The sequence below is a fragment of the Pseudomaricurvus alkylphenolicus genome, from assembly GCF_011683955.1.
GTDB classification, from domain to species: Bacteria; Pseudomonadota; Gammaproteobacteria; order Pseudomonadales; family Cellvibrionaceae; genus Pseudomaricurvus; species Pseudomaricurvus alkylphenolicus.
This window is the reverse complement of sequence record NZ_JAAQPI010000030.1, coordinates 1-42,188: the sequence shown is the minus strand read 5'-3', so window position 1 is coordinate 42,188 and position 42,188 is coordinate 1. Positions and strand designations below refer to the sequence as shown.

At 51.7% G+C, this 42,188-nt stretch carries 35 protein-coding genes; 29 read left to right on the top strand and 6 right to left on the bottom strand.

Features of this window, described 5'->3' with window-relative positions; translation table 11 throughout:
• Window positions 1-828, top strand: an 828-nt coding sequence (locus HBA55_RS35410; protein WP_167000568.1) for a DUF819 family protein, incomplete at its 5' end; no start/stop codon positions are given.
• 109 nt (window positions 829-937) lie between these two features.
• On the opposite strand, the gene HBA55_RS35405 is transcribed toward HBA55_RS35410, so the two are convergent.
• Complete coding sequence (locus HBA55_RS35405; protein ID WP_167000566.1) at window positions 938-2,140, bottom strand: IS256 family transposase; 1,203 nt, start codon at window positions 2,138-2,140, stop codon at window positions 938-940.
• Window positions 2,141-2,960: 820 nt separating this feature from the next.
• Window positions 2,961-4,513, bottom strand: a protein-coding gene (locus HBA55_RS35400; RefSeq protein WP_420821521.1) for an IS3 family transposase whose coding sequence is annotated in 2 segments (ribosomal slippage) — window positions 2,961-4,051 and window positions 4,051-4,513 — 1,554 coding nt in all. Because the reading frame shifts where the segments join, the coding sequence is not laid out codon by codon here.
• Window positions 4,514-4,885: 372 nt separating this feature from the next.
• On the opposite strand from HBA55_RS35400, the gene HBA55_RS35395 reads away from it, so the two are divergent.
• From HBA55_RS35395 to HBA55_RS38270, 16 genes are all read left to right on the top strand, one after another.
• Window positions 4,886-5,530 (top strand): LysE family translocator, encoded by a 645-nt coding sequence (locus HBA55_RS35395; protein ID WP_167000564.1) that lies wholly within the window; start codon window positions 4,886-4,888, stop codon window positions 5,528-5,530.
• Window positions 5,531-5,599: 69 nt separating this feature from the next.
• Window positions 5,600-6,739, top strand: a complete 1,140-nt coding sequence (locus HBA55_RS35390; protein WP_167000562.1) for a helix-turn-helix transcriptional regulator — start codon at window positions 5,600-5,602, stop codon at window positions 6,737-6,739.
• Between the two features lie 355 nt (window positions 6,740-7,094).
• Window positions 7,095-9,293: a TonB-dependent receptor gene (locus HBA55_RS35385; protein ID WP_167000560.1), complete on the top strand. Its 2,199-nt coding sequence runs from the start codon at window positions 7,095-7,097 to the stop codon at window positions 9,291-9,293.
• Between the two features lie 108 nt (window positions 9,294-9,401).
• Window positions 9,402-10,655 (top strand): thiolase family protein, encoded by a 1,254-nt coding sequence (locus tag HBA55_RS35380; RefSeq protein WP_167000558.1) that lies wholly within the window; start codon window positions 9,402-9,404, stop codon window positions 10,653-10,655.
• A 4-nt stretch (window positions 10,656-10,659) separates the two neighbouring features.
• Window positions 10,660-12,234 carry a class I adenylate-forming enzyme family protein gene (locus HBA55_RS35375; protein ID WP_167000556.1) on the top strand — a complete coding sequence of 525 codons (1,575 nt, stop codon included), beginning with the start codon at window positions 10,660-10,662 and terminating at the stop codon, window positions 12,232-12,234.
• A gap of 18 nt (window positions 12,235-12,252) precedes the next feature.
• On the top strand, window positions 12,253-13,947 hold the full coding sequence (locus tag HBA55_RS35370; RefSeq protein ID WP_167000554.1) for a M14 family metallopeptidase: 1,695 nt from the start codon (window positions 12,253-12,255) through the stop codon (window positions 13,945-13,947).
• The gene (locus HBA55_RS35365; protein WP_167000552.1) at window positions 13,947-14,867 is read left to right on the top strand and encodes an alpha/beta fold hydrolase; all 921 of its coding nucleotides are present in this window, start codon (window positions 13,947-13,949) and stop codon (window positions 14,865-14,867) included. The genes HBA55_RS35370 and HBA55_RS35365 overlap by 1 nt, the downstream gene beginning before the upstream one ends.
• Complete coding sequence (locus HBA55_RS35360) at window positions 14,854-15,111, top strand: hypothetical protein (RefSeq protein ID WP_167000550.1); 258 nt, start codon at window positions 14,854-14,856, stop codon at window positions 15,109-15,111. Before HBA55_RS35365 ends, HBA55_RS35360 begins: the two co-directional genes overlap by 14 nt.
• An 11-nt stretch (window positions 15,112-15,122) precedes the next feature.
• Window positions 15,123-17,555 (top strand): S9 family peptidase, encoded by a 2,433-nt coding sequence (locus HBA55_RS35355; RefSeq protein ID WP_167000548.1) that lies wholly within the window; start codon window positions 15,123-15,125, stop codon window positions 17,553-17,555.
• Between the two features lie 58 nt (window positions 17,556-17,613).
• Window positions 17,614-18,477 (top strand): VOC family protein, encoded by an 864-nt coding sequence (locus HBA55_RS35350; RefSeq protein ID WP_167000546.1) that lies wholly within the window; start codon window positions 17,614-17,616, stop codon window positions 18,475-18,477.
• Complete coding sequence (locus HBA55_RS35345) at window positions 18,474-19,838, top strand: acyl-CoA thioester hydrolase/BAAT C-terminal domain-containing protein (protein ID WP_167000544.1); 1,365 nt, start codon at window positions 18,474-18,476, stop codon at window positions 19,836-19,838. Before HBA55_RS35350 ends, HBA55_RS35345 begins: the two co-directional genes overlap by 4 nt.
• 57 nt (window positions 19,839-19,895) lie before the next feature.
• Window positions 19,896-21,071: an acyl-CoA dehydrogenase family protein gene (locus tag HBA55_RS35340; RefSeq protein ID WP_167000542.1), complete on the top strand. Its 1,176-nt coding sequence runs from the start codon at window positions 19,896-19,898 to the stop codon at window positions 21,069-21,071.
• A gap of 201 nt (window positions 21,072-21,272) precedes the next feature.
• Entirely contained in the window at window positions 21,273-22,031 is a 759-nt protein-coding gene (locus HBA55_RS35335) for an enoyl-CoA hydratase-related protein (protein WP_167000540.1), read from the top strand.
• Window positions 22,032-22,139: 108 nt separating this feature from the next.
• Entirely contained in the window at window positions 22,140-22,550 is a 411-nt protein-coding gene (locus HBA55_RS35330; RefSeq protein WP_206020117.1) for a disulfide bond formation protein B, read from the top strand.
• A gap of 28 nt (window positions 22,551-22,578) precedes the next feature.
• A complete protein-coding gene (locus HBA55_RS35325) occupies window positions 22,579-23,088 on the top strand; it encodes a carboxyl transferase domain-containing protein (RefSeq protein WP_167000538.1) in 510 nt (169 codons plus the stop codon).
• A complete protein-coding gene (locus tag HBA55_RS38270; protein ID WP_167000536.1) occupies window positions 22,986-23,381 on the top strand; it encodes a carboxyl transferase domain-containing protein in 396 nt (131 codons plus the stop codon). Before HBA55_RS35325 ends, HBA55_RS38270 begins: the two co-directional genes overlap by 103 nt.
• Here the strand turns inward: HBA55_RS38270 and HBA55_RS35315 are convergent.
• From HBA55_RS35315 to HBA55_RS35300, 4 genes are read right to left on the bottom strand one after another with little or no spacing between them, the layout of a single operon-like run.
• Window positions 23,323-23,643 (bottom strand): 2Fe-2S iron-sulfur cluster-binding protein, encoded by a 321-nt coding sequence (locus HBA55_RS35315; RefSeq protein WP_167000534.1) that lies wholly within the window; start codon window positions 23,641-23,643, stop codon window positions 23,323-23,325. The two genes, HBA55_RS38270 and HBA55_RS35315, sit on opposite strands and share 59 nt — an antisense overlap.
• Window positions 23,644-23,669: 26 nt before the next feature.
• Entirely contained in the window at window positions 23,670-24,341 is a 672-nt protein-coding gene (locus HBA55_RS35310) for a dienelactone hydrolase family protein (protein ID WP_206020116.1), read from the bottom strand.
• 36 nt (window positions 24,342-24,377) lie between these two features.
• Window positions 24,378-25,136 (bottom strand): gamma-glutamyl-gamma-aminobutyrate hydrolase family protein, encoded by a 759-nt coding sequence (locus HBA55_RS35305; RefSeq protein ID WP_167000532.1) that lies wholly within the window; start codon window positions 25,134-25,136, stop codon window positions 24,378-24,380.
• Window positions 25,133-26,533 (bottom strand): glutamine synthetase family protein, encoded by a 1,401-nt coding sequence (locus HBA55_RS35300; protein ID WP_167000530.1) that lies wholly within the window; start codon window positions 26,531-26,533, stop codon window positions 25,133-25,135. Before HBA55_RS35300 ends, HBA55_RS35305 begins: the two co-directional genes overlap by 4 nt.
• A gap of 169 nt (window positions 26,534-26,702) precedes the next feature.
• On the opposite strand from HBA55_RS35300, the gene HBA55_RS35295 reads away from it, so the two are divergent.
• The 12 genes from HBA55_RS35295 to HBA55_RS35240 form a co-directional block, all read left to right on the top strand.
• On the top strand, window positions 26,703-27,803 hold the full coding sequence (locus HBA55_RS35295) for an aminopeptidase (RefSeq protein WP_167000528.1): 1,101 nt from the start codon (window positions 26,703-26,705) through the stop codon (window positions 27,801-27,803).
• A 57-nt stretch (window positions 27,804-27,860) separates the two neighbouring features.
• Window positions 27,861-29,054 carry a cytochrome P450 gene (locus tag HBA55_RS35290; RefSeq protein WP_167000519.1) on the top strand — a complete coding sequence of 398 codons (1,194 nt, stop codon included), beginning with the start codon at window positions 27,861-27,863 and terminating at the stop codon, window positions 29,052-29,054.
• A 12-nt stretch (window positions 29,055-29,066) separates the two neighbouring features.
• On the top strand, window positions 29,067-29,261 hold the full coding sequence (locus tag HBA55_RS35285; protein WP_167000517.1) for a ferredoxin: 195 nt from the start codon (window positions 29,067-29,069) through the stop codon (window positions 29,259-29,261).
• Window positions 29,262-29,380: 119 nt separating this feature from the next.
• Entirely contained in the window at window positions 29,381-31,585 is a 2,205-nt protein-coding gene (locus HBA55_RS35280; protein WP_167000515.1) for a TonB-dependent receptor, read from the top strand.
• Window positions 31,586-31,700: 115 nt separating this feature from the next.
• Window positions 31,701-33,128 (top strand): amidohydrolase family protein, encoded by a 1,428-nt coding sequence (locus tag HBA55_RS35275; RefSeq protein WP_167000513.1) that lies wholly within the window; start codon window positions 31,701-31,703, stop codon window positions 33,126-33,128.
• A 182-nt stretch (window positions 33,129-33,310) separates the two neighbouring features.
• Window positions 33,311-34,750, top strand: coding sequence for an amidohydrolase family protein (locus HBA55_RS35270; protein ID WP_167000511.1), 1,440 nt, complete (start codon window positions 33,311-33,313; stop codon window positions 34,748-34,750).
• A 122-nt stretch (window positions 34,751-34,872) separates the two neighbouring features.
• Window positions 34,873-36,903, top strand: a complete 2,031-nt coding sequence (locus HBA55_RS35265) for a twin-arginine translocation signal domain-containing protein (RefSeq protein ID WP_167000509.1) — start codon at window positions 34,873-34,875, stop codon at window positions 36,901-36,903.
• A 126-nt stretch (window positions 36,904-37,029) separates the two neighbouring features.
• Complete coding sequence (locus HBA55_RS35260) at window positions 37,030-37,398, top strand: nuclear transport factor 2 family protein (protein ID WP_167000507.1); 369 nt, start codon at window positions 37,030-37,032, stop codon at window positions 37,396-37,398.
• 49 nt (window positions 37,399-37,447) lie between these two features.
• Complete coding sequence (locus HBA55_RS35255; protein WP_167000505.1) at window positions 37,448-38,215, top strand: alpha/beta fold hydrolase; 768 nt, start codon at window positions 37,448-37,450, stop codon at window positions 38,213-38,215.
• 189 nt (window positions 38,216-38,404) lie between these two features.
• Entirely contained in the window at window positions 38,405-39,958 is a 1,554-nt protein-coding gene (locus HBA55_RS35250; RefSeq protein WP_167000503.1) for a M17 family metallopeptidase, read from the top strand.
• A gap of 531 nt (window positions 39,959-40,489) precedes the next feature.
• Window positions 40,490-41,347, top strand: a complete 858-nt coding sequence (locus tag HBA55_RS35245; protein WP_167000497.1) for an MBL fold metallo-hydrolase — start codon at window positions 40,490-40,492, stop codon at window positions 41,345-41,347.
• A 32-nt stretch (window positions 41,348-41,379) separates the two neighbouring features.
• Window positions 41,380-42,188 (top strand): NAD(P)/FAD-dependent oxidoreductase (locus tag HBA55_RS35240; protein WP_167000494.1); only part of this gene is annotated, 809 nt, incomplete at its 3' end.

Below are 42,188 nucleotides of genomic sequence, written 5' to 3'. Positions count from 1 at the left end.
TTCGCAACGGTAGTAGGTGCTTTTGTGGCGGTTCGGATGGTTGATCTGGGGCCGGATGAAGGTGTTTTGGCCGGTATCATGACTGCAGGTTATATTGGCGGCAGTGCCAACACGGCAGCTGTTGCGGATGCCATGGGCAAGCTCAATGATCCCATCATGGCGTTGATAGTTGCGACTGCCTTTACTGTGGGAATTCCTTTTTTGGCGTTCTTGCTGGTTATGCCTGGCATTCGCTGGCTGTGGCAGCTGTTTAGTCCGGTTGTTGAGGCTGATGTGTCGATGCCCGAGCAGGTGATGGTGGCTGAGCGTCAGCAAATTACCGCGTTTAGCCTGATTGGCGCGCTGGCCTTAAGTGCTTGTATCTGTGCATTGAGTATAGGGCTGGCAGAGATCTGTGCCATACCTCCGCTGAAGTACGTATTGATTACCCTGCTCAGTGTCGGTTTTGCCACGCTTATGCCCAAACGGGCAGAGCAGTTGCACGGCCATTACGAGCTGGGGCAGATCTTGATTTACTGTTTCTTTGCCGTGATCGGTGCGATGCTTAATTTTACCCTTGCCTGGGAATCCGGTAGCCAGCTTGTGCTATTCAGTGTCGTAGTGATGGTTGTCCATCTGCTGCTGTTGTCTCTGGGTGGGCGACTGTTTAAGTTATCCGGAGCAGAGCTGGCCGTAGCTTCCAATGCCTGTATACTCGGCGCTCCTACGGCGGCAGCGATGGCGGTTTCCAAGGGCTGGCATAACCTCACTACACCAGCTCTGCTGTGTGGTGTTTTTGGTTATGCACTGGCTAATTTTATAGGGATTTCTTTGTCTGCACTGTTATAGGGACGCGTAGAGATAATGACAGGACATTCGATACCCCAGATTACTAATCTAACCAACAGGGATTGTTCAAAATTTTGTGTCAATTTTGGTTTGTTCAGGCCAGATGAGGTTATAGATCTATGACCTCATCCAGCCGACCTTCAAAGAAGATGGCGAGCTGCGACAGGGTTTGACCCCAGTTGCGGAACGACATCCTCCACTTCTTACTGGCGTTCTCCACACCAAGATACAGTAGCTTTAACAGACTGTTTTCATTAGGAAAAGCGCCTTTGGTTTTGGTCAACTTCCTAAATTGCCTGTGTACGGACTCAACTGCGTTGGTGGTGTAGATAACCCTTCGGATCTCCTCAGGATATTTGAAATAGGCTGAGAGATCATCCCATTTACTGCGCCACGATTTGATCACGATTGGGTATTGCTCACCCCATTTCTCTTCAAGAGCATCTAGTGCGTCCTCAGCAGCCTGCTTGGAAACAGCGCGGTAAACGGGTTTTAGGTCCGCCAGGAACTTCCGCTGGTTCTTCCAGCCCACGTAGCGAATGTTGTTGCGTATTTGGTGCACGATGCACAACTGCACTTCGGTCTGCGGAAAGATCGCTCTGATGGCTTCTGGGAAGCCCGTGAGGCCATCCACGGAGGCTATCAGAATATCCTTTACCCCACGATTTTGCAGATCTGTGAGTACCGACAGCCAAAAGTTAGCTCCCTCAGATTCTGATAAATACAGGCCTAAAACCTCTTTTTTGCCATCCATTTTCAAGGCCAGAACGGTGTAAATAGCCTTGCTGGTGTAACGGCCGTTCTCCTTGACCTTGTAGTGGATCGCATCGAGCCAGACAAAGGGGTAGTGGCTCTCCAGCGGTCTCTGTTGCCACTGTTTGACCTCATCAATGATCTTGTCTGTCACAGCGGTGATGGTGGCGTGGGAGACGCTGATACCATACATCTCCTCGACATATTCATTGATGTCGCTGTAGCTCATCCCTAGCCCATACAGCGACAGAATCTTGTTTTCAATTTCAGTGCTCAGGCTGGTCTCATTCTTCCTCACCAGCTGTGGTTCGAACGTCCCGCTACGGTCTCTGGGAGTGTCAATACGGATGTTTCCAGCCGTAGTTCTCAGGGTTTTAGCGCTCTTACCGTTCTTACGGTTAGGCTCGGTTTCAGCCTCCAGGTGCGCCTCCAGCTCAGCGTTGAGAGCAGCCTCAGTAAGTTGCTTGATCAGTGGGGCCAGGACACCATCTTTACCAGTGATGGCCTGACCAGACTGAATGGCCTTCAGAGCCTTATCGAAGTCGAAATCCTCGGACATGTGTCGTTCCTTTTTTGGGCATTATAGGATTGACACAAAGTTTCGAACACCCTCAACCAACAAATCATCAATTGACTCAACACGAAAAAAACAGAACCATGATTCGAAGCCAACTTTCCAAATTGCTACTCATAGCCACAGTTCTGGTTAACCCATTGCAGGCAGCCACGATCGAATCCTTTTACGGTGAAGGAAGCTTTCAGCAAAAAGACCTGACCATTGACGGCGTTAATCGAAGCTACTACCTATACACCCCAAAAGGTGTCGAAGGCCCATCAAAAACCTTGCTGGTTTTTCACGGTGGTGGAGGCAATGCCAACCTTTCCCGCTTTTATGGCTACGAATCACTGGCTGATCTGTATGGCTTTCGCATTGTCTATCCGCAAGGTATTAACAATATGTGGAATGTGGGGCTTAAACTCCCAAAAATGGCTCCCGACCTAGAGAAGATCGATGACCTAAGTTATTTCGACAACATGCTGGAAGACCTCAATAGCAAAGGGCTGCTTAACCCAGACAAGGTATTTGCTACTGGAAATTCCATGGGCGGCTATATGAGTTTTTATCTCAGCTGCCATCGCACCGATAAGCTAACCGCCATTGCTCCAGTTGTTGCGTCCATGCTGGTAGAGGTAGCCGAAAGCTGTCAGCCGTCCAAACCACTCCCTGTTCTGCTCACTATGGGAACAGAAGACAAGAGTGTGCCTTTTAAGGGTGGCGAATTAGGAGGCCCACAAAATAAGCTTCTCTCTTACTCTGAATCACTCAATTTTTGGGCGAAAGCAAATGGCGTTTTTCAAGCGACTTGTCGCCTCTATCTTTATGAGGCCTTTTGGGGCTCCAAGTTTTCCAACTTCTCTGGGTTCAGCGCTACGGTGCTGATGGGCTCCCAGTTTCTGGTTTCTCCGGACCAGCGCTCTGGTGTCTTGGATTTCGCCGCAGCATAAACACGATTGCGTCGGGCCAATATCTCGCTGTCTTCACCACGATGGCGCTGGGCGGGAGTGACATACTTTATTCGGCTGTGACGGTGTTCATTGTTGTACCCGCTAACGAAGTCTGTAACCCAAGCCCTGGAGTCATCAACGTCCGCGAAACCGTTTCTGGGCCACTGTGGGCAGTATTTCAACGTTCTGAACAACGATTCCGAATATGGGTTATCATTACTCACCATTGGCCTGCTGTGCGACGGCGTAATGTTCAACTCGTACAGTTTCTGTCGCAGTGTTATCGATTTCATAGGCGCGCCATTATCTGCGTGTAACACCAGAGGTTTGTGGAAGCATTGTTCTTTGAATACCGTTCTCTGAATCAACGCTGCCGCTAACTCGCCGGATTCTTCAGTATGAACCTCCCATCCAACTATCTTGCGGCTATAGATGTCGATAATCATGTACAGATAGAAGAATTGCCCACGTACGTGTGTCGGCACGTATGTGATATCCCACGACCAGACTTGATTCGGCCCCGTAGCAAGGTGTGTCGTTGGCATTGTCACCTTTCTTGGTGCCCGGCTCCGGCCTCTATGAGTTAACTGGCCTTCCTCTCTAAGTACCCGATAGAAGCACGATTCAGAGGCAATGAAAACGCCTTGGTCAGCCAGTTTCGGTACAATTTGCACTGGTGATAAACTGGCATACTCGGTCTGGTTGCATACCTCAATGATGGCCGCACGCTCCTCAGGAGTGAGTTTATTTCTGGGTTCTTCGCGCTTCGCTCCTGGTCTGCCGTCGGGTCTCACTGAACAGCCAACTTCCCAGCGTTGAAGCGTACGGATCGATATACCTAAAAGATCGCACGCGCGCTTTCTACGGGCCCCAGCATCACACGCCTCATCCACCCAGCGCTTTACCTTTTGCCGCTCTGAGTGCGGGATCAATCGTCCTCGCTTTCCTCCCAGAGGGCGTCTAACTTTTTTTGTAAAACCAGGAGGGCAGCCGTCTCTGCCAGTGCTTTTTCTTTGCGCTTTAGTTCCTTTTCGAGCTGTTTGACCTTCTTTTGTTCTTTTTTAACCTGCTGTTGCTCAGATCTCTGGCGCTGTTTGTCGGATTGTTGCCCCCGGATAAACTCCTTCTTCCACTCCGATAGCTGATCTGGGTACAGTCCCCGCTCACGACAATATTGACTGACCTCAGCTTCAGTCAGGCTGGCAGTCTCGACAATACAGGCGAATTTTGCCTCTGCCGACCATTTATCTGAATTACCGTTACCGGGCACAACCAATCCTTCATCAATACGAGCTTGCTTTCGCCAAGTATACAGGGTGGCATCCGAAATGCCTTCCTCCTCAACCAATCTCGATACCGGAACCGGATCTGGCCCCATCATTTTCTTGATAATCGACTGCTTGCGCTCTTCTGGATAACCGCTCACTCATACCTTCTTTCCGCCCCGGTGTGGATATTTCTATGGGTTAAAAGAGGCGACAACCATCCTGACACAGGGGGGTTGAGAACTGCTACTAATGTGGCTATACCAGACAAAGTAGATGTAAAGGAAGAAAAACGCTTTGCGTCTGAAGCAGTACCCTGTACCTGGGTATGAAGTGATGCGCTTTTAGATAAAGAGGGGAGTGAATTCCTTTAACGGAAAGGATGACAAGTGACTTTTCCGTGCCAGCTGTGCAGATCAGGAAGTGCAGAAGTCTCATCCCTCTAAAATACCGGCTTACCGAATAGTTCCTTAAAAGGTTTTAAGCACAAACGAAGTGCACAAACCCTGAACAGTAATATTCAAGAGGTGAACATGGATATCCAAGACTTGGGTGGCTTTGCCGCAATGGTCGTTCTGTTGACGATTATGCCAGGCCCCAACGGGGCGCTATTGTTAAAAACGGTTCCTCAATTTGGTCGACCGGCGGGTTTTTTAAATCTAACTGGTATTATATCAGCGTTCGCCGCTCATGGGGCTATTTCAGTGCTGGGTATATCAGCACTCATTCTCAGTTCATCAAAAGCGTTCTTGATTGTAAAACTACTCGGGGCGCTCTATTTGTTGTATCTGGGGGGGAGTTCACTTTGGCAGGCGTTCTCCAGGGCGCAGGTTCCCGTACCGAGCGGTGAGCCGGTTCAGGGCAGAAATAGCGTATCTGGAAGCAGAAGGCTCTTTCTGGAGGGCTTTTTGACAAATCTTTTGAATCCTAAGGTGTCGATGTTTTATCTGGCGGCTTTCCCCCAGTTTATTTCACCGGAGGGCAGCCCGGTTACTGAGTCGCTGGTTATGGTTTTGATTCATTCAGTGGTCGTGATCGCATGGTTTTCATTTATCATTGTTGCGCTGGGGGCTGTTTCCGGGGCGGTAACTTCTACTAAGTTTAGAAGGGTAATACAAGGCTCAACGGGCTCCATCATGCTGTGGTTTGGTTATCATCTACTAACTTATCAACAATAGCGAATGAGCACGCTTTAGGCTATCTTTACACCACTGAAGAGTTTACTTGTTGGCGTGCGAGGGTAATAGATGGCCAATACAGAGGACAAGGTTTCCCCCTTTAATGCGGGCTTGGACCCCAGTCCTCCTCTGCTGCCAGATGAGTCCAGGCCGCCAGAACTACCTCTGAATTTTATCGATGATCTGGCGCTAAAGGTCCGCCAGGCCCAGGCCAGGCCTCAGGGTGAGGCTCCAGGGTGGGTATGGCGGCAGAGTTGCGATGGCGCCGGCGTTCGTTTTGATTTTCGGCCTGAGTTCGGGGAAGGCTTTTCCGAGGTGGTTGATCTGGGCAGCGGGGTATTTCTGCGTTTAAGGAAATCGATTCATCCAGCACCGTTCGCCGTCTGGAGCCGCCACGAAGGGGATGTGATTTTCACACTGGCACTCAGTGGTGGTCTGCGTATGGCCACTTATGGACAAGGGGGTGGGTGGGTGTGGGCACCCGCCGCAATGTGTGGTTTCAGTCCCAGTCGTATCATGATGTATTCAGAAGTGGCCGCAGGTGTAGATATTCATTTGGTATCTCTATTGTTTCGGGATGTAAAAGCTCTCTCCAGCTTTGGATTGCCCCCGTCACGTGTTTCCACAGAATTCTTTTCGCAACTATCAAAGAACAGTAACGCACAGATGTTCTGTGAGCCGACTGCTGATGCTCTGCGGGCGGGTAAGGAAATTATTGACTGCAAATTTCAAGGCGCGTTAAGAAAGCTGTTTTTCTCGGGTAAAACCCGAGAACTTGTCTGTCACATCATATCCAGTCGTGTTGTTGCGGATAGTGTCGGTCAGTTTTCATGTGAGACCACGTTGGATAGCCGGACGATTGCTCAGCTGGTGCATGCACGTATCGATATGGATCTGTCTCGGCCAGTCAGTGGCGAAGAATTATCCAGGGATATTGGTGTGAGTCGCAACAGATTGATGAAGTGTTTCAAGGCCGAATACGGACTCACAATTGGCCAATACAGCCAGCAGGTACGTATGGCATACGCTGAGAAACTCCTGACCCAGACCTCTCTGCCCATTACTGAGATTTCCTTTAACATTGGTTACGATAAACCGGGGAGTTTCACTGATGCATTTCGCCAGCATTTTGGCATATCCCCCTCCATGTGCCGTCAAAGCGCCGGTCACGGATTTGCGGGGGATACAGCAGAAGAACCTGAAAAATAGGGTTGCTAGGGCTTTTCGCCTAAAAAAGCCTTATTCTTGGTGGCTCTTTCCCCTAAACCCTCCGATGTAAGGATAAACTCTTCTCTTTTTCTGTGTTTATTTGGAAAGTCCAATAAAATCAATGGCTTAGATATAGTTCTCACCGTTGGTGGTGCGGGGGTACGACTCCGCTAAGTGCTGAATTCGCCAATAAAATGCTCTTTGTGATTTTGCGGCATAGGCGGTGCATTTCGGGAAGCAGGTATTTTTGCATCCGCTAATATCACCCTATCCCGGCTCCATTGAAACTGATGGGATTCCCTGGAAAATCAACCCAAGGTGATATAAACCAATAAGAATGTATGAGGAGAAACGAATGAAGACGCAGCTCAATTTAGTCTCTGCTTTGGCGCTAGCCGTATCTAGTTATGCGAGTTCCAGCGAAAATAATTTCGTATTGGAGGAAATAACAGTAACCGCTGAAAAAATTGGCGCCAAAAGCGTTATGGATACCGCTTTTTCAGTGACTGCGATAAAGGGCGAGGACCTGGAAACTCAGGGTATTGTGTCTATGGCTGACGCGCTGGCGGTTAATCCGGGTGTCTCTGTTATCAAACTACTGGGGTCCTCAAATACGGTGCAGATACGCGGAGTGTCTTCTTTAGCCGGAGATGCCACTGTTGGTTACTATCTGGATGACTTGCCCTATACACAAGTAGGGCAGGGTTTTGTACCTGACCTTAACCCTTACGACCTGGAACGTATGGAGGTGCTGCGCGGTCCCCAGGGTACGCTGTATGGCGCTAGCTCCCAAGGGGGGACCGTACGTATTCTCACACACAACCCCGAGCACAATGAATTTGCATTGAAGGCCAATCTTGGGTTATCCACGACCGAGGGCGCCGCCGATAATTGGAAGGCCCAGGCAGCAGTGAATATCCCTCTGGTAGAGGACACGCTCAGTGCTCGTGTAGTGCTCTCAAGCATTGATAATGATGGTTATATAGATTTACCCCTAACTGGCGAAGAAAATTACAACAACAGCAAAGATGAAAGCTACCGTGCCAAGCTGCTATATACCCCGAGCGATGCATTGACTCTGCGCCTGTCTGCTTGGCACGTTGAAACCGAAAGTTCTTTACCCTTCGGTGATGAAAACTACGAGTTTTCGCCCATTTATCCTATCTTTGACGGCCTAACGGGTTTGCCGGTTGGCGTCGCACCGGTGGCGGCAAAGGACCTGGTGGATAACAGTGAGTTTGATCTTTACAACGTCACCGTTGAATACGAGTTTGATGCCATTTCGCTTTACAGTACCACCTCATTGATCGAAGTGGACCAGGACTACCAGAGCAACTACCTGGGAATAGGGCAATTTCAGTTGCCATTGGAGAATCGGACGCTTAATCAGGAGTTGCGTATTGCTTCTACAGGGCAAGAGGCTCTGTCCTGGACCGCGGGTCTGTTTTATATGGATGCACAACAGGAGCAGGGAATTATTTCCGGAACCTTCCTTGACGAAACTTCCTTTGCGATTCTGCAGGGTTTTGACCCAAGCTTGACCAACCCATTATTGAGTACGGTACAAGAACGTGAAGCGACCACCGAACAATGGGCCGTGTTTGGAGAAGCCCATTACCAGATCAGTGATGCCTGGGAAATCACTCTGGGTGCCAGGTACTTTGAAGACGAGCGTGAGGAAAAAGATCTGGAGCCGGGTACGGCGGCGTTTCTGGACTTTGTTGGTGTTGGCGCCAGTCGCAGTGAAGAGTTTGACAAGCTAACCGGGCGAATTAACCTGTCATATACGCCTGATAACGACTCGCTCTACTATCTCAATATTGCCCAGGGATTTCGCAGCGGTTCCGCTCAACAGGGTTTTGGTTTGATGCTGACAGCCGGTACCGGTGCAGAGCCACCGCTATTTGCCAAAGAGGAAGATCTTATCAGTTATGAGCTGGGTGCCAAACTTAGCTTTATGGACGATGCCCTGGCAGTGGAGGCGGCGCTTTACTATCTTCAGTGGGAGGATATTCTCACGATCTTAAGTGTCCCTCATCCCACGTTCGGCAGTGTGAATTTTGTCGATAATGTGGGTGAGGCTGACGGTTTGGGCTTGGACCTGAGTTTGTTGTATCGAGGTGTTCCGGGCTTAACCCTACAGTTGAGCGCCAACTTTAACAGCACCGAATACGGTGAAGACTTGCCCTCTGCCAATATCCAGGATGGCGACACGGTGAGCCAGGTGCCTGAATCTACCTACACGGCGTCGGCTGCTTACCAGTGGTCATTGGGCAATTCAGGTCTGGATGGCTATTTCTATATGGCCTACCAGTACGCGGACAGTCGCCCAGACTATACCTTGGGATTTGCACCGACAGAGTCGGATGACATGGGGTTGCTTAACGTCCGTATTGGGGTGGAAGCAGAGACTTGGTCGGTGTTTCTCACTGGCGAGAATCTGCTGGATGAGGATGGTGAGGTGAGCAATATTGCATCCAACGCGCCGTTTGGCTTGCCCGCCAATCGCACCCGCCCCCGCACAGTCGGTGTGGAAGCCAGCTTTAACTTCTAAACAAAATCTTAATAGTCCTATAACCCATGTGTTACTTACGGGCCCTAAACGAGGGGCCCGCCTTGCGCAAAATATCGGTACTCACCGATCTTCGAGGTAAATAGTTTTATGGCAGAGGCATATATCATCGGTGCATTTTCGACCACCTTTGGCAAGAAAATGGACCAGAGTTACAAGGCCTTGACGCGGGAGGCTTACGCGGGTGTTCTGAGGGATGCAGAAATGTCGGATGGTCAGGATATCGCGTGCTCCTGGTTTTCCAATAACACGCTTTATCGTAATGGTCAGGCCTCCATCGGCGGCCAGGTGATGTTTACGCCGCTGGTACGTGAAGGGTTATTTCCTGAACATGTTGGCATGATCAATGTCCACAATGGTTGTGGCAGTGGCAGCTCCGCTTTTCGGGGCGCTTACCTGGATGTGTTGTCGGGTCAGGCGCCTTTATCTCTCGCCATTGGCGTGGAGAAGATGCTCGATGCCAATCGTTCCGCTGAAGAAACGGCAGAAATGTTTATGGGGGGCATCGATCGATTTGATCCCGAAGAGTGGCAGGTCTATTACCGTGCCGCTGGAGAGCAAGCACAAAAGCCCTTTGTTGTGCCCAAAGATCGTTCCATGTTCATGGATACCTACGCCATGCAGGCCGCCTGGCATATGCACCGCTATGGCACTACCCAACACCAATTGGCGATTGCCGCAGCCAAATCGCACAATTTTGCTGCGGAGAATGAGCGCGCTCAATATCGATTTACGTTAACACCGGAGCAGGTGCTGGAAGATCGTGAAGTGTCCTTCCCCCTGACTCGTGCCATGTGCGCACCCTTGGGAGATGGTGCAGCAGCGCTTCTGGTTGCTTCTGGTGAATACCTGAGACATTGCCCCCCTTCGGTACAAGAGCGGGCGGTACGGATTGGTGCTTGTGAAATGAGTGGTGGTAAATACCGGGCTTTGGATGAACCAGGTTTGACGCGTTATGCGGCGCAGCGAGCATTTACCCGTGCAGGTGTGACGCCGGCAGACATCGATGTGGCTGAAGTACACGACGCCAGTTCCTTCTCCGAAATTTACCAGCTAGAAATGTTGGGCTTTTGTCCGGAGGGGCAAGGCGGTCGATTTATTGAAGAAGGTCGTGCCCACCTGGGGGGGGATCTTCCGCTTAATACCTCGGGGGGACTGGTGTCAAAAGGACATCCAGTGGGAGCTACCGGTGTATCCATGTTGTGTGAACTGGTAGAACAGTTGCGCGGTGAAGCCGGTACCCGACAGGTAGAAGGCGCTCGCTTGGCGCTTGCCGAAAACGGTGGCGGTGTTATTGGTTTTGACGAAGCGGTTGCCTTTGTGACAATTTTGGAAAGGTCCTGACGATATGACGACACACGTTATTGAAACTCCCAGTCAATTACCACTGGAAAACTCTTTACCTGCATTTCATCGAAACCTTGATGACTTGATCACCGATAATGCCAGGCAACGCCCCTCGGCGGTGGCGTTTATCGATGCCGAGGGTAGTGTTAATTGGTTGCAGCTTGAGCTGCAGGTCAAAGTGATCGCCGAAAGACTACAGGCAGCAGGCCTGAATAGGGGGGATCGGGTTGGTTTTCTTGTGTCCAATTCAATTCAGGCCTATTGCGCCATTTTTGGAGCGATGCGAGCTGGCGCAGTTATAGTCCCCTTTTCCACCATGCTGGCCGATAAGGATATCGCGACCTTAATCGATGATGCTACTTGTCGGGCAATATATGTCGGTCCAGAGCTGATGCCCTTGGCCGATCAGGCGCTGGGCAACTTGAACAGGGAGCGGCGCCCGTCGTTGTTAGCACTGGATAGTGAGGCTGAGCCGGTATTGGCTGTAGCCACTGACCCTGCAGATGCCAATCAGGGAATCTGCAGTATCATCTATTCATCGGGCACTACCGGTTTGCCCAAGGGTGCGGTTCACAGCCATAGCGCTCGCATCTGCGCTGGTCTCATGTCTGCGACTGGCTTTCGCTACGGTGCTGAATCCGTGAGTCTTCTGTCGACACCTCCCTACACCAATGGCAGCTGGATGATGGTGTTGCCTGCACTTGTGACGGGCTCTACGGTGGTATTGATGAAGAACTTTGATTTGTCGAATTTCTTCGCGTTGACCGAGAGACATAAACCCACCCATGCTTTTATTGTACCCACGCAATTTCAGATGATTGTCGAATATCCAGAATATACCCCCTCTCTGTTTGACAGTTTTGAATGCATGATTACGGCGGGTGCACCTATGCCGCCGACGTTAAAACAACAGGTCATGGCTGATGCGCCCGGTCGACTCTATGAGCTTTGGGGGTTAACCGAGGTGGTCGCCACGGTAATAACACCTGAGCAAATGCAAGAAAAAGCTGATTCGGTCGGACGAGCCTTGCCCCTGTCTGAGATCCGCCTGATCGGCGAAGATGACAGGGAAGTGAACTTGCCGGGGACCGGCGAGATTGTGGCCCGTTCCGCTTACCAGATGATGGGTTACTGGAATCGTGCCGAACAAAATGCAGACATTCAGTGGACCGCAGACGATGGCAGCACCTTTATGCGTACCGGCGATATCGGCGAAATCGATGAGCAAGGTTTTTTATATATTCGTGGTCGGGTTAAAGACATGATTATCTCCGGCGGCATTAACGTATTTCCTGTCGATATCGAGAATGTCCTACGGAATCACCCGGCGCTGCAAGATGCAACTGTCATTGGTGTACCTCATCAAAAGTGGGGCGAAACCCCCGTCGCCTACGTGCGCTGCAACGGCAATAGCAACCTTGATAAGCAAGAGCTTTTGGAATGGGCCAATGATCGTTTGAGTAAGTTTCAGCGCCTCAGCGATATCGTATTGTTCCTCAGTGACTTTCCGCGCAATACCCTGGGGAAGGTACTCAAAAATGAATTACGGTCCCTGTACCGAGCTCCTGACCAATAATATTCAAGAGAATGTAGTATGAACTCAACAATGGAAAAACGCTCAAACTGCTACTTGCGTTACGATGAACTGACGAACTATCTGCAGCAGCTTGAAACTGCGCACCCTCACTTGATCAGGCTGTCGAGTATTGGTAAAAGTTTTGAAGGGCGAGACATATGGGTTGCCGCGGTGACCAACTGGGAAACCGGCCCTGCTAACGAAAAACCGGCCATGCTGGTCGATGGCAATATCCACGCGGTGGAACTGACCGCTTCAGCGGCTGCGCTATACCATATTGAAGCGATGATTGAAGGCTACGGCAATAACGAAGAGATCACACGGTGCCTGGACACTCGAGCGTTTTATGTGATCCCACGGGTAAATCCCGACGGCGCCGAGGCGGCACTGGCAGAACGCCCCAGGTTCTTGCGCTCGGGCACACGCCCTTATTTTCACAATGAAGGTGAATTCTCACGATTGTTTGCAGAGGACATCGATGGTGATGGCCGCTTGCTGAATATGCGGGTTCGCGACCCCAATGGGCGCTGGAAAAAACACCCGGAGGACCCACGGGTGATGGTGCCCAGGGAGCCCACAGAGGATGGCGGAGAATATTTTCGACTCTTACCAGAAGGGCGCGTTGAACACCCGGAACCAGATCTGATTCCAAAAGTGTGCCCACGAGAAGGAGTGGACTTTAATCGCAACTGGCCGGCCAATTGGGTTGGTGAAGGTGTACAGCAGGGGGCAGGGCGCTACTCACTGTCCGAGCCGGAAACCCAGGCAATGGCAGCTTTTATCGCTGATCATCCCAACCTTTCAACCTGGGTCGCCGGGCATACTTTCAGTGGCGTGATGTTGAGGTCTGGATTTTCTAAACCCGATCAGCAAATGCCACATATAGACCTGACACATTACCAAGCGGTGGGAGAGCGGGGCACCGCTTTGACGGGATATCCGGCCAAGAGCGCCTTTGAGGGGTTTCGTATTAACCACGGTGAGGAGATTCACGGCTCTATTGAATGGGGCTACGAGAATTTTGGGATCTATACTTGGATTGTGGAGTATTGGGCTCCCCATACCATGGCCGGGGTTGAGATCGATAATTTTGCCGGTTGGTTCTTTAGCCATCCTGGCGAAGATGATCTGAAGATGGTGCGCTGGGGTGATGAGACCCTGGGAGATCAGGGCTTTGTTGACTGGTATCGTTACGAACACCCACAGCTTGGGGAGGTTGAAATAGGTGGCTGGGACTTGATCAAGACACTCTATAACCCGCCTGAGCACATGCTGGCAGAGGTTATTGCACCGTTTCCGGAATGGTTTACCTGGCAACTGCTGATGTCGCCTCTCCTGGCGATTCGCAGCACTCAAGTCAATGAAATTGCACCGGGTTTATGGAAAGTACGTGCGGTGATAGAAAATCAGGGTTATCTGCCGACATACTGCAGTGCCAAGACCTTGGCAAGCAAATCCGTACGCGGTGTAGTCGCTGAAGTGGAACTCCCCGCTGGCACCAGACTTATCGATGAATCCTCTCGCAGGGAGCTCGGCGAGCTGGCGGGTCGCGCATTTCGGCCCTCCTCGGCTATTACTGCATTCATTGCGGATCATACCGATGACCGCGCTGTCGGGGAATGGGTGGTCAGTGCAAAAAAAGGCGATCACGTTACTATCAAAGTGTCTCACGACCGTGCTGGCACGGTTAGCCATAAGGTTGAAATTAAATAATGCTCGCTTCCACGATCAAACCATTCACCACCGGTTCTTACAAGCCCGAACCTCACTTTGCTGCGATGGTTGATATTGGAGGGCGTCGCCTGTTCGCCACCATGCGTGGTGAGGGCCCATTGGTGGTTCTGGAACCCGGGGCCTCCGGCGGTGGGACTTGGGGCCATGTGGTTGAGCAGGTAGCGGGTTTCGCTTCGGTATTGACCTATGATCGAGCGGGGGTAGGGAAGAGCGATGCAGCAGATGTGGATGCAACCGTCGACCTTATGGCGGCGGATTGTCATGCATTACTGGAGAAAATGGACGTTAAGAAGCCGGTCGTGTTGGTTGGGTGGTCGCTGAGCGGGCTCAGTGCACTCTGCCACGCTATTGATTACCCTGCCGATATTGCTGCGTTGGTTTTGGTCGACCCAACCCCGCACACGCTTTATGACGACACCTCCAAAGAGGGACGCGGGCCTGATCTTGATCGCCAGGTTCTGGTACAGAGGTGGTTGAGTCATTTGGGTTATGGCCGTTTTTGGGGGCGTTCAGGGATTAAACAATTTCTTCTACGTCATACTGGAACGATCGTCGACGAAACAGTGCTTGAGGCGTATCTGGAGTCTATGATTTCGATTCCAAGATCTCCGGCGGCGGGTGAGTTAAGAGCGATGAAACGCTCCTGTCAAATTGCCAAAACCAAGCTGTCAAATGGATTGCCAGATATACCATTGATTGTACTCAGCGCCTCAATCAATTCCGCCAATAAACCCAAAGTGACCGAAAATATGATAATGGCCCATAAGGAAATGGCGGCGATGTCCAGTCAAGGAGAGTTTCGTCCGGTTGCCAATGGCAGTCACATGATGACGTTGGACCGCCCTGATGCGATTGTGGCAGCGATTCGGGAACAAGTCCAAAAAGTTGAAGATCGATAGGCACTATGAAATTCCTCTAGTACGGGGATTGTCCGGTTACGGTTTGCATATGGGCACCATGAATCTAGGCGAATACGCTGTGATATCTCTGGCTGGCTCCGGTGGTCAGTATGCGTTTGTGATTCCCGCGTTAGAACTTGTTGTGGTGCAAACTGCCAATTTTTCAGGTGATGGGTTGTCCGGAGGTGCAGATCTGATGCTGGATGTGATCCTGCCAAATACAGACAAAACCAGAGACCTATAAGGGAGCTTGGAATGACAACACTGAGTAAAACACTCACTCCGCAAGACTATGACCGGGCGTTTGAGCTCTGGCCAACGGAACTCTCTAAAAAGGCGCTAAATACCCTGATAGAGCCCCACTGGCTGGGGGCTGATTCGAGCTACTTTTGGTATTTGAAACAGGAAAGAAACGGCCACCGGTTTATTATGGTAGACGCCGAAACTGGGTCTCAGCAGCCAGCTTTTGATCATCATTTGGTAGCCGAGGGCTTGAGGGCTATTACCCAAATTTCTGTGGAGGCAAATAAATTGCCCTTTACACACTTCGAGCTGGATTGTAACGCCAATTGCCTGTCGGTGATGGTTTCCGGGCAGCACTATCAATGTGACCTCAACAGCGGACAATGCACAGAGCTGCCCGTAAAGCGACCTTCAAAAATATCTCCAAACGGTCGGTATTCAGCCTACATCAAAGATCATAACCTCTGGTTGGAAGATAGAGAGGGGGCGAGTGACAGTCGCTCTCATCGTCAACTGAGTAATGACGGCGAAGCCCTTTGCGCCTATGGAACCATGCCGGATCACGACCGCATGGCGGTGTTTCGAGCCCGAGGGGTACTCCCACCTCTGCCTCCCGTTGGCACCTTCTGGTCGCCGGATTCCAGCAAGATACTTTGTTTTCGTGCGGATAGCCGCAAATTGGAATCCTATCCGTTTGTAGAATCTGTCCCCCAGGACGGCAGTTGTCGACCACTGATACACCCAGTGCGGCTACCCATGCCGGGGGACGAGCATCGTTTAGCGGTAGAATTTGTGCTGTTTGACCTTAACAGTTCCACTGGCGGCTGCCGACAATTAAAACTTCCGGCCAACTGGGGGGAGTTAGTTATCAATGCCGTGTCCACCGAGGCCGTATTTTGGCGCCCGGATGGCAGTGAAGTCTTTTTATTGGCACAAACTCCCGATGGTCGCCGGTCGGCCCTGGTATGTGTTGATACTGCAGCGGCGAGCCTGCGTGTGGTTTACGAGGAGCAGTGTAGTACGTTCTCTGAATTCGGCTCTTTTGAGTATCACAGCCCCAATGTAACGCTGTTATTTGAGCAAAATTGCGCGGTTTGGTATTCGCAGTCCAGCGGTTACGGCCACCTTTATCTCATTGATCTGGGGGATGGCAGAAAACCTGCATTTGCTAAACGGGCAATTACAGAGGGAAATTGGTCAGTACTGGATTTGATCGGTGTTGACGAGGGTCGTCAGCAGCTGTTCTTTACCGCAGGTTCAACAAAACCCGGAGTTAACCCCTATTTTCGACAGTTAATGCGGGTGGATCTCGGTGGTGATAAACCCAACTACAATTTGACTCAGTTGACGGCCGACGGTCAGGACCATGCAATCCCGGGTAAAGGCTTGGCGTTGATGGCCCTTTTGAGTGGCAGTTCCGCGGCGTTAATGCTCTCTCCAAGTTTCGAATACTTCGTCGATAACAGCGCTACGCTGGGGGAACCAACCAAAACGGTGATCCGTAACCGCGATGGCGAATTGATCGCCGACCTGGAAGAGGCAGATATAGTTGCTTTGGAAACTGCAGGCTGGCGTGCGCCGGAACCATTCTCAATCAACCTGAAAGATACCGACGAACCCATTTGTGGCGTTCTGATTAAACCCCGGAATTTTGACCCGGAACATTCGTATCCGATCGTAGAACGGATATACGCCGGTCCGCAAATTATTGCGCAACCTCGTAACATTCACGAGGCACTCAATGGCGCTTTTATGTATGGCGTCTATACCCTTGCTGAAATGGGCTTTGTGGTTGTTGTGATGGATGGGCCGGGCACACCCTTGCGGTCAAAACAATTTCAGGATTTGCCCTATGGTAAAGAGGACCGTTTGGGGGTTGGTTATCACGCCCAGGTGATTGAAAAACTGGCGGCGGAACGGCCTTGGATGGATCTGGATCATGTAGGGGTCAATGGACACTCCTGGGGCGGCCATGCGTCAGCAATGGCTATGCTTTTACAAGCTTCTACTTACACAGTAGGTGTTTCCAGCGCTGGAATCTATGATCCGGCGGCCTTTTTTACCGATTCCAGTGAAAAATACCTTGGTTCGGCAGACTATGGAGATGGTCGTCAACAGCGCAATCGCCCAGAGGAACAGCCTGAAAATTATGTGCGGATGTCACCGTCCACCTATGGAAATCAGTTGCAGGGGCATTTGTTGTTGGCCTATGGAGATCTGGATGAAAATGCACTGCCTTGTAGTTTGTTGCGTTTTTCCGCATCGCTAACGGCCGAGCAAAAAGCTCATGATCTTCTATATTTGTCCGGACGCTCCCATGCACTGTTCGCCGAGCCGTATTTTCATAAGCGTTTGCTGGACTACTTTATTGAGCACCTTCAGCATCGCAAGCCCCTGCTCCATTATCCCATCGATGTGCCGGTAGGGAATCGACCGCTAATTTAGTGGTGTGCACGGACCCAATCACTTATCCGATAAATACGTTAAACATGTGTAGAGAGATATGGTTTTTGATATTGATCATTTGATCCTGGTAGTGGCAGATCTCGATAAAGCTTCTGCGCTGTATGAGAAGATGGGGTTTACCTTAACCGCTAAATCGGTTCATCCTTTTGGTACCGCCAATCGGTTAGTGGTATTTGGCGAAAATTTTATCGAGCTGCTGGCGGTGGATGATGTCGATAAACTGGGTAACTATGTGGTTGTACCGCAAGCAATAGAAGCCGCTGGTGGTGATGTGGCCTGGTCGATTATCTGGCAGTGCTCGGATATGAAAGCCATACACAACCAGTGCGAAGAACTCGGTTTGGCGCCAAGTGCACTGCAGTCTCGCTTAACTCGCTCAGTCACCCACCCAGACGGTACTCAGCAGGAAGCCTGCTTCAGCAGCTTTGCGCTGACTAATGGGCTCACTCCCACCTATTGTGAAGGATTTTCCATCCAGCATGTACCGGAGGCGGCGTTTGCCCAGGAGTGGCGGCAACATAAGAATGGTGCCGTGCATATGCCATTGGTTCTGGCGGATAGCGATGACTTGGATACTTTGACGACTCGACTGCAATTGCTTTTCTCCGAGAGTAGTTTATCCGGCAGTTGTGTCATGGAAGGCGATGTCTGCTCGGTTCGAGGCCAGTCATCTGAATATCAAATTACGAAAAGAAACATCGAGGCGAAGGATCAAGGCCCGCGAATACGACGGGCTGTTATCCTGGTGTCGGACATAGCGAAGTGTGAACAGCTCTTCAAAAACAATGGGGTGAGCTTTCAAAAGGGCGAAAATGAACTAGAGGTGAGTGCTTCGCACGCCTGTGGAATAAATTTACTATTTCGGCAAGCGGAAACCCGAAATGACAGGAGTTTTGAATGAGCGCAAACAAACCCGTACTAGACCTGGGGACTGATCGCATTGTTATGGATCGCTCCATTGCCCCTAAATTGATTCACTTTCCCGCAAAGTCAAAAGTTGATATCAAGGCCATCTGGGTTGATGATGTTAACGTGGCCTGGACTTCAACGGCGTCATTTATCACCGATGAACAGGGTTCCTGTGATCTGTCCCAGGCGACACCGGTGGCCGGCAGCTATGCAGAGCCCGGAGTGGATGGCTTATTCTGGTCAATGACGCCTGACGCACCTGAAGGGCATGCCGCTTTCAAACAGCAGGGTGCGGCACCTACAGAAACCGGTGTAAAACGGGGGCATCGCCTAGGACTGCCTGAAGTCCAGTCTGATGACCCTCATAGCATTCAGTTCCAAGCCAGAGTCAGTGGCGAACTGCTTGCGGAGGCAGAGTTGATTCGCGAGTTTTATCCCGCTTCAGTGGTGGAGACCGAGCTTCGCGAAGGCAGATTACGAGGTATGCTGTTTGAACCACAAGCTGTAAATAGACCCGATCGAGGTTATCCCGGTGTCATCCTGATTTCCGGTTCGGGAGGGGGCATCTATCGACAAGATGCGGCCATCCTGGCCTCTCACGGGTTTTCAGTGTTGGCGTTGGCGTACTTCAACTACGAGGATTTATCCCAGTATCAGTTAGGGGTACCCGTGGAGTATTTTCGCGAAGCCATTGATTGGTTTCGCCAGCATCTTGGTCACGACCGTATCGGTATTACAGGCCCCTCAAAAGGTGGAGAGGGCAGTTTTATCGTGGCCTCATACCTGCCGGATATGATCAAGGCGGTGGTTCCGGTGGTACCGGGTGACCTCCAGCTCTGTGCTGTTGATGAAACTGGCACCCCCCATGCAGCATGGACTTTGGAAGGCGAGCCTCTGCCCTGGGCGGGCACTCTCGAGGACTGGGAGCGAGTACCGCCTGAGCTTAAGGTTCCCACGGATGGCAAATTGTTTAATGCGCGCATGAATCTTGAACCCTTTTATGCGGCGTCGGATATTTACGAAAGAGCCGCGATTCCCATTGAAAGAATGCAGTGCCCGGTGTTGATTATCTGGGGTGAAGACGATGAAGCCTGGCCATCCAAGTTGGCGGTGGAAAGAGCTACAGAAAGACTGAAAGCATGTAACTATGCATTTGATGTCGAAAGTTTTACCGTTCCGGAATCAGGCCATATGTTCACTTTTCCCGGTTTGCCAACCATGCTCTCTGACAGCATTCTTCATCCCTTGTTGCCGATCAATATGACTATGGGGGGCACACCGGCAGGGATAGCACGATTGCAACGGGAAGGCTGGCGAAAAATGATCGACTTTTTCCGGAGCCATCTGGCCTAGGTGGTCAAACATTTCTCGCTGGAGTGACGACATTTGTAAATAGCAGGGCAATTTTTGATGTTAAAGAGAATTTTTAGCGAAGAGCAGAATATGTTCCGTGAAGCCTATCGAAAGTTCTTGCGGGAGGAAATTGTTCCGTATATGGAGCAGTGGCGGGAGCAGGGAATTGTAGATCGCAGTGCGTTTAAACGTGCGGGCGATCAAGGATTTCTGATGGTATGGCCAGAAGAAGCATTCGGTGGTGTAGGCGATGATGATTTCCGCTATGAACAGATTATTATCGAAGAAAACGCCTATGCCAGAACCTACGATTGGTATTCCACATTGCATAGCCGCCTGGTTGGACCCTATTTCATACGTTACGGAACCAAAGAGCAACAGTTGCGTTTCTTGCCTAAATGTGTGACTGGTGAACACATTCTGGCTATCGCCATGACAGAGCCGGATGCTGGCAGCGATCTGGCGGGAATTAGAAGCCATGCCAAGGATATGGGAGATTATTACCTTCTCAATGGGTCCAAAACTTATATATCTAACGGTATCAATGCAGACCTTGTTGTAGTAGCGGCTAAGACGGACCCGGAAAACAATCCTCATGCGATGGGTTTATTCGTGGTAGAACGCGATATGGAGGGTTTTGACCGCGGGCGTAACCTCAAAAAAATGGGCATGAAGGCGCAGGATACTGCAGAGCTGTTTTTTAATAATGTGAAGGTCCCAAAGAGGAACCTTCTCGGCGATCCCACAAAAGGATTTCATTACCTTATGGAGGGATTGGCTGAAGAACGACTAATCGGCTCCTGCGCAGCATTGAGTGCAGCTCAGTTATCGTTTGATTTGGCTCGGGACTTCGCTATTGAGCGAACGATGTTTGGTAAGCCCTTGTCAGCATTTCAGAATACCCAGTTTACGCTCGCTGAACTGCGTACTGAGCTGGATGTGGCGCAAGCATATATAGACCAGTGTGTAGCCTTGCACAATGCCAGTGAGTTGACAGCGGTTGATGCAGCGAAAGCTAAACTGTTGACCAGTGAACTGCAATGCAAAGCGGCGGATATTGGTGTACAGATTCACGGTGGTGCCGGATACATGGATGAGTACCCAATTTCTCGACAGTATACCGATGCGCGTATAGCCCGAATATTTGGCGGAGCCTCTGAGATAATGAAATTGATAATCAGTCGAAACTCCTTATCTGACGAATACGAACCGTTCAATATTCGTAACTTCTGACCATAAAGATGCCTAAAAATATGTGCATTGATAATGCTAAAACAGGAAGGTGCAAGACTAAGATCCCAGAAGCGTGCTCGGATCTTCCAGAAACCGGAATGGATGCAGGTGGTTATAGGTCTTGGCCGTCTGATTCGAAACGGCTACGGAGAATAGGCATCGGAATAGTGTTGAGGTGGTCGGGATCTAAGGAGTATTGTGGTGAGTAATATTCTATACCAGGTAGAGAACAGGGTAGCTCGAATCACGTTGAATCGCCCAAATAGGTTAAATACCTTTACTCAAGACGTGTATTCTGAACTGGCAATTGCACTGCGCAAAGCGCAGCATGATGACCGTGTTCATGTGCTCCTGTTGTCAGCCAACGGGACAGATTTTAGTGCGGGTAACGACATCAAAGAGTTTGTCGGACAAATGTGGAGCGCTGACAAACTTGCTGACAAGGCTACTCCATCTACGGATATTGTATTTGCGTTAATTGAGCTGGATAAGCCATTGATAGCCTCTGTTAAAGGGAGAGCAATTGGATTCGGTGCCACTATGCTGCTTCACTGTGATGCGGTAATCGCATCAGAGAGTGCGTCAGTCCGGTATCCTTTCGTCGACCTTGGCCTGGTTCCTGAGGCGGGAGCAACCGCTCTCATGGAGCGATTGGTCGGACATGCCAAGGCTTTACGAATTTTCTATGAAGCAAAATCCATCTTAGCGGATCAAGCGCTATCTCTTGGAATATTTTCTGAGGTCGTTGGTGAAGATGTTCTGGGAATGCTTAGCTTATCTTACGCAGAGAGATTGGCAGAGAAACCACTATCCGCGCTGCGGGCCACGAAACGGCTTTTTAATAGAGCTCCAGAGCCCCTAGAAGACCGAGTGATTGCGGAGTTTCGAGCCCTGGGTGACTGCTTGAATTCAGATGCAGCACAAAAAGCATTCAAGAATTTTCTCAATATTCAAAACTAGGCTGTGACAATTAAATGGTCACCCCAGTTACTCTGTGATTACCCCATGATGTACAAATCATAGCGAACCTATTTCAACTGAGGAGGAAAATTTATCAACATATTCGAATTGGAATTTCTTAAGAAGCATCAGCGTATTCTTGGTATTGTTACTGTGTTTATCGGCATTGGAGCATGGGCCCTTGAGCTTTCTGGTCTGGTGTATGTCTGTCCCTACTGCCGGGTGCAGAGAACGGTTATCGCATTGCTGGGGCTGTTTCTCTTATTTCCAGTGGCGAGACAGTGGGTGTTCAAGTATCTGGCTTCAGTGGTCGGCTTGATGGGGATAATTGTCGCGGTAAATCAGAACTTTATGCACTGGAAAAAAATATCCAGTGGTGAGTTTGCTTTCCATGAAGATATATTTGTTGATCCCTTTATTCTTTCAGGTGCAGCGTTGTTTATTATCGTTGCTCAGTTGTGGTTAATCTTGGTGGATGGCGTTGAAAGAAAATACACGAAGAGCCTTGAGACATCTTAAGGCGCCGATATCCGGCCTGGTGGGACAGATGTTCACCAGTGAAGGCCAGACGCTGCAAAAAGGCGCCGTGATTATGGATCTGATTGCGAAGTCTAAAACTGAATCGAGTAGTGAGTCGATTGCTGAGCTGGATATAGATAATACAAACTCTGCTCATTATGGCACCCTGAATGATTTTCGCCAACGCATCCGCCAAACGCTGGATATTGTTGCCGATGACGAAGCTCATGCTACCCGTTTGGTCAAAGATCTGTTGTCTTATTTTCAAGGAACACTGAAGCAGTGGCATTGTGCGGAACAATCACCAATCTGGAGCCTGATGCCGGAAGACCGCCGGTATACTTACGATGTTCGAAAGATCATTACCACTTTGGCAGATACGCAGTCGTTTACTGAATCGGGGCAGGCTTATGTGGGGGCATTATTACCGGTTTTATGCGCCTCGAAGGTAAACCGTTTGGTGTTATCTGTAATGATTGTAAGGTTTTGGGTGGAGCTATTGATGCCGAGGCTGCGGAAAAAGCCGCCAACTTTATAAATCTGTGTAGCAGCTTTAACCTGCCTTTGGTGTCTTTGTGTGATACCCCAGGGTTTATGGTTGGCCCGGAAAGCGAAGCTCAGGGGGCTGCCAGGAAAATGGCGGCAATGTTTACAGCCGGTGCCAAGATGAAAGCACCGATTGTCACTATCTTTATGCGAAACCCTTATTGTTTAGTCATACGGTCAAACTCACAGAGAAGAAATATCAGCCTGGGTTCACGGCAGTCGAGGCTTAGTACTGCGCCTCCGGCAAACGCACCACCATGCCCTCCATATCCGCGTCGACCTTAATCTGGCAGCTCAGGCGACTGTTGTCCCTGGGCTCCATCACCAGTTCCAGCATTTGTGCCTCCATATCACTGGGGGCGGTGATTTTTTCGCGCCAGTTTTCATCCACATAACAGTGACAGGTGGCGCAGGTGCCGGCACCGCCGCACTCGGCGGCGATGGCGTCAATCATATGGTTAACCGCACCCTGCATCAGGGTGGTGTCGGTGGCAACGTCTACTTTGTGTTCGGTGCCATCGGCTTCGATATAGGTAATCAGTGGCATAGTAATCGGTATCTCTTTGAATCGGTTTAGCTGAGCTGTGCGTTAAAAAAAGCCAAGGTGTGTTCTTTGGCCAGGGCGGAGCTTTCCGCGTGATAGCTTTCACGGTGGTCACAGTTGAAGCCGTGGTCGGCATCGTACATATGGATAGTGACCTCTGGATTGGCTTCGCGCACCATATTGATTTCACTTTCAGGTATATGCAGGTCTTTTTTGCCGAAGTGCAGGATCACCGGGCATTGCGGTTTGCGATGGGCTTCCTGGCCAATAAATCCGCCGTAGTAGGAAGACACGGCGCTCAACCCCGTTACCTGGTTGGCCGCCAGCCAGGCCAGCAGGCCGCCGAAACAGTAGCCAACAATAGCCACCTTGCCGTACTGGGCGACGGCATCCACGGCGGCCTGAATATCTTTCATGCCCGCGTCGCGATCATAACCTTCAAAAGCCAACTGCATGCCTTTGTTCCAGTGCGCTTCCTGATCATAACCGAGCTGTACGTCTTTTTCCTGGCGATCAAACAGTGCCGGGGCAATGGCCACGTAACCGGCGGCGGCATAGCTGTCGGTTACCTGGCGGATATGACCGTTAACACCAAAAATTTCCTGAATCACAACCACGGCGCCTTTAGGTGTGCCTTGCGGTAAAACCTGATAGGCATCCAGAGTGAAACCGTCAGCGGCAGTGAGTTGAATCATAGGCATAACCTTTTCCTGCATAAACCTTGTTGAAGTGGGGAATCAATTAAACGCGGTTTTGCGCTCAATGGCGGCGCCAATCAATTGTTCAAACAGCTCTTGATTGTCCGGGGCCGGCAATTTTTCCGGGTGCCACTGTACCCCCAGAATGTGGTCGTGTTGGGTGGATTCAATGGCCTCCACCGTACCGTCCGGTGCCCAGCCGACAGCGCGAAATCCGGGGGCAACCTCCTTAACGGCCTGGTGGTGGGTGCTGTTAATCTGGCGCCGCTCGGTACCTAGCGCGCGGGCCAGCAGGGAGTCGGGGGCGATTTCCAGGTCGTGGCGAATGGCCAGTATCTCATCCAACACTTCGGGCCTGGGGCCGTGGCAGATACCGCCCTCGCCAAGCATTTCCTGGTGCAGGTTACCGCCGAAGGCGGCATTGATAATTTGAATGCCACGGCAGGTGCCCAGCACCGGAATGCCCCGCTTGGCGGCCGCTTGCACCAGCGCGATTTCACTGCGATCGGCGGCAATATTGGTGCCCAGGCAATGGCCTTCGTCCGTCGCACCGTAGGAGCTGGGGTCCAGGTCGTCGCCGCCGGTAATCAACAGTGCGTCTACGACTGCTATCTGCGCTTCAGCGTCGGCGGGCTCCACATGGGGAATCAGCACCGGCATGCCGCCAGCGGCCTGGACCCGGTTAACGTAGGGTGCATCCAGTATGTAGAGGTCCATTTGACTGCTCCAGACCTCGATGTTCTGGCGCCAGGCGATAATGCCGATGATGGGTTTCGGGTGTGTCTTGTCGCGGGTCATACAATCTCCAGGTAACGGGCCAGTTCCCAGTCAGTCACTTCGCTGGTGTCTGGCATGCCTTGGGTGGCGTCGGCAAAGGCCAGCGCTTCCTGTCGGCGGCTGTGGGCGTAAAAACGGACGAAATCTTCGCCCAGGTATTGGTTGGTCACTTCACTCTGCTCGAAGAGCTCGATAGCCTCTTCAAGTGTGGTGGGTACGGTCTGCAGGTTCGGGTCGGCATAGGCATCCCCCAGGGTGGGTGCCGGCGGTTCGATCTGGTTGTCTATGCCGTACAGGCCTGCGGCAATACACGCCGCCATCAACAGATAGGGGTTGACGTCGCCGCCGGCGGTGCGCTGCTCTACCCGGCACAGGGATGGGCTTTCAGTTACCGTGCGCACGGTATTGGACTTGTTGTCGTAGCCCCAGGAAACCATCATGCCGGTGGAGTAGTAGGGCACAAAGCGACGGTAGGCATTCACGGTGGGGGCATACATCAGGGTAAACTCCCGCAATGTTTTCACCAGACCGCCAGTGAAATACTTTAGGGTTTCCGATTGTGGGTTTTCAGCATCGCCACTATGAAAGGCGTTCTGGCCATCTTTCCACAAAGAGAAGTTAAGGTGGGTGCCGTTGCCAAAACCGGCGCTGGAGAGTTTGGAAATAAACGAGGCGTAAAGGCCCTTTTGGGCGGCCACTTCTTTCAGGGCGTGTTTGAACAGAAACCCCTGATCGGCCGAGGCCAGTGCTTCGCTGGGGGGGAGGTTCATCTCCACCTGCCCGGGACCGGCTTCGACATTCCAGGTCTCGATGGGCAGGCCGAAGCCGGCCAGCTGGTCGCGAATGCCGGTAATGACCTCATCGTGGCGGCCCAGGGTGGTTAAACAGTAGGCCTGGGGCGTAGGCCAGAGCGGAGTCAGGTCTTTATAGTGTTTTTCCGCCGCGCTGCGGTCGGTTTCATCAAACAGCATAAATTCCATTTCGATGGCCGCCTTGGTGTCGTAACCCCTATCGGCCAGGCGTTGGGTCAGCCGCTTCAGGGTGGCGCGGGGCATATAATTCAGCTCGCCGCGACCATCCACATGCTCAAAGTCACAGACCACCAGGCCGGTGCCGGGTTGCCAGGGCACCAGGCGGGCGCTGTTGGGGTCGATAACGGCACGGGTATCGGTGTAACCCTCGCTCCAGGAAGGCCACCAGCGCTCGTCCCCCTCAGGAGGAGGGAAGGGAACGCCGGCGTAGTCCAGCATCGCCATCAGGTTAGACATGCGCATGGGCGAGCTGCTGCTCTGCAACAGTCGCTTGGCCGGTACTTTCTTGCCTCGTGCTATCCCGTGCAAGTCCGAGGCCACTACCGAGACGGTGTCCAGGTTGTGTTCCTCAATCAGCTTCGTTAATTCATTGCTGTTTTGCTTCATCGCTCGCTTCCCGTGTCATTCGTGGGCTCAGGTTACACGCCTGCCCCCCCTGTTGGGGAGGCCTGGACCCGGGCTTATACCCAATTGTGACCAAATTTGTACAATTGCCCGCAGAGCTTTGCCATAGGATGGATTCATCACAAAATCCAACAGCCTAAGGCAGTGACAGATGACCCACCGTTCGTTTGAGTTTAGAAGATTTGCCGATCAAGTATTTGCCCCCGAAACCGGGGAGCGGGTGCTGATTCTGGTGGATGAGCCTACCGCCACCGTACCTGCCAATAAGGCCTGGCAGCAGCGCTTTGAGATGGCGCAGCAGTGGCACAGCCAGTTTGCCGCCCTGGGTAAAGAGCGCGGGTTTGAGGTGCTGCCGCTGCTAAGGTTCCCGGCGGTTGCCGATCACCACGCTCCCTTTCCCAAAGAGGGGCGCTTGGGGGACGACATTGTCACTATTGACGAGCAGCTCGATCAGGTGAGCCTGGCCATCGCCATGACGGAGATCTCCATGACCGCCGGTCTGGTGCAGGCGGCCATGCGCCGTCCGGGCGCGGAGAACTTTCGCGCTGCCAGTATGCCGCTGGCCTGTGTCGAGATGCAGAACGCCTGTTACGACATCGATTATGCCCTGCTGCAGCAACGCTGCCAGAAATTAAAGCAGGCCTTCGATCAAGCCATTGCCGCCGAAGTGACTTTTTCTACCGGGCATTCTTGTTTCTTTGACCTGCGTCACCGTCAATGTGGTGTTGATAACGGTTACCTGCACCGCGACAAAGAAGGCGTGGCCCTGATCAATATGCCCAGCGGAGAAGTATGGATTACCCCCTACGAAGGAGAGATTGAGGGGGATGTTTCCAAAACCCGAGGCACCATACCGGTCGCGGCAGAAGATGGTTCCGTGGCCTTGTTGACTATCGAAGCCAACCGCATTGTGGCGGTGGGGGGAGAGGGCACGGCCCGCGATTTCTATGAGTCACTGTTTGAGTTAGACCCCATGCGCCGCAATGTGGGAGAAATTGCTTTTGGCTGTAATCCCGATGCGCGGGTGTCCGGTCTCTATATCGAAGATGAAAAAGCCGGTTTCCACTGGGGTTTTGGACGCAGCGATTTTCTCGGTGGCACCGTGGGGGTGGATCAATTTATCGATGAAACCACGGTGCTCCACTACGACAACCCCTATGCCAAAGCTTGCCAAATTACCGCCTCTGCGGAACTGATCACCGAGAGCGGCGAGCGTATCAAAGTGCTGGAAAACGGCGAATATCTGGTGTGACTCGCGTTGCTATTCAGTGCTCTCTGTTAAAAAAGATATAACCAAAAGGTATTTGCAATGAGTGAAAAGAAAAAATGCCCAATAACCCACGGCTGGCAACCATACGACCCGGAGTTTCGCAAGGACCCGTTTCCGACCTATAAAGAATTTCGCCAGCAGTGCCCGGTGGGCCGTGTAGAGGCACACGATGGTTTTTGGGCGGTATCACGCTACGAAGATGTATTTGAAGTGGCCCGTGATGCCGAAACCTTTTGTTCCGGTCAGGGCATCGCCATTCCGCCCATGGAATATGACGGCCGTGCGCTGCCCATGGAGGCCGATGCCCCGGAGCATTTTGGTCTGCGCCAGATATTGGCCCATGAATTGACGCCGCGCGCGGTGATGGCACGGGAAGAAATGCTGCGAGTTTCTGCCCAAAAATTGTTGGCAAAAATTGCCGATAAGGACGAAGTGGATATCTCGGAAGAGTACGCCAAACTGCTGCCCACCACCGTCATATGCCAACTGCTGGACATTGAGGGCGACGAAGCACAGCTGCAGGAACTGCAGGAGTGGACGGAAGAAATTGTTTACGAGCGCAAAGACCACAATTCAGCTCGCCAGGCGTCAGACAATATTGTCGCTTTCTTTAACGAGTTGATTCCGCAGCGCCGTGAAAACCTGGGCGATGATTTTATCAGTACCCTACTGAAAGCCGAAGTCAATGGCCAGCCGCTGAGTGATCAGGACATTATGGACTTTTGTTGGTTCCTGTTGATCGCCGGTCTCGATAATACCGCTTTCACCATTCGCAACCTGTTGTTGCAAATCAGCAACAGTGAGGAGTTGCGCCAGGAGCTGATTGCCGACCCTGACAAAATCTCCGATGCCATTGAAGAGGTGCTGCGCCTCTATTCACCGGTGTGGGGTATTGCTCGCACGGCCACCAAAGACACGGAAATCAATGGTCAAGCCATTGCGGCCGGTGACAAGGTGATGATGCTGTTTGCCTCGGCCGATCGCGATGAAGAGGAATTCCCGGAGCCTGACAAATTTGTATTGGGGCGTACACCCAACCGCCATATGGCCTTTGGCATGGGTGCTCACCGTTGTCTCGGTTCACACCTGGCGCGTCTGGAAATCAAGGTTGCCGTGGAGGAATTTCTCCAGCTCTTCCCGGACTACCAGGTGGTCGGGGACGTCGATTGGAACACCATGGGTCCGCTGCCCATTGCCTTGTCAGCCACGGCTGAATCTACAGCGACAGCGTAAGGAGCCATAGTGATGAAGCTAACAGTCGATTGGGATATCTGTCAGGGGCACGGGCGTTGCGTCATGGTGGCCCCGGAGTTTTTTGACTTTAAGGAAGGAGAAGACAAACCAACGGTCATTGTCAGTGATATTAGCGAAGCGCAAAAATCGTTGGCACAACGGGCTTGTCGAAGTTGCCCCGAAAGGGCGCTTTTGTTGCAGGAGTAATTGTGCAGGGACGCATCAATAGGAAATGTTGATAGGAAGTGTTAACAGGTTAGAGGTCTTGACCGATTCATAGTGCCGAGTTTGTAAATACCAATAAATAATCCGAGAGGAGATATATGATGAAAATCAATAAAACACTATTGTCGATGGCAGTTTCAATGGCTATGTCGCCAGTTGTAGTTGCCGAGGAATCAACTGATAACAAAGCAGATGAATTCTTTCTGGAGGAAATCACCGTCACGGCTTCCAAGCGTGGTGAGCAGAACCTGATGGATGTGGCCTTGCCGATTACCGCATTTTCCGGCGATGACCTGGAACGACAGGGAGCTGCAAACCTGGAAGACTTTATCAACAAAACCCCGGGCCTGACACTGACCTCCGTTAACCCTGGCAACCAGGTGATTCAAATACGAGGTATCTCAGCGTTGGTGGGTGACCCCACGGTCGGGCTTTATCTCGACGATGTACCTTTTGCCACGGCGGTGAACCTGGAGTTTCCTTCTATTCCCAGCTTTGATTTGGCGGGTGTCGAAGTCCTGCGCGGTCCCCAGGGCACCCTGTACGGTGCCAGTTCCCAGGGTGGTACAGTGATTGTCAAAACCCAGGATGCCAGTACCACTGAGTTTGAAGGCAAGCTGGATGTGACCGGCGCCTCCATCCACAATGGGGAGGCGTCCTACTCCATTAACGGCGCTATCAACCTGCTGCTGGTGGAAGATGTACTCGGCTTGCGATTGGTTGCCGGAGTCAATGAGACTGGCGGTTATATTGATGACTCCTCGGTGGGCAAAAAGAATGTCAACGACACTACCCTGGAAAACTTCCGGGCGAAGTTGACCTACACCCCCAATGATAACCTGGAAATTCGTCTGGGCGCCTGGTTCCAGGATCTGGAAGCGGACGGTTTTAATATTGCCGACGAAAACCTGGACCGTCCTATGGGCGCACCCACGACAGCGCTTGCGCCGGTTACTGGCATCGACAGCGAATACTCCGCTTTTGATTACGATGTTTACAATATGGCGGTGGAGTACGAGTTTGACGCCTTCCGTATATACAGCGCCACCTCCTACCTTGAATTTGAAGAGGCGATTTTTGACGCCTCGGGTTTGTCCGTGGGTGTGGGTTATGACAATCGCACTATTGAAAACCTGTCTCAGGAAATTCGCCTGGTTTCAAAGTCTGACTCGGATTTCAGTTGGACCCTGGGTGGCCTCTACAATGACAATGAGACCACCTTTTTGTTTACCCTGGCCCCCGGTTTTCCCGGTGCAGTGGACGAATTGGTTGAATCCAAGTCCTGGGCCGTGTTTGGTGAGGGCACCTGGAGCTTTTTTGATAACTCTGTGGACCTGACCTTGGGTCTGCGCTATTTCGAGGATAAGCGCACGGATACAGAATTGCCAAGCTCCCTGGCGGTCACCGGTTTCCCTATTGCGCCGGGGTTGGTATTTCCCGGAATGGAAGCCGTGGGGGTGGCGGTGAAACGCGATGCCACCTTTGATACCGTACAGCCGAAACTCAATATTTCCTGGCGCCCCAGTGACGATTCCCTGCTGTTTTTCAACGCGGCACGGGGCTTCCGCAGTGGGCTGGTTCAACCGGGTGGTGTTATGGCCATGAATATCGCCCTGGGTGGTTTCACTCCCCAGGAGGAAGTGGCAGAGGAAAGTGTCTGGAGTTATGAAGTGGGTGCCAAGGGTACGCTATTGGATGGTCGTTTGAGTTATGACACTGCGCTTTATTATAACGACTGGGAAGATATTCAGATATTTGGCGCAGCCCCCGGTGTGGGAATCGGGTTTGTATTTAACGGCCCCACGGCCCAGGCGTATGGCCTGGATTGGGCGTTCAGTTACGCCACTGCGCTGGAAGGCCTGACGCTGTCCACCACCGGTAATGTCAATGTTTCGGAATACACCAGTGATGCCAGCTTCCTGGATGTTAATGGCATTGTGGCGCCCGCCGATGTGAGCGATGGCGATCGTATTGTCAACGTGCCCAAGTTTACCTTTTCCGCATCGGCCAATTATGAGTTCGAGTTAACCAGCCTGGAAGCACAGGGTTTTGCCATGTTAGAGGTGCAATACAACAGCGAAAGGGAAGAGCCGACCAGTGACTTCACGGCAGGAAAAAATACCTTTGTGAATGCGCGCATTGGTATGGAGAGGGAGAATTATGGCATCTACCTGTTTGGCCGGAACCTGACCGATGAGTCCGATGCGATGTATCCAGCCGGTATTGAAGCCGCGTCATTGGGCTTCACCTTGAACAGCCGGCCGCAGCCAAGAACCCTGGGTGTCAATGTGAAAATGAACTTTTAAAGCGCTCAGTGCCTGTTCATTCAGTTGCAGTGAACAGGTACTTCTATAATTAGTGTACAGCAGTAGATATTGGCGGTGTTGTATCACCGCCAATGGGATAACACAGGAGATAAACATGCCAATTCGTTACTTGTTAGTCATTGCTTCTTTGCTTTCCATGAGTGGGGCGATGGCAAATGATTATGTAATCGAGAACGTCAACCTGGTTCCGATGACAGAGGAGGTTGTGAAGAAAAACCATTCAGTGCTGGTTAAGAGTGGCAAGATTGCAAAAATCTGCAAGCAGGCACGCCAGTGCCTGGATGGCGGGGCGCAGCGGATTGATGGATCGGGAAAATACCTGATCCCTGGCTTGGCTGATATGCATGCCCACACTAGCCATATTCCTGAGTTGGCGAAGAAGAATCCTGTTCAGAGGGGGATGTTTGAGCGTATTCAGAGCCAACAGTTGAGACAGTACGCCATGTTTGGTGTGACTACAATCCGGGATACGGGTGGCGGCGAACTTAATCTGGAAGCACGTAAAAAGATTGAGCAGGGCAAAGCTACTGGCCCTCGTATTTATACTTCTAAGGGGGCAATGGACGGAAATCCGACGTTGCACAATGCTACATTGCCGTTTGATGATCCCAAAGTTGCAGCTGATTATGTCCGGCAGTCCGTAGCAGAAGGGTATGATCTTATTAAGATCTATTCTACATTAACAAAGCCTGTATTCGATGCAATTATAGATGCTGCTAAAGAGTCGAATACACCTGTGATTGGTCATGTACCTATGCAGATAGACATGGAGTATGTCTTGCAAAAAGGGCTGCGCTCTATTGAACATTTGTCAGGATTTGGCATGTTTTGTGCGGGTTATGATGCAGGGCTTAAGCCTGTTATGGATGATGTCTACCAAGGATTAAATTACTGTACTCCTGAAAAGGTAAAGTCTGTTGCAGAAATGACAGCAAAATATCCTGTTTGGGTGGATCCAACATTGATCGTACAGGATAACGTAAAAACTGAGTGGGATCGGCATACAAGGTATAACAAGGAAGAAGCCAGTTTTACACCGCCGATGCTACAAGTATTTCAAGAGTGGCTTTTTGAAATCTTTCACCCGCGTCCCCGTGCAGGACTGAAAGCGTCAAAACCTGTGAGAAAGGCAATAGTAAAAGCGTTAAATGATGCCGGAGTACCTCTTCTTGTTGGTACTGACACTATGGCAACTGGTTACAACGTTCATCAGGAGTTGGCATTATTAGTAGAAGCCGGCCTTACCCCTTACCAAGCATTAGTTGCCGCAACATCTGAGCCAGCTCGTTACTTCGATAAAGAGGGTGAATTTGGCACCATCGTTGAAGGTGCAAATGCGGATATTGTACTGCTGGATAAAAACCCGTTGTCCGATATTGAAAATGCCAAGGCCATTCGCGGCGTAATGATGCAGGGGCAGTGGTGGCCCAAAGCGAAGATTGATGCTGAACTGGCTGCTATTCAAGCTGAATACAAAGCGGATTTTGAAATGGTTAAGGCTATGCAGGCCGCGAGTCACTGATTAGGCTAATTCAGCATTATTTTACTGTAGCAGCCCGCTCTGAGGGCGACAGGCTTTGGCAGTCATATTTCAGTCTTTGTCGCGGTCAGAGCCTTCAGCTATAAAGAGCCCGCTGCTACAGTGAGTTAAAGCATTGTGTGTTGGTGCTGTCTTTTTAGTTGGCTAGGAATTTTTTGAGAGAGATGATGAGAACTTTATTTAACTCAATAATCGCTTTTACTGTTCTATTTTTAGGTTCCAATTTTTCTTTTGCTCAGGATTACCTGATCAAAAACGTCAACCTGATCCCCATGACCTCTGATCAGGTGATGGCCAATCACTCGGTGCTGATTAAGGGCGGCAAGATTGCAAAAATCTGCAAGCAGGCACGCCAGTGTCTGGATGGTGAGGCGCAGCGAATTGATGGATCGGGAAAGTTCCTGATTCCCGGTCTCAGTGATATGCACGTCCATGTGGATGGACTCGCTCCCTTGAAAGGGAGTGCAACTGCCGAGCAAGTGGCTATGGCAAAGCGTGTACAGAGCCAGCAATTGCGCCAGTATCTGATGTTCGGTGTAACCACCCTTCGCGATGTGGCTGGCGGTGAGCTGAACCTGGAAACCCGTGACAAGATTAACCGTGGTGAAATGGCTGGGCCGAGACTTTATACCTCGTATGTACCCATGGATGGTGACCCACAGTTGCACTCGTTGACGACGCCATTTTCCAACCCCAAGACGGCGGCGGATTTCGTGCGCAAAACCGCTGCCATGGGTTTTGATATGGTAAAAATCTATTCGACCTTGAATAAAGAGACCTTTGATGCGATTTTGGATACCGGTAAAGAAGTCGGTATCCCTGTGATGGGTCACTTGCCCATGCAGATCGATTTTGAGTACGCCATCAAGAAAGGCATGCGCTCTATTGAACACCTCTCAGGTTATGATGTGGCCTGCGCCGGGCCGGATGCGGGTTTGCTGCCAACCATGGATGATGTCTATCAGGGTTGGGCCTACTGCACGCCGCAAAAAATCCAACAACTGGCGGAAATTACCCAAAAATACCCGGTCTGGGTTGATCCCACGTTGACCGTGGTGGAAGAAATGGTGACCGAGTATGAACGCTATAGCAAACAAGATGTCGCCGCTCAGTATCGCAATGCTCAAGCGACCCTGTTCTCAGAGTATATGTTTGAGATTTTTCACCCGCGCCCAAGAAATGGTTTAAAGGGCTCCCGAGAAGTTCGCCTGGCACTGATAAAAGGCCTCAGTGATGCTGGTGTGCCACTGCTGATTGGTACCGATACCACCGCATCCGGTTTTAATGTACACCAGGAGATGGCGCTGTTTGCCGAAGCGGGTTTGACCCCCTACCAAATTCTCAAGGCTGCCACCGTTGAACCGGCCCGCTATTTCGATAAAGAAGGGGAGTTTGGCACCATTGTAGAAGGCGCCAGTGCCGAACTGGTATTGCTGGATAAAAACCCGTTGGCTGACATCGCTAATGCCAAGGCAATCAGCGGCGTGATGATGCGGGGACAGTATTGGCCCAAGGCCAAGATTAACGCGGAACTGGCGGCGATTCAGGAAGAGTACAAAGTAGACCTTGAAATGTTTAAGGCCATGCAAGCTGCCAGTCACTAATTAGTTCTACTTTGTCGCGGCGTTGTCAACTAACCCACCCTACGTATGCGGTCGATTTGTATCGAGAAAAAGTAGAATTACTTGTTAATAAATGCGTGTTTGGGTGGGTTTAGGAGAAATTAATGGGCTGGAAAAATTCTACCGTTGATAAAGAGCTTGCAGAGCTGGGAGCAAGTTCATCAATCACCCGTCGGGATTTTCTCGGGGGGCTGGCCGTTGGTGGTGCCGGGCTGCTGGGCGGCCTCTCCCCAAGAGAGTTACTGGCAGCTGAAAAATCCGGCCCTGATGTTTCTGTCCCTCCCATCGACAAACACCAAGCCGCCCGCTTCAACGGCCCGGGTGGGGTGGGGGATTACCGCAATTCCAACGGCAACACTTGGGAGGTACTCTCTCGGGCTCACCTGATTCGCGATGGGCACTATGGTGATCTGAGTTCCACCGCATACCTGGACGGCGGTGACGATTACGATGTGATTATGATCGGCGGCGGGCCTTCGACCATCGGCGCCAGTTATCGCCTGATCAAAGAAAAGGGTGACTCCCTTAAAGGCCTGATTCTGGAGAATCATCAAGTCCTTGGCGGCAAGGCGCGACAGAATGAATTTGAAGTGGACGGCCACACCATTTTTGGCCCCCAGGGTGCCAACCTGGTGATTCTGCCCACCGAGCCCGGCCAGGTGGCTCTGGGCGAGGACCTGCTGTACGAGGAGTTTACCGATATCGGTATGCCGCTCCACTTTGATCCCGTTGCTCTCACCGGAACTGACAAACCGCTGGAAGCGGACGTCTCCAACTATATGTATATGTGGCTGGGGCCTGTGTCGGACAGCATTGGTTATTTTGGTAAAGCCACCAAGGCCAACCCCGAACCCAAGCTGGTTAAAAACCCCTGGATTAATGGCTTTGGCGGACTCGGCTTTTCCGCCGAGGTTGAGCAGGACCTGATGAAGTGGCAGTGGGGCTTGACACTGGACCGCCCTGCGGAAGGGCTGGACCAGTGGCTCGACAGCATGAGTTACGAACAACTGCTGGTGGATGTGCATGGCCTTTCTCCGGAAGTAGCTCGCTTTGCCGACCCCATGCTGGCCACCGGTATTGGCCTGGGCAGCTCCACCTGCTCGGCGCTGGCAGCCACCTACAATATGGAAATGCCCGGTGCTCGCCTGGTCGGCGATCCCCATACGGCGATCATGAATGACCCCAAGAACCGTGGTCTGGTAGACACCTGGAAAGGTTTTAATGTGCACTGCTTCCCCGGTGGCAACAGCTTTCCCTATCGCTATTTTCTCAAATATATCTGGCCCGACTGTTTAAAGGGTGCCAAAACCCCAAGGGATGTGTTGGATGGGGATATCCGCTTCGATCAGCTGGATACCGACAAGCACCCCATTCGAATTCGCCTGGGCGCCACTGTCGTGGATGTTCGGCATGTTCCCGGTAGTGCTCAGAAAAAAGTGCGCGTAGTCTACGAAAAAGGCGGCCAGCTTTATGCGGCTTACACCAAGTCGGTTATCCTCGGCAGCGCCAGTTGGGTGAATCGCAATATCCTGGGAGATGCACCCGCCGATATCCGTAGCGCTATGGACTCCTTTGAATACGGCCCGGTAGTGGTGGCCAATGTGGCACTGACCAACTGGCGTTTTATGGAGAAGCTGGGTGTTACCTCGGTGATGTATCAGGGCGGTGAATTTGGTTTTATGTGCAATATTCGCCAGCCTCTGGATGTCGGTGGTTATCGACCGCCGTTTGACCCCGACAAACCCATTGTCATGACGTTCTACGCACCGCTGATCGAACCGTCCTTAAGCGCCAAACAACAGGGTTCCAGTAAACGCTGGGAACTTTTTTCGACACCCTATCGGGACATTGAATTGAAAATTCGTCGCCAGATGGTGGCGATGTTTGGACGCACCGGTTTTGATCCAAGCCGGGATATTGCCGGCATCACCCTCAATCGCTGGGGGCACGCGTTTGCCGTTCCCGGTCCCGGTTTTTTCCACCCGGCCGGTGGCGGAACCTCCAACTCCGATACCTTGCGCCAGGGCTACGACCGCATCTTTTTTGCCAATGGCGAATTGCGCGGTCTACAGGGAACCCTGGGCGCCCACAGCGAAGGTCAGCGCGCCGCACGCCAGGTGCTGGAAATCATCTAATACTTGTTTCAGCTAATGGCACGTATTCTCCAACAAGCAGCTTTTAACTTGCGGCTTACAGCTTACAGCTCACAGCTTGCCGCTTCAAAGCTACTTTACACCCTTTAAACCACCAACAGGAAAATTATGTCTGATAGCAATCAGGAAGAAGCCACTATTGTACAGCTCTGCCAAAAATACGTGGATGCCTTCTCCGAAGCCAACAGTCAATTGATGGCCGGTGTTTTTCACGAAACGGCAGCCATTCACGGTCATGTTCAAGGCGAGGTCTGGATAGGCGATGCCGTAGCGCTAGCCGCTTTCTGTGATTCCAATCCGCCCGGGCGCGAAACGAATATGACCGGAGATATTGAAGTGTTGGATATCTTTGATAACTCGGCAGCGGTTAAAGTTGCCATTAATAGCTACCACGGCTTGGCGTTTACCGACTATTTTGTGTTGCAGAAAACCGATGGCACCTGGAGCGTGGTCGGCAAGTCCTTTAGTGGGCCCTGAGATTGTCCTTGAATAAGTATTTAGTAACAACTTTTGGAGTAACGAGTTAATGACATCTGCCAATATATCATTGGCCTATGATCTGGTTGAAGCTGAAGGCCGCCCAGCAGTACTGATTCACGCACTGATGGGTAACCGTGGGTTTATGGATTCCATAGGACAGTTCTGGCGACAAGAACATGGGGCTACCTTGGCAGTTGATTTGCCAGGTCACGGTGAAAGTCCTATGCCATTGGAGCCAATTTCAATCAGTGACAGCGCTAAGCAAGTTGTGGCATTAATTAAACAACAGGGTCTGCAAGATCCGATTGTAATTGGTCACAGCATGGGTGGCTTGGTCGCACTGGAAGTGGCTGCGCAAGTGCCTGAATCTGTAGCCGGGGTAATTCTGCTGGACCCTGCGCCAATCGTTTTTGACGATGCCACCCGCCAGGGCTGGAGCGGTTTGTACGAGATGCTTTCTGGTGAGGGCTATCAGGATGCCAAGGCGATGATAATTGATGGTCAGGCAGGGCCTTACGACAACAAGCAAGCGGTTGTATCGCGAGCGGACGTTTTCGAAAAAGTGGCACCTGAAGCGCTGATTCAATCCTTTAGCAGTATGCTGCAGTGGAATGGTGCCGAAGCTCTGGCTAAGGTGAAAGCGCCAGTCGCTGGATTCTGGGGTGGACGTAATGCTGAGCCGGATGTATTGCTGGAGCATAAAGCCGATGCGCTGATTGGTCAGGTGGTGGCATCAGGCCACTATATTCACCTGGAGGCCCGTGAGCAGGTTGAGGCAATGATCAATCAGGCCCTAAAGGTCTGGGCTCTCTAGACTCTCTCATCTCAATAAAATCTGCTATCTGCTATTAGCCCCATTCGTTTTCTGTGATATGGGGCTATTTATTCTTGGTAGCTGCAAGTAGAATCCTTCGTTTTTTTTAAGAGAGCTTAAGGGCACTTCTAAAAATTCTTATTTTTGGAAGTGCCCTTAAGGCTCCATAGGAATTAGACGGGGAACAGCATGGCATTTCCAACACCCAAGCAAAGCAACGATCTAAACACTCTATTGACGGGTAATACCGCCAATGATGCGGTGATTCTGATTACGTCCAATACCGGCTGTGATAGCTGTGAGCAGGTGAATGCTGTACTGGCTGGCGCAGCTCAGGTGGATCAACGACTGGGTAAGGAAACGGTTCTGATCCATGCCTCGGAGTTGGCCGGTGGCCGCTTGATTCATGCGCCTACCGGGCCACTGGACCGTGACTACGATGATGTTCGTCGCTTTGCGGATGCCGCCGCCAGTGCGATGGCAATGGCAAAAGGTGCCGGTGCTAAAAACCCCATTCTGCTGGTAGAGGGAGTGCCCGCAGATACCGAATTTTCTCAGGCTGTAGAGGTGAGTTATCTGGCGGCCTGTCATCGATTGTGGCAGCCTCTGGAAGCGCGCGAAGCGCAGGATACGAGCCAACTTGAGCCGGTTGAGAGCATCACACTGGTCGATATTGAGAAGAGCCTGGATGTGGATTATCTGGCTGCCGTAGAAGCCGGTCGCCGTTTGGCCCGTGACCTATGTGGCACTGAACCCGAGCGCATGGCGCCACCCAAGTTTGCCGATTATTGTGTTGAGGCACTGGCAGGAAGCTCTGTCTCTGTTGAAGTAATTGACGATCAAGACCTGATTACCCGTGAATACCCGTTATTGGCAGCGGTGGGCCGTGCCTCACTGCCAGTGCCTCGTCACCATGCCCGTGTGATTAACCTTACCTACGAAGGCGAAGGCCCCATTGAGAAGACGCTCTATCTGGTCGGTAAGGCGGTAACCTTTGATGTGGGTGGTGTGGACATCAAGGTTGGCGGCCACCTGGCAGGTATGAGCCGTGATAAAGGCGGTGCTTCCGCGGTAGCAGGCTTTGTGAAGACGGTTGCAGAACTGAAGCCAAAAGGCCTGAAAGTTGTTGCTTCACTGGCTGCGGTACGGAATAGCATCGGTTCGGATGCCTTTGTTCCGGATGAAATTATCACCAGCCGTGCCGGTGTTCGGGTTCGCATTGGTAATACCGACGCGGAAGGCCGCCTCGCCATGGCGGATCTTTTATCCCGCTGCCGAGAGCAGGCCAAAGAGGCCGTTGCGCCTGAATTAATGACGGTCGCTACCTTGACTGGTCATGCGGCCTTGACGGTAGGGCCCTATACTCTGTTGGTAGAGAACGGTTTTGCCAGGGATAAGCAGATGGCCCGACAGCTGGCTGAAGTCGGGGAGCAATGGGGGGATTGTATGGAGATTAGCCTCTCTCGCCGTGAAGATTGGCACTTTATCAGGCCGCGTACTGCGGCAGATGACGTGCTCTCATCTAACAATGGGACTTCCGTCAGCGTAGCTCGCGGCCATCAGTTTCCCATGGCTTTTCTCGCTGTTGCATCGGGCCTGGATAAGCATGGCGCGAAGTCCGAGCAGCCGTTACCTTATATGCATATTGATATAGCGGGCAGTGGTATTGAAGGCGGCGATTGGCAAAGCGGAAGCCCAACTGCAGCCCCCTGCGTTGCATTGGCAGCACATTATCTGCGATGATTTACGCTCCTTTCTTGGTGATCATTTCATTGATATCCCTAGTAAATATATCAGTAGCTCTGTCAGTTAGTTTTGATTCAGTCTGGGTGAAACAGACATGATTGAGACTAAACCTGAAAAACAGGCCGCGAAACGTGTTCAGGGTCTGCTGCTACAGTAGTACCCTGATTTTGGTGTTCCGACTACTCGGGAAACTACTGCGGCCTATCCAGACACCAGCTTATGCCCAATTGTGACCAAATTTGTACAATTGCCAGTGAGGCTTTGCCCTAGGATAGCAGCAATGTGTTTTGAGGAACTTCCACACAAGGCTTAATGATGAATACACCACTGACTGTCGCCCGAATAATGAGTTTCGCTGGTTAGGTCTGCGGCTTAGGTCTGCGGCTCTTCGGAAATTGTTTCAGTCACCGTCGGTAACCCTACAGCGGTGCGGGATTACTTTGCGTTGCAGAAAATCGATAACATTTGGAGCCTGGCAGGCAAGTCCTATAGCGGGCCCTGCCAGTATCTTTGAACAAGACAGTGTCTATGAGTAAACCCGACGTTATTTCGTTTTTTCATGCGCCGACTTACACCATCAGTCACCTGGTGGTGGACGCGCATACCAGTAGCTGCGCACTCATCGATCCGGTGCTGGACTATGAGCCGGACTCGGGGCGCACTGCCACGGTCGCCATTGACGAGATCATTACCTATATTGTGGATCATCAACTCAAACTGGAATGGATTCTGGAGAGCCATGTGCACGCCGATCACCTGTCAGCGGCTGTGTATGTTAAACAGCAGCTGGGTGGCAAAATTGCCATTGGCAACGGCATTGGTCAGGTACAGGAAGGCTTCGGCAAAGCGTTTAATATCCCCGATGACGTAACCTGCCAGTTCGATCACCTGTTCGCCGACGACGAATGTTTTACCCTGGGCAATTTACAGGCGCGGGCCATGCATACCCCTGGCCATACACCAGCCTGTATGACCTATGTGATAGGCGATGCCGGCTTTGTGGGGGACACACTGTTTATGCCGGACTTTGGCAGCGCCCGCTGTGATTTTCCCGGTGGTGATGCCGGCACCTTGTATGACTCGGTGCAAAAAATCTTCCAGCTGGACGATGAAACCCGGTTGTTTATGTGTCATGACTACAAGGCGCCCGGTCGCGATGAGTATCAATGGCAAACCACGGTGGGGGAGCAGAAGCGCAGCAACATCCATGTTGGCAGGGGTATCAGCAAGCAGGCGTTTGTTGCCATGCGCAAGGCCCGCGACGCCCAGCTGACTCTGCCGCGTTTAATCCTGCCATCTGTGCAGGTCAACATTCGGGCGGGGCAGTTGCCCGCGCCGGAAGCCAATGGCCAACGTTACTTAAAAATCCCCCTGGACCTTTTTTAACGCAAAAATAACGATTATGAGGAGCTGTGCACATGAATAAACCAACAGCAACCACCACCAATCACCAGATTGTGATTGTTGGCGGCGGAGCCGGGGGCATCGCCACCGCCGCCAGTCTTTTGAAGCGAGATCCCACTCTGGATGTGGCCATTATCGAGCCCAAGGACGTTCACTATTACCAGCCCGGTTGGACCATGATTGGCGGCGGGGTTTTTGACCCCTCGCAAACCCGTCGCGCCATGGCTGAGGTGATACCCGCCGGGGCGCTTTGGATTCGAGCGGCGGTGGCCGAGTTCTTTCCGCAGGACAATCAGCTGGCACTGGAAAACGGTGAGCGCATTGGCTACCAGGTACTGATTGCCGCGCCCGGTATTAAACTGGACTGGGACCGGGTGGAGGGTTTGACAGACACCCTGGGTAAAAACGGCGTTACCTCCAATTACCGCTTTGATTTGGCGCCCTATACCTGGAAGCTGGTGCAGGAACTGCGTCAGGGTACCGCGCTCTTTAGCCAGCCCCCCATGCCCATCAAATGTGCGGGTGCCCCGCAAAAAGCCCTGTATCTGTCTTGCTCACAATGGTTAAAGCTGGGGCGGCTCTCCAATATCAAGGTGGCGTTTCACAATGCCGGTGGCGCACTGTTTGGCGTGGCCGATTATGTCCCGGCATTGATGGAGTATATGAACAAATACAATGCCGAGTTGTGTTTTAATCAAAACCTGGTTGCGGTGGACGGACCGGCACAAACCGCCTGCTTTGAGGTCACCGATGAGCAGGGCCAGAAAACCCGGATCGAGCGCCGCTTTGATATGCTGCACGTCTGCCCGCCCCAGGTGGCGCC

What these genes read in the sequence shown, in the direction of transcription:
- HBA55_RS35405 (WP_167000566.1), bottom strand. Translation starts at nt 2,140, where the DNA reads ATGTCCGAGGATTTCGACTTCGATAAGGCTCTGAAGGCCATTCAGTCT.
- HBA55_RS35395 (WP_167000564.1), top strand. Translation starts at nt 4,886, where the DNA reads ATGGATATCCAAGACTTGGGTGGCTTTGCCGCAATGGTCGTTCTGTTG.
- HBA55_RS35390 (WP_167000562.1), top strand. Translation starts at nt 5,600, where the DNA reads ATGGCCAATACAGAGGACAAGGTTTCCCCCTTTAATGCGGGCTTGGAC.
- HBA55_RS35385 (WP_167000560.1), top strand. Translation starts at nt 7,095, where the DNA reads ATGAAGACGCAGCTCAATTTAGTCTCTGCTTTGGCGCTAGCCGTATCT.
- HBA55_RS35380 (WP_167000558.1), top strand. Translation starts at nt 9,402, where the DNA reads ATGGCAGAGGCATATATCATCGGTGCATTTTCGACCACCTTTGGCAAG.
- HBA55_RS35375 (WP_167000556.1), top strand. Translation starts at nt 10,660, where the DNA reads ATGACGACACACGTTATTGAAACTCCCAGTCAATTACCACTGGAAAAC.
- HBA55_RS35370 (WP_167000554.1), top strand. Translation starts at nt 12,253, where the DNA reads ATGAACTCAACAATGGAAAAACGCTCAAACTGCTACTTGCGTTACGAT.
- HBA55_RS35365 (WP_167000552.1), top strand. Translation starts at nt 13,947, where the DNA reads ATGCTCGCTTCCACGATCAAACCATTCACCACCGGTTCTTACAAGCCC.
- HBA55_RS35355 (WP_167000548.1), top strand. Translation starts at nt 15,123, where the DNA reads ATGACAACACTGAGTAAAACACTCACTCCGCAAGACTATGACCGGGCG.
- HBA55_RS35350 (WP_167000546.1), top strand. Translation starts at nt 17,614, where the DNA reads ATGGTTTTTGATATTGATCATTTGATCCTGGTAGTGGCAGATCTCGAT.
- HBA55_RS35345 (WP_167000544.1), top strand. Translation starts at nt 18,474, where the DNA reads ATGAGCGCAAACAAACCCGTACTAGACCTGGGGACTGATCGCATTGTT.
- HBA55_RS35340 (WP_167000542.1), top strand. Translation starts at nt 19,896, where the DNA reads ATGTTAAAGAGAATTTTTAGCGAAGAGCAGAATATGTTCCGTGAAGCC.
- HBA55_RS35325 (WP_167000538.1), top strand. Translation starts at nt 22,579, where the DNA reads ATGTTCACCAGTGAAGGCCAGACGCTGCAAAAAGGCGCCGTGATTATG.
- HBA55_RS38270 (WP_167000536.1), top strand. Translation starts at nt 22,986, where the DNA reads ATGCGCCTCGAAGGTAAACCGTTTGGTGTTATCTGTAATGATTGTAAG.
- HBA55_RS35315 (WP_167000534.1), bottom strand. Translation starts at nt 23,643, where the DNA reads ATGCCACTGATTACCTATATCGAAGCCGATGGCACCGAACACAAAGTA.
- HBA55_RS35310 (WP_206020116.1), bottom strand. Translation starts at nt 24,341, where the DNA reads ATGCCTATGATTCAACTCACTGCCGCTGACGGTTTCACTCTGGATGCC.
- HBA55_RS35305 (WP_167000532.1), bottom strand. Translation starts at nt 25,136, where the DNA reads ATGACCCGCGACAAGACACACCCGAAACCCATCATCGGCATTATCGCC.
- HBA55_RS35300 (WP_167000530.1), bottom strand. Translation starts at nt 26,533, where the DNA reads ATGAAGCAAAACAGCAATGAATTAACGAAGCTGATTGAGGAACACAAC.
- HBA55_RS35295 (WP_167000528.1), top strand. Translation starts at nt 26,703, where the DNA reads ATGACCCACCGTTCGTTTGAGTTTAGAAGATTTGCCGATCAAGTATTT.
- HBA55_RS35290 (WP_167000519.1), top strand. Translation starts at nt 27,861, where the DNA reads ATGAGTGAAAAGAAAAAATGCCCAATAACCCACGGCTGGCAACCATAC.
- HBA55_RS35285 (WP_167000517.1), top strand. Translation starts at nt 29,067, where the DNA reads ATGAAGCTAACAGTCGATTGGGATATCTGTCAGGGGCACGGGCGTTGC.
- HBA55_RS35280 (WP_167000515.1), top strand. Translation starts at nt 29,381, where the DNA reads ATGAAAATCAATAAAACACTATTGTCGATGGCAGTTTCAATGGCTATG.
- HBA55_RS35275 (WP_167000513.1), top strand. Translation starts at nt 31,701, where the DNA reads ATGCCAATTCGTTACTTGTTAGTCATTGCTTCTTTGCTTTCCATGAGT.
- HBA55_RS35270 (WP_167000511.1), top strand. Translation starts at nt 33,311, where the DNA reads ATGATGAGAACTTTATTTAACTCAATAATCGCTTTTACTGTTCTATTT.
- HBA55_RS35265 (WP_167000509.1), top strand. Translation starts at nt 34,873, where the DNA reads ATGGGCTGGAAAAATTCTACCGTTGATAAAGAGCTTGCAGAGCTGGGA.
- HBA55_RS35260 (WP_167000507.1), top strand. Translation starts at nt 37,030, where the DNA reads ATGTCTGATAGCAATCAGGAAGAAGCCACTATTGTACAGCTCTGCCAA.
- HBA55_RS35255 (WP_167000505.1), top strand. Translation starts at nt 37,448, where the DNA reads ATGACATCTGCCAATATATCATTGGCCTATGATCTGGTTGAAGCTGAA.
- HBA55_RS35250 (WP_167000503.1), top strand. Translation starts at nt 38,405, where the DNA reads ATGGCATTTCCAACACCCAAGCAAAGCAACGATCTAAACACTCTATTG.
- HBA55_RS35245 (WP_167000497.1), top strand. Translation starts at nt 40,490, where the DNA reads ATGAGTAAACCCGACGTTATTTCGTTTTTTCATGCGCCGACTTACACC.